This is a genomic window from Marinomonas polaris DSM 16579 (assembly GCF_900129155.1).
Classification (GTDB): domain Bacteria; phylum Pseudomonadota; class Gammaproteobacteria; order Pseudomonadales; family Marinomonadaceae; genus Marinomonas; species Marinomonas polaris.
Genome location: NZ_FQVF01000027.1, coordinates 1 through 56,049 on the forward strand (window position 1 = coordinate 1; position 56,049 = coordinate 56,049).

Annotated in this window: 44 protein-coding genes and 1 rRNA gene; 18 read left to right on the forward strand and 27 right to left on the reverse strand. The window is 44.2% G+C overall.

The window, feature by feature from the left end; translation table 11 throughout:
* Positions 1 to 410 precede the first annotated feature (410 nt).
* Positions 411 to 1,187, reverse strand: a complete 777-nt coding sequence (gene sfsA / locus BUA59_RS21475) for a DNA/RNA nuclease SfsA (RefSeq protein WP_217653765.1) — start codon at positions 1,185 to 1,187, stop codon at positions 411 to 413.
* Positions 1,188 to 1,307: 120 nt separating this feature from the next.
* Here sfsA and BUA59_RS21480 point away from each other — a divergent pair, with 120 nt between their 5' ends.
* Both BUA59_RS21480 and BUA59_RS21485 read left to right on the forward strand, forming a co-directional pair.
* On the forward strand, positions 1,308 to 2,147 hold the full coding sequence (locus BUA59_RS21480) for an AraC family transcriptional regulator (RefSeq protein WP_198515431.1): 840 nt from the start codon (positions 1,308 to 1,310) through the stop codon (positions 2,145 to 2,147).
* 46 nt (positions 2,148 to 2,193) lie between these two features.
* A complete protein-coding gene (locus tag BUA59_RS21485; RefSeq protein WP_072841978.1) occupies positions 2,194 to 2,829 on the forward strand; it encodes a LysE family translocator in 636 nt (211 codons plus the stop codon).
* Positions 2,830 to 3,294: 465 nt separating this feature from the next.
* Here the strand turns inward: BUA59_RS21485 and BUA59_RS21495 are convergent, their stop codons facing one another.
* Both BUA59_RS21495 and BUA59_RS21500 read right to left on the reverse strand, forming a co-directional pair.
* On the reverse strand, positions 3,295 to 4,344 hold the full coding sequence (locus BUA59_RS21495; RefSeq protein ID WP_072841980.1) for an ATP-binding protein: 1,050 nt from the start codon (positions 4,342 to 4,344) through the stop codon (positions 3,295 to 3,297).
* A complete protein-coding gene (locus BUA59_RS21500; RefSeq protein WP_232728931.1) occupies positions 4,341 to 5,096 on the reverse strand; it encodes a response regulator in 756 nt (251 codons plus the stop codon). The genes BUA59_RS21495 and BUA59_RS21500 overlap by 4 nt, the downstream gene beginning before the upstream one ends.
* Positions 5,097 to 5,214: 118 nt before the next feature.
* Between BUA59_RS21500 and BUA59_RS21505 the strand changes: the two genes are divergently transcribed.
* From BUA59_RS21505 to BUA59_RS21520, 4 genes are read left to right on the forward strand one after another with little or no spacing between them, the layout of a single operon-like run.
* Positions 5,215 to 6,396, forward strand: a complete 1,182-nt coding sequence (locus BUA59_RS21505) for an efflux RND transporter periplasmic adaptor subunit (RefSeq protein WP_072841982.1) — start codon at positions 5,215 to 5,217, stop codon at positions 6,394 to 6,396.
* Positions 6,397 to 6,423: 27 nt separating this feature from the next.
* Positions 6,424 to 9,555 carry an efflux RND transporter permease subunit gene (locus tag BUA59_RS21510; RefSeq protein ID WP_072841984.1) on the forward strand — a complete coding sequence of 1,044 codons (3,132 nt, stop codon included), beginning with the start codon at positions 6,424 to 6,426 and terminating at the stop codon, positions 9,553 to 9,555.
* Between the two features lie 4 nt (positions 9,556 to 9,559).
* Complete coding sequence (locus BUA59_RS21515; RefSeq protein ID WP_072841985.1) at positions 9,560 to 10,954, forward strand: efflux transporter outer membrane subunit; 1,395 nt, start codon at positions 9,560 to 9,562, stop codon at positions 10,952 to 10,954.
* Positions 10,951 to 11,502, forward strand: coding sequence for a GNAT family N-acetyltransferase (locus BUA59_RS21520; RefSeq protein WP_084122631.1), 552 nt, complete (start codon positions 10,951 to 10,953; stop codon positions 11,500 to 11,502). The genes BUA59_RS21515 and BUA59_RS21520 overlap by 4 nt, the downstream gene beginning before the upstream one ends.
* A 387-nt stretch (positions 11,503 to 11,889) precedes the next feature.
* On the opposite strand, the gene guaA is transcribed toward BUA59_RS21520, so the two are convergent.
* Together guaA and guaB are read right to left on the reverse strand one after the other, a co-directional pair.
* A complete protein-coding gene (guaA, locus tag BUA59_RS21525) occupies positions 11,890 to 13,467 on the reverse strand; it encodes a glutamine-hydrolyzing GMP synthase (RefSeq protein WP_072841989.1) in 1,578 nt (525 codons plus the stop codon).
* Positions 13,468 to 13,595: 128 nt separating this feature from the next.
* Positions 13,596 to 15,062, reverse strand: a complete 1,467-nt coding sequence (gene guaB, locus BUA59_RS21530) for an IMP dehydrogenase (RefSeq protein ID WP_072841991.1) — start codon at positions 15,060 to 15,062, stop codon at positions 13,596 to 13,598.
* 93 nt (positions 15,063 to 15,155) lie between these two features.
* Here guaB and xseA point away from each other — a divergent pair, with 93 nt between their 5' ends.
* Together xseA and BUA59_RS21540 are read left to right on the forward strand one after the other, a co-directional pair.
* Positions 15,156 to 16,496 carry an exodeoxyribonuclease VII large subunit gene (gene xseA, locus BUA59_RS21535; protein WP_072841993.1) on the forward strand — a complete coding sequence of 447 codons (1,341 nt, stop codon included), beginning with the start codon at positions 15,156 to 15,158 and terminating at the stop codon, positions 16,494 to 16,496.
* 286 nt (positions 16,497 to 16,782) lie between these two features.
* Positions 16,783 to 18,078, forward strand: a complete 1,296-nt coding sequence (locus tag BUA59_RS21540) for an MFS transporter (protein WP_217653766.1) — start codon at positions 16,783 to 16,785, stop codon at positions 18,076 to 18,078.
* A gap of 78 nt (positions 18,079 to 18,156) precedes the next feature.
* Here BUA59_RS21540 and BUA59_RS21545 read toward each other — a convergent pair whose 3' ends face one another.
* Both BUA59_RS21545 and BUA59_RS21550 read right to left on the reverse strand, forming a co-directional pair.
* Positions 18,157 to 18,942 (reverse strand): sulfite exporter TauE/SafE family protein, encoded by a 786-nt coding sequence (locus BUA59_RS21545; protein WP_342742514.1) that lies wholly within the window; start codon positions 18,940 to 18,942, stop codon positions 18,157 to 18,159.
* A 96-nt stretch (positions 18,943 to 19,038) separates the two neighbouring features.
* On the reverse strand, positions 19,039 to 20,442 hold the full coding sequence (locus BUA59_RS21550) for a M20 family metallopeptidase (RefSeq protein WP_072841996.1): 1,404 nt from the start codon (positions 20,440 to 20,442) through the stop codon (positions 19,039 to 19,041).
* A 107-nt stretch (positions 20,443 to 20,549) separates the two neighbouring features.
* On the opposite strand from BUA59_RS21550, the gene BUA59_RS21555 reads away from it, so the two are divergent.
* Positions 20,550 to 21,449 (forward strand): LysR family transcriptional regulator, encoded by a 900-nt coding sequence (locus BUA59_RS21555; protein WP_072841998.1) that lies wholly within the window; start codon positions 20,550 to 20,552, stop codon positions 21,447 to 21,449.
* Between the two features lie 66 nt (positions 21,450 to 21,515).
* Here the strand turns inward: BUA59_RS21555 and BUA59_RS21560 are convergent, their stop codons facing one another.
* The 3 genes from BUA59_RS21560 to BUA59_RS21570 form a co-directional block, all read right to left on the reverse strand.
* Positions 21,516 to 23,444: a methyl-accepting chemotaxis protein gene (locus BUA59_RS21560; RefSeq protein ID WP_072842000.1), complete on the reverse strand. Its 1,929-nt coding sequence runs from the start codon at positions 23,442 to 23,444 to the stop codon at positions 21,516 to 21,518.
* 161 nt (positions 23,445 to 23,605) lie between these two features.
* Complete coding sequence (locus tag BUA59_RS21565) at positions 23,606 to 24,970, reverse strand: sigma-54-dependent transcriptional regulator (RefSeq protein WP_072842002.1); 1,365 nt, start codon at positions 24,968 to 24,970, stop codon at positions 23,606 to 23,608.
* Positions 24,957 to 26,873, reverse strand: a complete 1,917-nt coding sequence (locus tag BUA59_RS21570; RefSeq protein WP_245813219.1) for a sensor histidine kinase — start codon at positions 26,871 to 26,873, stop codon at positions 24,957 to 24,959. Before BUA59_RS21570 ends, BUA59_RS21565 begins: the two co-directional genes overlap by 14 nt.
* Positions 26,874 to 27,225: 352 nt before the next feature.
* Here BUA59_RS21570 and BUA59_RS21575 point away from each other — a divergent pair, with 352 nt between their 5' ends.
* From BUA59_RS21575 to BUA59_RS23950, 3 genes are read left to right on the forward strand one after another with little or no spacing between them, the layout of a single operon-like run.
* Positions 27,226 to 28,680, forward strand: a complete 1,455-nt coding sequence (locus tag BUA59_RS21575; protein ID WP_072842005.1) for a cytochrome ubiquinol oxidase subunit I — start codon at positions 27,226 to 27,228, stop codon at positions 28,678 to 28,680.
* The gene (cydB, locus tag BUA59_RS21580) at positions 28,680 to 29,690 is read left to right on the forward strand and encodes a cytochrome d ubiquinol oxidase subunit II (protein WP_072842007.1); all 1,011 of its coding nucleotides are present in this window, start codon (positions 28,680 to 28,682) and stop codon (positions 29,688 to 29,690) included. The genes BUA59_RS21575 and cydB overlap by 1 nt, the downstream gene beginning before the upstream one ends.
* Positions 29,690 to 29,827: a hypothetical protein gene (locus BUA59_RS23950; RefSeq protein ID WP_175550805.1), complete on the forward strand. Its 138-nt coding sequence runs from the start codon at positions 29,690 to 29,692 to the stop codon at positions 29,825 to 29,827. The genes cydB and BUA59_RS23950 overlap by 1 nt, the downstream gene beginning before the upstream one ends.
* Before the next feature lie 96 nt (positions 29,828 to 29,923).
* Here BUA59_RS23950 and BUA59_RS21585 read toward each other — a convergent pair whose 3' ends face one another.
* The 5 genes from BUA59_RS21585 to BUA59_RS21605 all read right to left on the reverse strand — a co-directional run bounded on the left by BUA59_RS21585 (position 29,924) and on the right by BUA59_RS21605 (position 36,120).
* The gene (locus BUA59_RS21585; protein ID WP_072842009.1) at positions 29,924 to 31,873 is read right to left on the reverse strand and encodes a TRAP transporter permease; all 1,950 of its coding nucleotides are present in this window, start codon (positions 31,871 to 31,873) and stop codon (positions 29,924 to 29,926) included.
* A 10-nt stretch (positions 31,874 to 31,883) separates the two neighbouring features.
* A complete protein-coding gene (locus BUA59_RS21590) occupies positions 31,884 to 32,822 on the reverse strand; it encodes a TAXI family TRAP transporter solute-binding subunit (protein ID WP_072842011.1) in 939 nt (312 codons plus the stop codon).
* 104 nt (positions 32,823 to 32,926) lie between these two features.
* Positions 32,927 to 34,036, reverse strand: a complete 1,110-nt coding sequence (locus BUA59_RS21595) for an ABC transporter substrate-binding protein (RefSeq protein WP_072842013.1) — start codon at positions 34,034 to 34,036, stop codon at positions 32,927 to 32,929.
* A complete protein-coding gene (locus BUA59_RS21600) occupies positions 34,026 to 35,456 on the reverse strand; it encodes a sensor histidine kinase (RefSeq protein WP_072842015.1) in 1,431 nt (476 codons plus the stop codon). Before BUA59_RS21600 ends, BUA59_RS21595 begins: the two co-directional genes overlap by 11 nt.
* On the reverse strand, positions 35,449 to 36,120 hold the full coding sequence (locus tag BUA59_RS21605; RefSeq protein WP_072842017.1) for a response regulator transcription factor: 672 nt from the start codon (positions 36,118 to 36,120) through the stop codon (positions 35,449 to 35,451). The genes BUA59_RS21600 and BUA59_RS21605 overlap by 8 nt, the downstream gene beginning before the upstream one ends.
* 295 nt (positions 36,121 to 36,415) lie before the next feature.
* On the opposite strand from BUA59_RS21605, the gene BUA59_RS21610 reads away from it, so the two are divergent.
* The 3 genes from BUA59_RS21610 to BUA59_RS21625 all read left to right on the forward strand — a co-directional run bounded on the left by BUA59_RS21610 (position 36,416) and on the right by BUA59_RS21625 (position 39,041).
* A complete protein-coding gene (locus tag BUA59_RS21610; RefSeq protein ID WP_072842019.1) occupies positions 36,416 to 37,312 on the forward strand; it encodes an EamA family transporter in 897 nt (298 codons plus the stop codon).
* Positions 37,313 to 37,701: 389 nt separating this feature from the next.
* A complete protein-coding gene (locus BUA59_RS21620) occupies positions 37,702 to 38,067 on the forward strand; it encodes an efflux RND transporter permease subunit (protein WP_217653767.1) in 366 nt (121 codons plus the stop codon).
* Positions 38,068 to 38,126: 59 nt separating this feature from the next.
* A complete protein-coding gene (locus BUA59_RS21625; protein ID WP_072842021.1) occupies positions 38,127 to 39,041 on the forward strand; it encodes a DMT family transporter in 915 nt (304 codons plus the stop codon).
* Between the two features lie 138 nt (positions 39,042 to 39,179).
* Here the strand turns inward: BUA59_RS21625 and BUA59_RS21630 are convergent, their stop codons facing one another.
* From BUA59_RS21630 to BUA59_RS21675, 10 genes are all read right to left on the reverse strand, one after another.
* The gene (locus BUA59_RS21630; protein ID WP_072842023.1) at positions 39,180 to 40,010 is read right to left on the reverse strand and encodes an ion transporter; all 831 of its coding nucleotides are present in this window, start codon (positions 40,008 to 40,010) and stop codon (positions 39,180 to 39,182) included.
* Positions 40,011 to 40,122: 112 nt separating this feature from the next.
* Positions 40,123 to 40,398 (reverse strand): hypothetical protein, encoded by a 276-nt coding sequence (locus BUA59_RS21635; RefSeq protein WP_072842024.1) that lies wholly within the window; start codon positions 40,396 to 40,398, stop codon positions 40,123 to 40,125.
* Positions 40,399 to 40,485: 87 nt separating this feature from the next.
* Entirely contained in the window at positions 40,486 to 41,052 is a 567-nt protein-coding gene (locus BUA59_RS21640; protein ID WP_072842026.1) for a mechanosensitive ion channel domain-containing protein, read from the reverse strand.
* A gap of 21 nt (positions 41,053 to 41,073) precedes the next feature.
* Positions 41,074 to 41,961, reverse strand: coding sequence for an AEC family transporter (locus BUA59_RS21645; protein ID WP_072842028.1), 888 nt, complete (start codon positions 41,959 to 41,961; stop codon positions 41,074 to 41,076).
* Positions 41,962 to 42,029: 68 nt separating this feature from the next.
* On the reverse strand, positions 42,030 to 43,007 hold the full coding sequence (locus BUA59_RS21650; protein WP_084122633.1) for a substrate-binding domain-containing protein: 978 nt from the start codon (positions 43,005 to 43,007) through the stop codon (positions 42,030 to 42,032).
* A 74-nt stretch (positions 43,008 to 43,081) separates the two neighbouring features.
* Positions 43,082 to 43,879, reverse strand: a complete 798-nt coding sequence (locus tag BUA59_RS21655; RefSeq protein ID WP_072842030.1) for an ATP-binding cassette domain-containing protein — start codon at positions 43,877 to 43,879, stop codon at positions 43,082 to 43,084.
* A complete protein-coding gene (locus tag BUA59_RS21660) occupies positions 43,879 to 44,961 on the reverse strand; it encodes an ABC transporter permease (RefSeq protein ID WP_072842032.1) in 1,083 nt (360 codons plus the stop codon). The genes BUA59_RS21655 and BUA59_RS21660 overlap by 1 nt, the downstream gene beginning before the upstream one ends.
* A gap of 111 nt (positions 44,962 to 45,072) precedes the next feature.
* Entirely contained in the window at positions 45,073 to 46,104 is a 1,032-nt protein-coding gene (locus BUA59_RS21665; RefSeq protein WP_072842034.1) for a sugar ABC transporter substrate-binding protein, read from the reverse strand.
* A gap of 154 nt (positions 46,105 to 46,258) precedes the next feature.
* The gene (locus BUA59_RS21670; protein WP_072842036.1) at positions 46,259 to 48,787 is read right to left on the reverse strand and encodes a PAS-domain containing protein; all 2,529 of its coding nucleotides are present in this window, start codon (positions 48,785 to 48,787) and stop codon (positions 46,259 to 46,261) included.
* On the reverse strand, positions 48,788 to 49,522 hold the full coding sequence (locus BUA59_RS21675) for a response regulator (RefSeq protein WP_072842038.1): 735 nt from the start codon (positions 49,520 to 49,522) through the stop codon (positions 48,788 to 48,790).
* A 122-nt stretch (positions 49,523 to 49,644) separates the two neighbouring features.
* Between BUA59_RS21675 and BUA59_RS21680 the strand changes: the two genes are divergently transcribed.
* Together BUA59_RS21680 and hrpB are read left to right on the forward strand one after the other, a co-directional pair.
* Positions 49,645 to 49,959 (forward strand): 2Fe-2S iron-sulfur cluster-binding protein, encoded by a 315-nt coding sequence (locus tag BUA59_RS21680; protein ID WP_232617202.1) that lies wholly within the window; start codon positions 49,645 to 49,647, stop codon positions 49,957 to 49,959.
* A gap of 47 nt (positions 49,960 to 50,006) precedes the next feature.
* Positions 50,007 to 52,535, forward strand: a complete 2,529-nt coding sequence (gene hrpB / locus BUA59_RS21685; RefSeq protein ID WP_084122635.1) for an ATP-dependent helicase HrpB — start codon at positions 50,007 to 50,009, stop codon at positions 52,533 to 52,535.
* Here the strand turns inward: hrpB and BUA59_RS21690 are convergent.
* On the reverse strand, positions 52,521 to 53,522 hold the full coding sequence (locus BUA59_RS21690) for an aminoglycoside phosphotransferase family protein (RefSeq protein WP_072842041.1): 1,002 nt from the start codon (positions 53,520 to 53,522) through the stop codon (positions 52,521 to 52,523). The genes hrpB and BUA59_RS21690 overlap by 15 nt on opposite strands.
* A 146-nt stretch (positions 53,523 to 53,668) precedes the next feature.
* Here BUA59_RS21690 and BUA59_RS21695 point away from each other — a divergent pair, with 146 nt between their 5' ends.
* Positions 53,669 to 55,198, forward strand: a complete 1,530-nt coding sequence (locus BUA59_RS21695; protein ID WP_072842043.1) for an AAA family ATPase — start codon at positions 53,669 to 53,671, stop codon at positions 55,196 to 55,198.
* Positions 55,199 to 55,770: 572 nt separating this feature from the next.
* Here BUA59_RS21695 and rrf read toward each other — a convergent pair.
* Positions 55,771 to 55,885: ribosomal RNA gene (gene rrf, locus BUA59_RS21700) — 5S ribosomal RNA — on the reverse strand.
* Between the last annotated feature and the right edge of the window lie 164 nt (positions 55,886 to 56,049).

Sequence of the window (56,049 nt, forward strand, 5' to 3'; positions counted from 1 at the left end):
GACTCATCATCCCGAAGAACAACAAGCCAACATAAAGCGAATTGACGTGTTAGACGTTTCGCAAGACTTCAATTTTTTTGATCAACTACATCTCGGTAAAACCGGTCTGCGATGATCTTCTGAAGCCTCCAGCGAGCGCCCACACAAATTATCTGATTATCTATTTTAAAGAGCGGGCTGACTTGAATACTCAACCAGATCTTAATCTAGTAAAGTTGAACTTGGTCTTCGTTGCTCTGAAGCCTTGTCCGTGTCAGCGAGGGCGTATATTAAGGATCTACAGATTTTGTGCAACCCTTTTCGACATTTTCTTTCAATTTATTTTAAATATATACGTATTCGTTCATAAAACCGTCAAGAAACGCTCTTTTTGGTTATAAAGCAACCAAACAATGAAAATTTAAGCGCTATTAATCTATCAATTCAGGCATCACCACAGGCACCGAGCGCATCACTTTCATCTCCTGAGAGTTAATTGCAACCTGATAAGCAATTACCTCAACACCTTTTGCGACAACTTCTATAAAAGCCTGCGCATACTTTTTATCGATATGCGCCGCCGGGGTAACAGAATCAATTCCTGTATGACTCACACAGAAGAACATTACTGCACGATGACCTTCTTTGACCATCTTCGCCAACTCATATAAATGCTTACGTCCACGATCAGTCACCGCATCAGGAAAATAACCCAATCCATCTTCCTCTAATAAGGTAACGCTCTTCACTTCAACATAGCACTTACGACCATCACCACCAGTAAGCAACCAATCAATACGGCTTTTCTCGCCATACTTCACTTCGGCTTTTTGTTCGGCGTAACCCGAAAGTTCTTTTACTACGCCATTGGCAATTGCTTCGCCAACTAATTTGTTCGGATAGCCAGTATTGATACAAGCCAAATACTTATTATCAACCTCAACTAACTCCCATGTATAAGCAAGCTTACGTTTCGGGTTATCACTCCTCGAAAGCCACACACGAGCATCATCTTGTTGGCAGCGTTTCATTGATCCTGTATTTGGACAATGAGCAACAACGACCTCACCATTCGGCAATTCGATGTCAGACAAAAAACGCTTATAGCGTTTAATCAATTTCCCTTCTACTAAGGGCGTTGGAAATTTCACAGAAGGACTCCAGAATTCTTTATGAAAACCATCACAATCTAAAACAACCACTCTCATGTAAGGAAAGGCATTTTCATAGACCTTAAACAGACACCAACGTTAAGAGTGCCCTAGGCGGTTGCGCAAAACCAATTGGTGCAATAGGATCATAAGATCCTTGGTTTGGAGTTTTGCTTTGTGAGGGATACGGTTCGTAATATTAATCAGCATTTTTGGAGTAGCAAGGGTATTCCATTCCTCACAATACGCACAACTCAAAACAGCACGCAAAGCTATAAAGCACACTGTCACTCCGAACTATCCATTGGCATCATTGAGTCAGGTACAACACAGTTAACCCTACTAAACAATGAGATGATGCTTGAAAAAGCGGACATTGTTCTTATTGAACCCAACGTCGTTCACTCCTGTAACCCCTTGCAAGGTCAACCACGCAGTTACCACATGCTCTATATCGACAACACATGGTGCTGCCACTTTTTGTCGAAACTCTATGGTTACGAGATCAAAAAATACGACAGCCAGCACAATTTACTACCAGCCCTAGACAATGAGATAAAATTGTCGGAGCTAATCCATACTGTGTTAAATCAAGACAACGAGGAAACAGCAAGCCGCCTAGAAAGGCAGGTGTTTAACCTAGTCAGCCGCTATTGCTCTCCTATTCTGGAACATAAGGACGAAAGCCATTTAGCCAGTGAGCTAAAAACTCGACTCTTACAAGATATAACACAGGCTCCGTCCCTTGATGTCATAGCGAAAGAGCTTGGCAAACCTGCGGAAACATTAATCCGCTGTTTTAAAAAGCATTACGGCATCACGCCAAAATCCTTTCTTAATAATAACCGTATCGAACAAGCTAAGATTTTATTAAGACAAGGAATGAGCATAGTGGATGTCTCCGCGGAAGTTGGTTTTTCAGATCAGAGCCAACTACATCGTACTTTTGTGAATTATACCGCTTCAACGCCTCGCCAATATCAACAGGGAACGTCAATTTTCGACAATATTCCCTGACACCCAAAGCCTATAGTTGGGAAAAATAATCTATAGGTAACCTGTTATGTCACTCGCAACCCTTCTTCCTGCAGCTTTTCCTGCATTAGCACTGGCTCACTTCGTCGCGTTATTAAGCCCAGGGCAGGACTTTTTCCTAATCATTGCCCACTCTATTCGCCACCGATTACAAGGAAGTCGGTTTATCTGTCTTGGCGTCGCCCTAGGTAATGCGATTTATATCGCACTCGTCATACTGGGATGGGCAAACCTTCGAGACAGTCAAATGGCTTTTGCATTGATCCAAGCCGCTGGTGCCATTTACCTTTTATGGGTTGGGCAAAAACTCCTCCGCAGCAGAAAAAACAACGCGCTACAGGAAACCGGTCAAGAGACTCCACCCTCCGCCATGCACCAACTCAGCCTCGGATTAAACTCTGCTCTACTCAATCCTAAAAACGCTTTATTTTATATGAGCTTAATGACAGTCATCCTTGGCAGTGAAGTGACATTGATTCAACAAATCTCTTGCGGCGTATGGATGTTCCTTGCTGTGCTGTTTTGGGACTTATTTATTGCAGCCGCCATCGGTCGCCCCCAAGTTCAAACCTATTTAAAAGCCTACATACACATAGTTGAAAGAGTGGCCGGCGCGATTCTAATAGGCTTCGGTCTTACCTTATTTGCAGGATATTTTCTTTAATTTTGATAGAACAGCTTAGACCGAGGGGATAATAAGCAAAATTACGTCTAGGAAAGGCCAAGCCTTAACGCTTTGAAGGAATATAATTCACCCTTGTTAAAGCGTGTTTTCCAAGAGTTATTGGTTACACTGTCAATTTTATTCCATTGTTTCAGGCTAGGTATGATATTAGAAGAAAGCTATCGTCGGGATTTAAACCTGTTAGTGGCGTTACAAATCCTCGTTGAGGAGCGCAGCGTAAAGCAAAGCTGCTGCTCGCTTAAACCTCAGTTAATCCGCCATGAGCCGAGTTCTAGGACGACTACGCACCTTACTATCGGACCCTTTATTTACTCGTCATGTTGTGTCCGTCATTGACCTTTATCTATCGCTCACCCAGTTCAGATAAAAAGTAACAGCGCAAACCATTAACAGTGGTGGCTATAAATCCAATGACACTGTGTCACCAAAGGCAATAATTTCTGTTTAAGATGGCCAGCATAGCTCGATTACCGTCCCACCCTTTTCATTTAGGTAGCAGTTAACATTTCCGCCATGCGCTTTTGCTATGGCCGCGACCACAGCGAGACCTAACCCGCTACCGTTTTTAGTATTGTCTTTGGCTCTGCGAAAAGCCGTGAATGCATGTGGTAGCAACTCCAACGGAATACCCGGCCCAGAATCTGCCACAGACAAGTAACAATCCTCATCTTTAAGTGCAGACGTGATGATTATTTCCCCCGGAAGAGCATACTTACTGGCATTTTCCAATATCGCTAACAAAGCCTGACGAATTCGAGTAGGGTCACAAATTACAGGCAATCTCGTTAAATTTAGCACCACATGCTGACCTGCCTCTTTAAGCATATTAGCGGATAAATCGGTAAGCAGCTTGATTTCGTCCGATAACTGGGTTTCTTCTAAGTTAACTTTTAACTCACCACTGTTCATTAAGCTAATAACACGAAGATCTTCAATTAAACGCGACAACCCTTCCACTTGAACCAAAAGTCTAACAAATTGGGCTTCATCTGGCGTAAACACCCCTTCTGCCAAGCCTTGTAGTCGTCCTCGTAAAATGGTCACAGGGGTTCTTAATTCATGGGCAATGGCCGCATTCCAAAAAGTGTGCTCTTCGGTCATACGCTGCAGCTTTTCTGCCAACAAATTTAGGTCATCAACCAATAAAGCGGCTTCACCAAGAGATCGATCCCCGACATGGGCGCGATAATTGAGATCCCCTTCGGCAATTCTTCGGATCCCTTCGGCAACCAAATTTAAAGGCTCCAATATGCGCTGGGATAACCGAATGGCGACATTGATTGCCAATAAAATAACTATTACTAAGGTTAATAAAATCCACAACCACTCTGGTCCTGTTGGGGCAAGGTTTTCCTCATTCGGCAGCACGTTAGGCCAGTACGCTTCCCATAGATAATAAAAAACAAACGACCCTATGGTGACCAATAAAGCGGATCCAATGGCTATTTTTATCATTGAAAAAGCAATTTGACGACTCAAACCACTTAATTTCATGAGTCACCTTTCAAGCGGTAACCAACACCACGAACTCCAGCGGGCACACCATGAACCCCAAAAGCATCGAGTTTTTTACGAATTTTACTAATGTGACTATCCACTGTTCGCTCTAGAGCATCCCCCTCTGGTAAACAAGAGACCAATAGCTCCTCTCGGGTAAACACGCGTTTCGGTGAACGAATGAAATGAGTTAAGAGCCTAAATTCGGTTAATGTCAACGCAAGTGAATGCGCTTCGCCGCTAACATAAACGGTTATGTCATGGCTTTCCAAATCCACTTCAAAAGGATCTGCACGCAATGTCTTACTCTTTGCAGAGGAGTTAACCTCTAAAGTACGTCGTAAAACAGCTTGCACTCTCGCCACCACTTCCGCCGGATTAAAGGGCTTCACGACATAATCGTCTGCGCCAATTCGAAGTGCCATCAGTTTATCCAAATCTTGATCCATCGCCGTAAGCATAATGACGGGGGTGTTACTATTTTGTCGTAACTGAGACAACACTTCCCAACCATCCTTTTTCGGCATCTGGATATCCAGCAAAATCAGATCCGGCTGAATAGAAGCATGAAGTTCAAGCGCCTGTTGTCCATCACCAGCATGAAGGACACGCATGTTATTACGCGTCAGATAAGCCGATAAAATATCAACAATTTCCAACTCATCCTCCACGATCAGAACCAATGCTTGACGATGATCTGGGCCTTCTTGATCAGACTTAGACATAACCTTGTGATTTTCAGAAAACAAATGCCCCTCCATCAAACCTCCACATTCACTCAGCAGAACCTCCACACACAAATAGTAAACTCACGAACAATTGAATTACTTAAACGCTTTTACGTTCATTTCCCCAAAGGATAACGCAGTGAAAAAGATAAATACATGTGTATGTAGTGGCTTACATATCTTGATAATTAGCTTGTTGGTCGGTTGTCATCAGTCGAATCAAGAAGACAAGGATGAGATCGAATTAACAATACCCACTCCCTTAGTGTCAACGATTAAAGTAGAGCCTACGCCTCTTGAGATATATGAAACACTTCCTGGCCGAGTCATGGCCGTCCGTACAGCTGACATTCGCCCACAAGTAACGGGAATCATACAACAAAGGCTATTCAAACAAGGGGCAGAAGTAAAAGCAGGCCAATCACTATTTCAGATTGATCCAGCCCCTTTTGTGGCAGAAGCCGACACGGCCAAAGCCAACTTATTGAGAGCACAGGTTACGTTCAAATTGGCTGACGACAAAGTCACGCGCCTCAAACCACTGCTAGCCGCCGATGCTATCAGTCGTCAGGATTATGACGATGCCGTGTTACTCCGTGACCAAGCGGGAGCCGATATTGCTGTTGCAAAAGCAACTCTGGCACGTCGTCAGCTTGATGTGACCTTTGCCAACGTGACAGCCCCCATATCAGGTCGCATTGAGCAAGCTTTAGTAAGTGAAGGGACATTAGTCAGTAGCACAGATACAAGCCCCATGGCGCGTATCCAGCAGATTGATCAAGTGTTTGTGGATATTCGTCGCCCCGCTACCTCGTTTCAAGCAACACGTGAAGCCTTAGCGGCAAATTCGGCGGGTGAATCGAATGCATCAGGCGCAACAATCGAAATTTTGCACAGTAACGGCCAACCCTATCCTATCAAAGGTCAGGCTTTATTCTCCGGCATTAATATCGACGTGAGCACAGGCGATGTTTTGCTACGCGTACTGGTTGATAACCCTCAACGCCTACTGTTACCAGGCATGTTTATCAGAGCAAAAGTTCTCCATTCAAGTTACCAAAATGCACTGATGGTTCCACAGCAAGCCGTTATGCATCTGTCGGGTGTACCTCATGTTTGGCGTATTGATGAGAAAAACTTTGCTCACTTTCAGCCGATAGCACTGGGGGAACTCATCCAGGGGCAATATCACATACAAGATGGAATAGAAGTCGGAGATATCATCGTCATCGAAGGAATGGATAGGCTTCAGGACGGTATGCTCGTCAATCAACACCCATGGAAAGAGTTCGACGCTCCTTCCGCACCTGTGACCCACTGATTAAGATTATTAGAGAGTCTGAAATTTATGTCCCAATTTTTTATACAGCGTCCAGTGTTTGCTTGGGTTATTGCGCTTTTCATTATTTTGTTTGGCTGTATTGCGATTCCAAAGTTGCCAATATCCCGCTACCCTTCTATTGCACCGCCTACCGTGAACATTATGGCAACCTATCCAGGTGCCAGCCCACAGGCAATGAATGATGGAGTGCTAAGTCTGCTGGAAGGAGAGCTCTCCAGCGTCAAAAACTTGCTGTATTTCGAGTCCTCTGCCGACAGCTCTGGCTCGGCCTCAATCACGGTCACATTTAAGCCAGGAACAAACCCTGATTTAGCACAAATTGACGTACAAAACCAAATGAAAGCGGTGGAGTCTCGCCTACCAAGGGCCGTACGCCAAGATGGCTTAACCATAGAGTCGGCTACCTCCAACTTTCTTATGATTGTGGGATTAAAATCCGACGACAATCGCTATGATGAAATTGCCCTAAACGACTACTTAGCTCGTAATCTGGTAAAAGAATTACGTCTTATAGAGGGTGTCGGACGCGTCCAGTCTTTTGGAGCAGAAAAAGCGCTGCGCATTTGGGTAGACCCAAACAAGCTCTATTCACTGGGTTTGACAATGAATGACATTAGCCAAGCGGTGACTGAACAAAATACACAGATCACCCCTGGAAGCATAGGTACAGCACCAACAGTAGAGGGCCAACGAGTCACGCTCCCCCTAACAGCACAAGGCCAGTTAACCAGCGTGCAAGATTTTGCCAATATCATTCTGCGCGCTAACAGTAACGGCTCAAAAGTCTTGCTCAGCGATGTTGCCAAGGTCGAGATAGGTTCTCAGTCCTACGGTTTTTTGAATCGAGAAAATGGCAAAACAGCAACCGCGGCGGCCATCCAACTCACACCGGGAGCAAATGCGGTCAAAACGGCCGAAGCGGTAGAGAAGCGTTTGGCGGAGCTAAGTCAAACCTTACCAGCGGGCATGTCCTATTCGACCCCATTTAACACAGCGCCTTTCGTTAAGGTTTCCATCAACAAGGTGATCACCACGCTCCTCGAAGCCATGGTGTTAGTCTTTTTGGTTATGTATCTGTTTTTGCAGAGTATTCGCTATACCTTAATTCCCGCCATTGTGGCTCCCATCGCTTTGCTGGGCACTTTCACCGTCATGCTGTTAACAGGCTTCTCTATCAACGTGTTAACCATGTTTGGTATGGTGTTAGCCATCGGCATCATTGTCGACGATGCCATTGTGGTAGTAGAAAATGTGGAACGCATAATGGCCGAGGAAGGCTTATCGCCGAAAGAAGCGACCATCAAAGCCATGAAAGAAATCACGGGAGCCATTATTGGCATCACACTGGTGCTCACCGCAGTATTCATCCCCATGGCGTTTGCTAGTGACTCGGTGGGCGCCATCTATAAACAGTTTAGTTTATCTATGGCCGTATCTATTCTGTTCTCCGCCTTTTTGGCTCTGACACTTACGCCAGCTTTGTGCGCCACTTTACTCAAACCAGTCAAAGGCCATCATCAGCAGACACGTTTTGCCCAGTGGTTTAACCGCAGTTTTAGTCGTATGAATAACCGCTATGAAACACAAGTTGGTGCCTTTGTGAGTCGTAAAGGCTTCATGATGCTGATCTTTGTGGTCTTGTGCGCCATTTTGATTCTTATCTACCGACAGCTACCGTCTTCCTTCTTACCAGAAGAAGACCAAGGCTACTTTATGACCAGTATCCAACTTCCGGCCGACGCCACCACAGAGCGCACATTAGCCGTGGTAGAAAAGTTTGAAGAGCATGTACTCAGTCGCCCTGCAATTGAATCAACAATGACCGTCATTGGATTTGGTTTTTCCGGCTCAGGAACAAATGCCGCACAAAGTTTTACCATGTTAAAAGACTGGGATCACCGCTCCGGCACCTCAACACAGAATGAGCTACAACTTGCAGAAGCAGCCATGGCTGATGTTAAAGAAGGCTCTGTCATGCAGATGTTGCCGCCGTCTATTGAAGAATTAGGCACCAACTCTGACATAAGCTTTTTCTTACAAGACCGCGCGAACCAAGGTTACGAGCAGTTAAAAAATACTGAGTCTCAAATGATAGATCTTGCTCAAAAGAGCACATTGTTAAAGGACTTTTATACCGATGGCTTACCTGCCGGAACCAGCATTCACTTGGAGATTGATCGTCAGAAAGCCGAGGTATTAGGCGTGTCGTTTACCAATATTAGTGAAACCTTGTCTTCAGCAGCAGGCTCGACCTACATTAATGACTTTCCAAATCAAGGTAAAATGCAACAAGTCATTATGCAAACTGAGCCCTCAGCGAGAATGCAAATTGATGACATTCTGAGTCTACACGTACGCAACAGTAGTGGTGGCATGGTGCCACTATCGGAGCTGGTGACACCGTCTTGGTCAGAGTCCATCCCACAATTGCTTCGTTTTCAAGGCTATCCAGCCATCCGCATTGCAGGTAGTGCTGCGGCTGGCGTATCAAGCGGTCAAGCCATGGCAGAGATAGAGCAACTGGCTAAGCAATTACCACAAGGCTATGCCATTGCGTGGACAGGACAAGCATTGCAAGAACGTCAATCCGCCCAACAAGCTCCCATGTTGATGGCGCTATCTATGTTGGTGGTGTTCTTAGTGTTAGCGGCACTGTACGAGAGCTGGTCGATTCCTTTATCCGTCATGCTCGTCGTGCCATTAGGCTTGCTGGGTGCTGTGCTGGCGGTTGTTTTACGAGATATGCCTAACGATGTGTTCTTCAAAGTGGGCATGATCACCGTCATTGGTCTGTCTGCAAAAAATGCGATCCTAATCGTGGAATACGCCAAGCAATTACGCGAGCAAGGTTTCAGCTTGGCAGAATCTGCGATTAAAGCGGCTAAGTTACGTCTGCGGCCCATCTTAATGACTTCCCTTGCCTTTACTCTAGGAGTTTTGCCTTTGATGCTTGCCAGCGGTGCCAGTGCAGAAACGCAACGCGCTATCGGTACAGGTGTATTTGGAGGCATGATTAGCGCGACTCTGCTCGCTATTTATTTTGTGCCCGCTTTCTTCGTATTCGTAATGAGCATTCAAGAGCGATTGGCATCTTGGACAAACTCTAATAAGACACCACCAACAGACTTTAAAGGTTAATACTATGCGTTCTCTTGTTATTGTTATGACGGTATTGCTGGCGGGATGCTCTTTAACCCCAGAGTTAACCAAGCCAGCCGCGCCGATACCAGAAAACTTTGCCAACCAAAATAGTGTTGGCACACCTTCATCCTACACTATTTCCGACCTAGGATGGCGTAACATGTTCCGTGATAAGCGCTTACAAGCGCTTATCGAATTGGCATTAGCCAACAACCGAGATTTACGTATTGCCACGTTAAATGTGGACGCTGTCAAAGCCCAATACGGCATAGCACGAGCAGAACGGTTGCCCAATATTGGCGTTACATTGGATAGCACCAAACAGCGTTCAGTCACCACGGACGGCGGTGAAAATACATCCCAAATACAAAAACAGAGTGGTCTCAGCCTTGGTATCAGCGCCTTCGAAATCGATTTGTTCGGACGCGCTCGTTCCATGTCAAAGGCGGCTTTTGCCCGTTACTTAGCAAGTGACTATGGGCATCAAGCTGCACAAATGGCGTTGATCAGCGCCATCAGTGAAGCCTACTTCGCGGAGCAAATCGCCTATGAGCAACTAACATTGGCAGAAAACACACTTACGGATTGGCAGCAATCACTCAAGATAACCTTGCAATTACGCAAAGCGAATCAAGGCAGCGAGCTGGATGTGGCGCAAGCGGAGGGGCAGGTAGCAAGCGCCGAAGCGACTCTCATCGCCAATCAAAGGAGCTTATCCCAGGCAAAGAACTTACTGCGACTACTAGTCGGCGCTGACATTCCCACCAACCTACCGGCATCAGACTTATTCTCTGATCAAGCGGTAGCCACCTCGTTGTCACCGGGTCTGCCCTCCGACTTGCTGTTACATCGTCCCGACATTTTGCAAGCAGAGCAGAACTTGATTGCCGCAAACGAAGACATTGGTGTAGCACGAGCCGCCTATTTCCCGCGTATCTCACTGACCAGCTCCATCGGCTATGCCAGCCAAGATATGAAAAGCTTAGTTGGCTCGGATAATGCCACTTGGTCATTTGCACCGCAAATTAACCTCCCCCTGTTTCAAGGTGGTAAGCTCGACGCCGAGTTGGCCCTAGCGAAGGTGCGCAAATCAACAACGATTGCCGAATATGAAAAAGCCATTCAGACAGCGTTTAAAGAAGTGGCCGACGGACTGGTTGGTAGCGAAACGTATCAACTACAAACGACGGCACAAAAGAAAGTCGTCTCCGCCGCTGAACGCAGAGCCAGACTATCCAACCTACGTTATCAAGCGGGCATAGAAAGACGCTTGGAATTGTTGGATGCCCAGCGACAACTGTATGTAGCCAAACAAACCTTACTAGACCTTAAACAGCAAGAATTGAATAATGCTGTTTTCTTATACAAAGCCTTAGGCGGTAGATTGGAACTATGAATAAGACAAAAATACATTTATTACCCGTAAGTCGAGATGAGCTCAGCACCTTTAAAACCGAGCTACAAGAAACCTTTACTGCTGCTTTGGTCGATCAATTTAGTCAGTTTGGCAGTGAACCCATTCCCTCTGACGACGATATAAACGAATCTTTTAACGCCCAAGGTGCGGTAATACGACACATTTTTTACGGACAAGAAAAGATAGGAGGCGTAGTGCTGAAGATTAATGAAGATACCCAGCACAACAGCTTGGATCTATTCTTTATCTATCCCAAACACCATGGCAAAGGCTTCGGCCTAGCGACTTGGAAAACCATTGAAGCGACCTATCCTGACACTAAGGTATGGAGCACCGTTACACCCTATTTCGAGAAACGAAACATTCACTTCTATGTCAATAAGTGTGGTTTTCAGATTGTAGAATTCTTCAACAAGAACCACTTAGAAAAGAATGAAAAAGCCCGTAGCACCGATCCCCATGATACCAGTGACTCGAGTGAAGAAGAGTTTTTCAAATTCGAGAAGGTCATGATACAAAAAACATAACGACCTTATTGATAACACGAGAAAGCTTACTGATCGAATCCAGTAAGCTTTCATTCAATACAATCAAAGCCACCACTTTGGTTTATCCAGCCTTTTTGACTGCTAAAGTGTCATAAAAAACTCTTTAGTTTTTGATAATAACGGAAGCCGTTGTATTTTTGCGACTTGGATTCCCGACTTCGCGGGAATGACTAGAAAAGTAATTTGATAGTAAGTATGACGAGCCTATTCACAGGAAAATATTGGCTTCTCGCCTTAACAAGCGTTTGCCCCCTTTTGGAATACGACAATTACTACCTATTTCCTTCAGGCAATAAAAAAACCCGCTTCAAACGAAGCGGGTTTTTAGGTGTTTCTATTTATTCAGTTAAGACGTACTTAGCTGAATTATTCCCACTCAATCGTCGCCGGTGGCTTAGAGGAAACATCGTAAGTCACGCGTGAGATGTGTTCGATTTCGTTGATAATGCGACCAGAAACTGTTTCTAGCAATTCGTAAGGAAGGTGAGCCCAACGAGCTGTCATGAAGTCGATGGTTTCAACGGCACGAAGCGCAACCACGTATTCGTAACGACGACCATCACCCACTACGCCAACAGATTTGACTGGCAAAAAGACAGCGAAAGCTTGGCTTGTTTTATCGTACCAACCAGAGCGACGTAACTCTTCAATGAAGATAGCATCCGCACGACGAAGAATGTCTGCGTATTCTTTTTTCACTTCACCCAAGATACGAACACCAAGACCTGGCCCTGGGAACGGATGACGGTAAACCATGTCGTAAGGAAGACCTAGCTCTAGACCTAACTTACGCACTTCGTCTTTAAACAATTCACGAAGTGGCTCAACCAACTCCATTTTCATATCATCAGGTAGACCACCAACATTGTGATGAGACTTGATAACATGAGCCTTGCCAGTTTTTGAAGCCGCAGATTCGATTACGTCAGGGTAAATCGTGCCCTGAGCAAGGAAATCAATGCCATCTAATTTAGAAGACTCTTCATCGAAGATCTCGATAAAAGTATTACCAATGATCTTACGTTTTTTCTCAGGATCGTTTTCGCCAGCTAACTTACCAAGGAACAAGTCCTCCGCATCAACACGGATAACTTTCACACCCATGTTGTCAGCGAACATTTTCATAACCTGATCACCTTCGTTTAAACGAAGCAAACCATTGTCTACGAACACACAAGTCAATTGATCGCCAATCGCTTTATGAAGCAAAGCAGCAACGACAGACGAATCCACACCACCAGACAAGGCTAACAATACTTTACGATCACCAACTTGCTCTTGCATACGCTCGATAGCGTCTTGCGCAATGTTCGCAGGGGTCCACAAAGTGTCACAACCACAAATATCCACGATAAAACGGGATAAAATACGGCCACCCTGTAGCGTATGAGTTACTTCTGGGTGAAATTGCACACCGTAAAATTTCTTCGCTTCATTCGCCATCGCCGCGATTGGGCAGCTGTCAGTCGACGCCATCAAGGCGAAATCTTCTGGCATGGCAATAACTTTATCACCGTGACTCATCCAAACATCAAGCAAAGCAACACCATTATTGGCGATATGATCTTGAATACCGTCAAACAACGAAGGACCTTTATGCTTGCGAATTTGTGCGTAACCAAACTCACGAATTTCAGAACCTTGAACTTTACCGCCCAACTGCTCTGCCATAGTCTGCATGCCGTAACAAATACCAAATACCGGCACGCCCAATGTAAATACTGCTTCTGGAGCACGAGGGGAACCTGGCTCAGGAACGGATTCAGGACCACCAGCAAGGATGATACCTTTTGGATTGAAGTCGATAACTTCTTGATTTTCCATATCAAAAGCACGAACTTCACAGTAAACACCGATTTCACGAACGCGACGCGCAATCAGCTGAGTATACTGAGAACCGAAATCAAGAATAAGAATTTTATGAGCGTGGATATCTTGCGACATTATTAGCCATTCCTTTCACTCTACTTAAGAGACAAATCTTTTCGTAGAAGTAATCAATAAATAGTAAGAGCAATAAATAAAGATGGGGCGTGTTGTACGCCCCATCTCAGTGTCAAATTATCTCGCGATTAACCGACGTGATAATTTGGCGCTTCTTTCGTAATAGTCACATCATGAACGTGACTTTCACGCATACCAGCACCCGTAATCTGAGAGAACTGAGTCTTAGTACGCATAGTTTCAATATCAGGTGATCCAGTGTAGCCCATAGAAGAACGAACACCACCCATCAACTGATGAACAACGGCTGCCATTGGGCCTTTTGATGGCACACGACCTTCAATACCTTCTGGAACCAATTTTTCAACACTGCTTGAATCTTGGAAGTAGCGATCGCTTGACCCCTGAGATTGAGACATCGCACCTAGCGAGCCCATGCCACGGTAAGCTTTAAATGAACGACCTTGGAAAAGTACCACTTCACCCGGCGCTTCATCCGTACCTGCAAGCAAGCCACCAACCATGATAACGCTCGCACCAGCTGCAATAGCTTTACTGATATCACCAGAAAAACGCACACCGCCGTCAGCGATAACGGGAATACCACGAGCATTCATTACTTCAGCAACATTTGCCACTGCACTGATTTGTGGAACGCCCACACCAGCAACGATACGAGTTGTACAAATAGAACCTGGGCCGATACCTACTTTCACGCCATCAGCGCCTGCATCAGCAAGGGCAATCGCCGCATCCGCTGTCGCGATATTACCGCCGATAACTTGAATATGAGGGAAGTTTTCTTTTACCCAACGAACGCGATCAATAACGCCTTTAGAATGACCGTGAGCTGTATCAACAACAATGATATCAACACCAGCATCAGACAAAGCTTTCACTCGATCGCCAGTATCCGCGCCAGTACCAACAGCGGCACCAACACGTAAACGACCTTGATCGTCTTTACATGCATTCGGGTAAGTCGTGGCTTTATTAAAATCGGTTACAGTAACCATGCCACGCAATTCAAATTGCTCATTCACAATCAACACTTTCTCAATGCGATTTTCATGTAGCAATTTGCGAATAGAACCAGATGATGCACCTTCAAGCGCTGTAACAAGGCGATCTTTTGGAGTCATAATGTCAGAGACTTTTTTATCGTAGTCTTTAACAAAGCGCACATCTCGACTTGTTACGATACCAACCAAGTCAGAACCTTTAACAACAGGTACACTTGAGATGCTATTCGCGGCCGTCAAATCCATTAGTTCTTTAACGCTGGCTTCTGGATTGATGGTAACAAGATCACGAACAATGCCGCTTTCGAATTTTTTAACACGACGCACTTCACGAGCTTGCTCTTCAATGGTCAAGTTTTTGTGCACAATGCCTATGCCACCTTCTTGAGCCAGAGCAATCGCCATGCGATGTTCAGTAACGGTATCCATCGCTGAAGACGTAAGCGGAATATTTAACTCAATGTCTTTAGTGATTTTCGTTTTGAGGCTAACATCCTTAGGAAGAACTTCAGAATAGCCGGGGATAAGCAATACGTCGTCAAACGTTAAAGCTTCTTGCACGATTCGTAACATAATGGGGAGTTTCCAATGCCAACAAGGGTGTTAAGATGGCAAGTAATTCTACTCCAATAGTTGCATTCGGTAAATCAAAACCACGAGAGATTGATGAAAAAATTTACAACTTCTGTGTCACAAGAAACGGCTTTTACCGTATCGCAGCTAAATAGACAGATACAACAACTACTTGAAGCCAGTTTACCGTGGATTCTTGTAGAAGGAGAAATATCCAATCTAGCCAAACCGAGTTCAGGACATTGGTATTTTTCTCTTAAAGATGACAAGGCACAAATTCGCTGCGCCATGTTTAAAGGCAAGAACGCGGCTGTACGTTTCAAACCTAAAGATGGTGATATGGTTCGTTTGCGTGCTCGCGTCACTTTTTATGGCCCAAGAGGCGACTGCCAACTCAGTGTCGAAGGCATGGAATCCGCAGGCGAAGGCGCATTACAACAAGCGTTTGAGCGATTAAAAAACAACTTACAAGCCGAAGGCCTGTTCGCACCTGAACACAAAAAACCACTACCAACAAAACCAGAACGTATCGCCATTATCACTTCACCGGTCGGCGCTGCGGTTCGAGATATGATTATTGCCTTTCGTCGACGTTTTCCGTTAACCGAACTAACGATTCTACCCTCTTTGGTACAAGGCCAAGATGCCGCCAAAAACATCTTAAGACAACTACAACGAGCTGATGGTAGCGGACACTTTGACGCGATTATTCTTGGTCGTGGCGGCGGTTCATTGGAGGATTTATGGAGTTTCAATGACGAAACATTGGCGCGAGCTATTTTCGCAGCCAATACGCCTATTGTTTCTGCAGTGGGTCATGAAACAGACTTTACCATTTCTGACTTTATCGCCGATGTTCGCGCAGCAACACCAACTGCTGCTGCCGAGCTCTTAAGCCCAGATCGCAATCAATTAATTAGACAAATCGAGCAGCAAGAGAAGCAACTCGTTCGACGCATGTCTCGCATTCTCGAACAATGCCAACAACAGCTCGACTTCATGACCAAACGTATTCGCCACCCAAAAGAGCGAATAGAGCAACAACAGAATCAACTTGAACAACTAAAACGCCGTTTGCAACAAAGCATGCAGCGCAAGGTATTGGAGCAACAAACCCAAACCGCGAATTTGGCGCATCGACTTGAAAGAAACAGCCCGACTCGCCGTATCGATCAGGACAGACAAAAGCTAAAAGACATCGACGCTCGACTTGCTCGCGCACTGAGCAACACCCTAACCAACAAGCAAACCGCCTTTGCTCGTATTATCGACAAACTGAACCTCGTCAGCCCACTTAATACCTTAGCTAGGGGTTACGCCATTGCCTCCAAAGATAAACAAGTGATTCGTTCCGTTAAGGACGTTGAAAAAGGTGATGCTATTTCGGTAAGAGTTCAGGATGGCATCATTTCGTGTGATGTAACCGATCGTTAACAGCCCCAAACCAATCAAGTACGATAATGTGTATCGTACTTGATTATATAGCCAAAATATTGGCTTCCTTCTTATAAGAACCTAATACCAGCGCAAAACATAAATCCACCAAAACTCTCTTTAAAAAAACGCCTATACCCCATCCTCGCCCCAAAACGGACACCCCGAGCTTTCTAAAAAAAGCAAAGAAGTTTTAATAAATGAATAATTGTGCAAAATCTCATCATTCCCTAGTATCGATTGGAGAGTTACTAGCAAGATAAAAAATACAACGGAGCCACATTAAATGTCGGACACTTATAAGATGGAGAGCACTACAGCCTCCACAAAAAAACTAGCAGATAAAAAATTACTAAAGCTCATTGTTGCCTCCTCTATTGGCAACGCATTGGAATGGTTTGACTTAATCGTCTACGCCTTCTTTGCTCGTACTATTTCAAAATTGTTCTTCCCTACTGATAATGAAACGCTGTCACTTATGCTCGCGCTCTTCACTTTCGCGATGTCATATCTTATTCGTCCGATTGGCGCGATCGTTATCGGCAGCTACGCGGACAAAATAGGCCGTAAAGCGGCAATGCTACTAACGATTTGGCTAATGATGGCGGGGACCTTTCTGATTGCGGCAATGCCAACCTACGAAACCATCGGTTTACTAGCGCCGTTAGGGATTTTGCTAGCTCGACTGTTACAAGGTTTTTCTGCTGGCGGAGAATTTGGTAGCGCCACTGCGATGCTGGTTGAACATCACCCAGAACGTAAAGGCTTTATCTCTAGCTTCATGTTTGCAAGCCAAGGACTAAGTGGTTTATTAGGGGCAGGATTTGGGTTATTACTGACGACCACATTAACCACGGATCAGCTAGAAAGCTGGGGCTGGCGCATTCCTTTCATCTTCGGTCTATTGATTGGTCCTGTGGGTTTATATATCCGTCGACACATTGAAGAGACGGGGGAATTTACCGAATCGAAAGAAGAGAAAGTGCCATTAGTAGAATTGTTTGCGAATAACAAACTCGGCATCCTGTTCAATATCGGCGCCATGATACTGTCTACATCAGTAACCTATTCAATTATTTTCATGCCAACTTATGCCACAAAATATCTAGGCTTAAGTAACTCCATTGGTTACGGCGGCACTCTAATCAGCTACACGGTGCTAATGTTATTAACACCGTTTGTTGGGATTTTATCCGACCGTATTGGTCGCACTCGTTTAATGATCGCCGCTGGCGTACTTTTCTTCATTACAGTTTGGCCCGCCTTTTTCATATTGTCTCACCACCCGACATTAATCATGCTTGCCAGCGTTCTATTTTGGTTGAGCGTATTAAAATCCATGTATTTTGGTGGTTTGCCGGCACTGATGTCTGAAATGTTCCCTACTCGTGTTCGAGCTACGGGGATGGCGCTAAGCTACAACATCAGTACGACATTGTTTGGTAGCTTCACCCCGTTCCTATTAGTCTGGACCATCAGCGCTACAGGTGATCAATTGGCTCCAAGTTATTACCTATTGCTGACCAGTTTGATCAGCTTGCTCGCCCTGTTTGGAATCCGTAGGCACTTCAAGATCAACTAATAAAAGAGCTTATCTGACCATATCAAAACGCCGCTTTACGCGGCGTTGTTTTTTTATCTTAAATTTTCATCGATGCCATCAAACTAAGAAGTTCACTCCCACAACAAACAGCAGCAAAGCAAATAGTCGTCTTAACATTATGGGGTTCAAACGGTGTGCTAGTTGAGCGCCAAAACGAGCAGAAAACATGCTCATCAAGGCGATACCTGCTAACGCAGGTAAATACACAAAACCAATACTGTTAGGTGGTAAATCTAAGTGACTCCAACCGATAACCATAAAGGAAATAGTACCTGACAAAGCAATAGGTAATCCGCACGCCGCTGAGGTCGCTACCGCTTTTTTGATATCAATTCCCTTCCAAGATAAAAATGGCACCATCAAAGATCCACCACCAATGCCAAAGATTGCCGACACCCAACCAATGACTACGCCAGCCACAGACATCAGCGGTTTCGTTAAGCCAGAGCCTTGGCCTTTAGGGTGCCAATTCACCGCCATTTGCAATGACATCAGCAAGGAAAACACACCGATAATTTGCTGCAGATTCGCACCTGGAATATAAGACGCAGTCACACCACCCAACGCGCTACCAAACAAAATCCCAGCGCCAAGCCAGATAACCATTCGCCACTCTACCGCGCCTTTTTTATGGTGCGCCATCACAGAATTAATCGAGGTAAAGAAAATGGCACTGAGTGATGTTCCTACTGCAAGATGCGTCAAAATCTCAGTCGAGATGCCTTGTAAGGTAAAACTAAATACCAGCACAGGCACAATAATCAGTCCACCGCCGATACCAAACAGTCCTGCCAATAGTCCAGAGCAGGCACCCAACACTAGGTACAAAAGAAAATCCATCATAGAGTTTATTCACAAAAAATTAGGTCATCTTGGACCAATACAAAGAAAAACGGTGGCCTCATTGGGCCACCGTTTTAGACGTAAAAAACCGCGCCATTATTCAGGCCAATGTTCACCTAGATCCCAAAGCAAACCAGCAGCAGCCAGAAGTCCTTGCTCCACTACGCTTTCAAGAAGATGCTCATCAGGCGCGTGCTGTTTACAGGATGGATAAGAATGTGGCATCCATACCGTAGGCAGCGCCAACACATCTGCGAAACAATGATTTGGAATAGTACCACCTAAATTAGGTAGAACGGTCACCGTTTGCTCTAACGAGGTTTCCATAGAACGCTTAACAAATCCAACCCAAGGATGAGTCGGGTCTAAACGCGTCGCACTGTAACCACCCTCAAAAATCACCTTAACATCACCTAAACCTTTCTCTTCTAAAAAGGCTGACAGGTTAGCAACCAGATTATGCCAGTCTGTTCCCGGCACAATACGCAAGTGACATACTGCTTCAGCAACATCAGGGATCGCACCAATAGGCTTTTGAATATCTCCTGCACCAAGAGCGATTACTTCGAGGGTATTACAACCAAACAATCGCTCGCCAGCGGTAAGCTCTTTCTCGCCCCATTGGTCATTCAATGTTGGATCACCAGCATAACCACCAACCGTTAATTCACGCATCATTTCAGCAGTCAAACCACTTGGCAAAGGCGCACGTAAGCACTCAGCAGTGATTCGCCCATCGGCTGTCGTCAAGCTAGAAAGAGCATGTTGTAAGCGAGTCACTGGATTAGTGATAACTCCCCCCCAGTTGCCAGAATGGCGTACACCGTTGCCGGTTTCACAACGCAAGCGAAACTGGCAAACGCCGCGAGAGCCTAAAAAAATAGTCGGCGTTTGAGCATTTAATCTAGGACCATCAGACGCTAAAAACAAATCAGCTTTTAACGATTCTTTTTGCTCGTGACAAAAAAGCTCTAACCCTTTAGAGCCAACTTCTTCACTCATCTCGAATAAGATCTTAACGTTGTAACCCAGTTTCCCCTCACGAGCGTTTAATACCGATTCTAGCGCTAGCAGGTTAATCGTGTGCTGCCCTTTGTTATCTGCGGTACCACGGCCAAAGATTTTCTCGCCAATCTGAGACAATTCCCAAGGATGAGTACCTTCTTGCCATAATTCAGCTTGCCCATTGGTGACATCACCATGACCATAAGTTAATAGTGTCGGTAAAGATTCATCTTCAATGCGTTTTGCAATTAATAACGGCGGGCAAGACGCCATCGGATTTGCAAATATCTCACATTCAAAACCCAGCTTAACTAACGTTGGCTGAATTTCATCGGTTAGATACTTCATTAGTTCATCACTGGCGCTTGGGTTTTGACTTTCGCTAGCAAACGCCACGCGACGCGTTAGAGTTTCGATAAACTGACCGTTCTTAATGGTCGAAACGGCCTGTTGTAAGGCTGCTTGACGGCCACTCTGGCTCGTTGCTTGGGACATGATCTCTCCAAAATACGCGAATTTATTATGGCATTTAGCTTAAGATGTAATAAGCTTTACAACAATTATCAATTACACAATAAAACCTTCTATAAAATAGAAAGCTTATGAATGATATCTCGTTAAAATACTTTCATGCTGTTGCGAAAACAGGCTCTTTGTCTGCCGCTTCGGAAGAACTCCATGTCGCGGTTTCGGCTATCAGTCGACAAATAACCCAGTTAGAGGAAAAACTTCAGCTAACGTTGTTCGAACGCAAAGCCAGAGGTATGTCTCTAACACCAGCAGGCGATATTCTTTATACCTATTCGCTGCGTAATACGTTGGAATTTAAAAACGTGATGTCGGAAATGAAGGGCATCAGTAATATTCAGCAGCAATCTATCGCTCTGGCTTGCCCGGAAGGCATGGCTTGGGACTTTCTCCCACATGTAATCGCAAAATTCCGCTTGGAATACCCAAGTGCTCGCTTTTCACTACAAGTTGTCGACTCAAGCAGAGCAACTCAACTGGTTAGAGAAGGCAGAGTAGATGCTGCGTTCACCTTCAATTTGCAACCAGAGCAAGGCGTTGAAGTGTCGCTGCAAGTGCCTTCTCCGATCGTCGCCTTATTATCCAAAAATCACCCGCTAGCCAGCCAGCAAGACATTAGCGTAAGGGATTTAACCGAATACCCTATTGCCACATCCGGATCAGGAACAACACTCAGTTATTTATTTGATATAGCTTGTCATATTGAAGGTGTACAAATCATCCCAGCCTTGTCTAGCGACTCTGCGGGTTCTATTTATACCTTTGCGAGCGAAAGTGAAAACGCCATATCCCTTTGTGGGGAGTTAACGGTTGCGAGACGGGCAAAACGAGATGGTCTAGTTATTCGGCCAATGCGCGAACCATCGTTAGCTCAACGCAGCCTGCAGGTGCAAATTATGTCGAGAAGAAAGTTACCCGCTATCGTAAGGTATTTTTTAACTCACCTCACCAAATCACTTAAAAACCAAAGCTAGCGCCACGTACAAGTAAATTGGAACCAAGCCAAATCACCTAAGCTTGGTTCCAATTGTTAGCTTGCATCACGTTACTTTGAACAGCTCTACTTTATCTTTCAGATGTCTCATTTCATCGCCAATGGCATTAGTTGCCGCTCGACTTTGATGGAACAATTCTACTGTCTGCTCACTTTGTGCAGCCAACATAGAGAGATGCTGATTGATATCCTCAACGGAAGCATTCTGGATTCCGGCACGTTCAGCCACTTGCTCGTTCATATCAAACAGTTGCTGCAAAAATGCATCAAGCGCGATGACTTTTTCCGATACCAATTTTTGACTGCCTAACGTCTGAATGCTTTTTTCACATGCCACGTCCATTTGTGAGGTGACTTGAGTCGATGCGGCTCGCAACTGCGAAATAATGCTTTGAATTTCATTAGTCGATTCGCTCGTACGCTGGGAAAGCATGCGAACCTCATCAGATACAACGGCAAAGCCTCGGCCATGTTCGCCTGCACGAGCGGCTTCTATGGCAGCATTTAGAGCTAATAAATTAGTTTGTTCTGATATGGAACTAATAACATTCAATACTGAAACAATCTTCTCAATATTTCCGTTTAGCTCAGTTAGGCTCGTTTTGCTTTGCATCATATCGACTTCTAAAGCTTCTAAGAAAACTAAGCTACTCTGAACTTCTTTGTTGGCTTGCTGAAGTTCGGCATTACTCAGATCCGACATTTCTCCCGCTCTTGTTGCCAAATCTTTTACCTGAGCGCTTTGCTCAGTAATATCTTGAGTAGAGATAAAGATCTGCTCTACCGATTGCTTCTCCGCCTCAGAGGCCTGGGAAAGCTCGTCCACTTGCTGATTCAAGCCTTCAATCGCGCTATCAGTTGTCTTAACCGCATCATTCACGGTAATCAGAGAGCCTTTTAATGTCAGTAGCAAGGAGTTAATCGCATCGGCTAATGCACCTATTTCAGCCTTATCAGAGCTCTTAATTTGATAGTTGAGATCCAAATTATCCGATACATAACGAACGTCCTTGCCAATAGCGACAATAGGACGAGTCAGAGAGCCAATCACAAAATGAAGAATGAGCAGAGAAATTAAAATAAAAACGATAGAGTAGAGAAACGCATTCTGTAACTGCGTATAAATCGGCGTCATAATTTGCTGTTTCGGCACGGCTAGCATGATAAATCTATCTAACACTGGCACCCACAATGAGCCAAGGTAATAAACCTGCCCATTAATCGTTATATCATCAATGACAACGTCGGTTTTATTGTTAAGCAAGCTAGAAATATGGCTTTTATCGACTATCTCCATAAATGCAGAATCACCTTTTGCTTGAATCACGCCATCACTTGTTACCAACATGGCACGACCTTGCTGACCAACATTTAGCTTCTTAATCATATTAATAAGCTTATCGGCTTTAATCCCTAAGCCCGCTACCGAAAAAGGTTTATTGGTATTCGGATCCACTGCATCACTACGATAGTTAATAAACAGCATTTGATGCTCGTACTGTAAATTTAGCTCATAATCGTGACCTGTGGCCAAAAAATTCGGATAGAACTCTTTGTAGGGATAGTCTTTTAACAAGGTTTTAAAAAACGCTTTTTCATAACCAAAATATTCCAGCCCATTTTCACCATTTACAACATAAAAGGTCGAATCACTGCCCGCGATTTCCTTAACGGATTTCAATTTGTTTTCGATGAAAGAAAGCTGATTATCAGCTGCACCATTACGAACCCAATCTTCAACGAAGTTGTCGTTTGTCATGAGATGAGATGCTGTAATTAAAGGGGTAATTTCTGTACTGATTTGCGAGGCTAGATTACTGAGATGGGTTGGTAAAACTTCTTTTTTTAACTGCTCTAGCTCTGTGTCCAGCGTGGAAAGAGCCTGAGTACTGACTGAGACAACTGTGCTGGCAACAAGCAACACAGCAAGAACAGAGAACATGCGACTTCTAATGGATAGACTTTGCCACTTCATAATAACATCCTTATTATTCTTTCTTATTGTAAATTTATCGTCAGATACTACACCGCAGTTAATGACAAAAACAAAACAATTTTCTTACTATAAATAACAAAGCTATTAATAATCGAAAACATTGATAGTCATCACGAAAAACAAAATTCATCTTTGAGGCCTCACAAGCCATATCTCTCAATTTTTTTAATCAGCCCTTGCCGAGAAATACCCAGTTGTTTGGCGGCTTGGGTGCGGTTGCCTTGGCTTTTTTCTAAGGCTTGGTTAATTAATCGAATTTCAAGGTCTCGAACTTGTTCGTCTAATGAGGCGTCGCTCATTGGTAAGCTTGCCATAGTTTGACGAACAGGTTCGCCACTTGGATATAACAGCTGGATATCTTCCATGGTGATTCGACCTTGTGGGCAAATAGATGCGACGCTTTCTAGGGCGTTTTTCAATTCACGCACGTTACCCGGCCATGACTGATCTCGGAACCATTGCACGGCTTCAGGACTGAGCTGTAATTGCTTAGTTTGCTGACTTTGCAAACGCTGTAGAAATGACTGTAGCAATACGGGGACGTCTTCTAGCCGTTCAGCAAGGGATTGCGTTTCAATGTTCACGCCCTTAATTCGATAATACAGATCTTCTCGGAAGCTACCTTCTCGGACTTTTTCAAGTAAGTCGGCGTTGGTTGCGGAAATCACTCGAATGTCGATGTGCTTCTGCTCTCGTCCTCCCACAGGAAAGAAGGTGCCTTCCTGCAACACCCGCAGCAACTTGACCTGCATGGCTAATGGCATTTCGCCGATTTCATCCAAGAACAAGGTGCCGCCATCGGCTAAACTTAATAGACCAATTTTGTCTTTTTCCGCCCCAGTAAAAGCGCCTTTCACGTAACCAAACAACTCGCTTTCCAATAAATCCGCCGGAATAGCGCCGCAATGCACAGAAACAAACGGCTTGGCAGCGCGATGACTCAAGTCGTGCAAGGTGCGCGAAATGACTTCTTTGCCGGTTCCCGATGGGCCAGTAACCAAGACCCGTACATCCGTCGGTGCGATTCGCTCCACCAGCGCCCTGACCTTTTGCGAACTCATCGAATGACCGATATACGCAGACGCACCTTGGGAGGAATTACTAACTTGCTTTAGCTGAGTTAATTCTCGCTCTAAGGTGGTTTTGGTGATTGCTCGACGCACCACAACCGCTAACATATCTGGATCAATCGGCTTAGCAATAAAATCCCATGCGCCAAGTTCAATGGCTTTAAGTGCCAAATCCCGATCCGCATGACCAGTAATAATAATCACCGGACGACCAGCAAAATCGTCCATAGCATCCAAGGTTACTTGCGGGTCGAAATGCGGCGGCATGGACAAGTCTAATAACACCAAATCCGCATCAAACGACGCCAATGCTTTCCGCGCTTCGTCTAGGCTACCTGCTGTTTTGACATGATAATCTTGATTCGCTAACCAGCGGCTAGCCAGTTCACGAAAAGCTGGTTCGTCGTCAACCAGTAATATTTTATTTTGTGTCATGAAATTCTCTATTTGAAATCGCAGCGCCAGAAAAGTGGCGAGGTAAAATAAGCTCGAAGGTCACCGGCCAAGCCGAATCAGAACGGTGTCTAATCTTCCCGCCATGAGCATCAACAATACGGCGTACTATTGCTAAACCAAGACCACTGCCGCCTGCTCGCTTAGTCACAAAGGGTTGAAACAAGGCTTCGCCTTGTAAGCTTGCATCGATAGCGGGCCCATTGTTATGCACTTGGATGACTATCTGTTGATATTGTTCTTTGGCTTCAATGGATAACTTTCCATCTGGCATATTGCGCAAAAAAGATACGGCGTTATCGATCAGATTAATAAACACCTGTTGTAATCGTTGTGGGTCTGCATCCAGTTCTATCGTTTCATCGATATCAAGCTCAAACGCCACTCCTTCTAGCTGAGCTTGCGCCAGAATACTCGCTATTAAAGATCGCAACGGCGTGGCGACAACTTGCAACGTCAAGCCACCGGAATAGACCAACATATCGCTCACCAAACGATCCGCACGTTTTAGCTGAGTCTGAATATGCTGACGCGTCTCGGCTGGTGCATCATAGGCGGCCATAGAAATAATGTTCAGAGGATTACGCAACTCGTGAGCCATGGCCGCAGACAAACTGCCCAGCTCAACCAAATGCTGTTCGTCCATGCGTTTTCGTTCCGCTACCGCCAAGGCCAACGACCTTTCAAGCAAACCACAGCTGGTCGAGAACAAGGAAGCAAACACTTCCGCTGTTAAACGCATACCAGGACTAGCATCTTCCCAACCGATCAAAACAAAGTGCCAATCAGAATCTGATCGAGATACTCGAATTGCCAAGGCGTCATTCTGTTCCTTAACGGGATAAGCAGAACTTTGTAGTTGTATTGCCACGCTACGTCTAATCTGTATCGAAAGTAAGCGTTCACCAACAGCAATCAGTTGCGGCCAATCTTGCGCTTCTTTTAATTGCGTTGACCACGTATCCAACACAGCTTCATTCAAGGAGGCTCCGGGATAAATAAGACGTGACACCAAGCGACTCAAAGGCTGATAAATGACAGCTGCGACGACCAAGATAAACAAGGAATACAACCAAAGCTGCCAACTGGGAACATTTGCTAACGCCTGTAAACCTATGCGTCCAGACACAACGCTGATCACTGCGATAACACAGAGAATCACCAGCATCATGGCAACCCAAAGTAAGGCCCGATTGGCGAACGCATTCACCGATAAAATCTGATAGCGCACCACCGCGTAGACCAACAACAGCAAATAAGTTGGCAGCAGTAACATAGGATAAGGAAACCAACTAATACCAAAGGAAGGAAACACAAAGCTGGTCGCCAATAACAAACCCCAAGCCCCGACACCAAACATGGCGAGAATGGAGCGTTTCTTGTTACCAGAATGTCGATACCAACCAAATAACAGCACGCCATGAGCCAGCATGCCGATCAACACCGTATAGGCGAGATTCCATGTCCCCGCCTCGGTAAAGATAAAAAATGAACGCGTGTCTAACGTACTAATCGCATCGCCCGCACCAATCCACCAACTCTGTAAAACCACTACAAAACTGGTCAGGTAAAACCAAGGCACCGCTTGATATAAGCGTTCTAGCATCGGCTCTTTAACCGAGCCAGAGTTCACAAAACGAATCGCAAAGTGTAAGAAGAAGGTCGGCATCAACGGGTTAGCAAGAATGATATGAATACCAATTTGCTCGTAGCCTTGGAACAAAACCACATGCCCGAAGCACCAAATCGCCATCATGATGGCGAAACCTGCCAAGGCTTGCAGATCGCTTTGCTTTCGCGCTCGCCACAATAACCAAACAGCTACCAATACGCCGCACACACTGGTCACCAGCATGGCAACTTCAAACATCAATGAAAGCGTCAAAATCGTAAACCTCGTTTACACCTATAAGTGAGAAAATCGTAAACCTTTTTTACACCTCAAGCAAAGATATAAATTTTTCCTTTAAAATCAAAGGCATAAATTCCATTAATAGTTGGCCTGTCCTTTGCTCTACTAAAAGCAATCTTTGATCCATATCAAACTATTATCAACTTATAGGACAAGCATCATGAACACTGGCTTTTTAATGACCGAAATCATCGCGCTTTTTAGCATTGTAGGCTTAGCGCTGCTACCTCTGGCTTTGCAGCAAATGCGTACGCTAAGAGTTAAGAGAAACGCCTAACCTTCTCTATATATATCTTAACGCTTATTGATTCCCAAGGGAGCCATTATGGACCTCGACGTCGCCATCTTATCTCGCATACAGTTTGCTTTTACTGTGAGCTTTCACATTATTTTCCCCAGCATCACCATTGGTTTGGCGACGCTAATTGCCATATGGGAAGGCTTATGGCTCAAAACACACAACCCTTACTATTTGCAGCTGGCCAAATTTTGGATCAAACCCTTTGCGATTACATTCGGCATGGGCGTGGTTTCTGGCATCGTCTTGTCCTATGAATTTGGTACCAACTTCTCCAAATTCTCGGAGATTACCGGCGCGGTGCTTGGGCCATTGATGGCCTACGAAGTACTGACCGCTTTCTTTATGGAAGCCGGTTTTCTTGGCGTCATGCTGTTCGGTTGGCAACGTGTTGGTCGCAAGCTGCATTTCTTCGCGACGCTCACCGTTATGATAGGTACTTGGATTTCAGCGTTTTGGATCATTGTGGCTAACTCTTGGATGCAAACACCAACAGGCTACAAGATCATTGATGGTAAGTTTGAAGTCGAAAGCTGGATGGAAGTGATCTTCAACCCATCTATGCCGTATCGCCTTACTCACATGGTAGTTGCGTCATTAATTACCGCGACTTTCGTGGTCGCTGGTATCAGCGCTTATTACTTATTGAAAAAGAAAAACATTCCTTTTGCGAAAAAAGGCTTGTCCATGTGCATGTGGTTTGCCTTGGTGCTAACACCACTACAAGCATGGATTGGTGATATGCATGGTTTGAACGTAAGAGAACATCAGCCAACCAAATTAGCGGCGATGGAAGGCATTTGGCCAGCGGAAGAAGAAAACGTTCCGTTATTATTATTCGCTATGCCGAATATGCAAACCGAGTCGAACGATTATGAAGTCGGTATTCCAAACCTAGGTAGCTTGATCCTGACTCACTCTTGGGATGGCGCTGTGCAAGGCTTAAAAGCCGTACCACCAGAAGACAGACCGAATGTACCGTTAGTGTTTTGGTCTTTCCGTGTCATGGTGGGTATTGGGTTTGGCATGATGGGTATCGCGGCACTAGCGCTCTTGTTACGCCGTAAAGGCCGCTTATATGAAAACAAAGCCTTCCTGTCTCTCGTAACATTATTTACCCCTATGGGTGTCATTGCAGTACTGGCAGGTTGGTATGTGGTCGAAATTGGTCGTCAGCCTTGGATTGTCTACAACCTTGTTAGAACATCCGAGATTGTATCGCCACTTCCTCCAGAACGTGTGCTGTTTACCTTAACCATGTTTGTGATCATTTATAGTTTGCTGATTGGCGTTTACCTCTACTTCATGCGCAAGCTGATTAAGAAAGGGCCGCCATCAATGGAAACATTAGAACAGCAACTGATTGGTATGAAAGCACCAGGCTACGCATTGGCTTGGGTCAAGTCGCTGAAAACGAAAGAACAGCAATCGACAGATCTGAAAACAAAAGATCAACCAACAATAGAACAAGGAGATAAATGATGGATTTGGCTCTTTTCTACTTCCTTGTCTTAGGCTTTGCCATCTTTATGTACGTGTTACTTGATGGCTTCGACCTAGGGATTGGCATTCTCTACCCTTGGTTTAACCAAGAAGGCGAGCGTGATCATTTAATGCGCTCTATTTCACACGTATGGGATGGTAACGAAACTTGGTTAGTCTTTGGTGGTGTGGTGTTGTTTGCGGCGTTTCCAGCCGCTTATGCTGGCATTACCTCAACCTTTTATCTGCCCATCATGCTCATGCTGTTTGCTTTGATCTTTCGTGGCGTGGCGTTCGAGTATCGCTTTAAGTCCGATACGTCTCGGCCTTATTGGGATTTCGCTTTTAGTGCAGGGTCTGCCATCGCGGCATTTTGCCAAGGCATGTTGCTAGGCTCAATCGTTCAAGGCGTGCCAGTCGGTGTCGACAGCTTATCCAGCCTACATTGGCTAACACCTTTTTCTATATTAACTGGCTTTGCCGTAATGGCTGGTTATGCTCTATTGGCCGCTTGCTATTTGTTTATGAAAAGTCGTGGACGTATTCAAGATCACGCAGCTAAGTTAGGCAAACGCCTCTTGCTGATCACCATCTTAGCCATGGTCATCGTGAGCTTGTGGACAGTGGCAAACCAAGTAGACATTCGTCAGCGTTGGTTCTCTGGCTTAAATTTCTTGTGGTTATCACCCTTACCTATCATCACCTTGGTGGTCGCGGTGTTGGCTTGGAGAGATCTAAACAGTCACGCTACAGGAACCGTTCATCATGAAGGTCGACCTTTTTGGTATGCCGCAACGCTCTTCTTACTGGGCTTCGCTGGTCTTGTCGTCGGTTTGTTTCCATATCTGATACCAAGACAATTAACCTTTATGGAAGCCGCATCGCCAGACAGCAGTTTGCTCTTCTTGCTACCAGGTATTTGCATCTTCGTACCTTTGATTTGTGCCTACACTTTATGGGGCTATCGCGTTTTTGCTGGTAAGGTGGAAGATTATCAGGAGGGCTACTAATGCCGTTGAAAAGCCTGAAAGAAAAAGCCGCCAAACTCAAATCGTGGCAATGGTTTTTGCTCTTATACGGTGTCGGTTTTATTGCAGTATTAACTGCGTCTTACGGCATTAAGCTGCTGATGACTGGGTTACCTTAAAAAGGCATAGTTACCAAGAAAATTGATAAAAAAGCGCACATTTCATTTATAGAAATATGCGCTTTTTCAGTATTGGTTGTTTAGTATCCTAGACTATTAAGCTTCAGCTTTCATGGTATTGGGCTTTGTTTGAATGCTTGCTTTGAACAGCAACACTGCAAATAACACAATACCGATAACGCGAGCGCCCAACACAGCAATAGACGTGTCCGTTGCCGCTGCAGGCCATGCAATTAATACAGCTGCGACCACATAGGCTAACCGAATAGGCCAAGATAAGTTCTCACGTAACCAGCCAGAAAAGCCGATACTCATTGATGAGGTTGCCAAAGTCGCAAACGAGATCGCTGCGATGACACTAGCAGTTGTTCCGATCAACAAAACCCCCGGCATAGTGACGAACAAGAACGGCACTAAGAGTTTTACAAAACCCAAACGCATAGACTCAATCGCCGTCTCATTAGGATCAGCTCCTGAAATAGTAGAAGCAGCGTAAGCAGCCAATGCGACAGGAGGAGTAATAGCTGACACCAAACCAAAGTAGAAAATGAACATATGCGCAGACAAGGTTTCCATACCTAACTGAGTCATCGCCGGAGCAACCAATACCGCGAGCAATAAATACGCTGCCGATGTCGGTAATCCCATTCCTAAGACAAAAGACGCCAACGCAGTGAGCAACAAGACAGCCCACAAATTGCCGTCGCCTAGTTCAATGATCAAACCTGACAACATCAAGCCCATACCGGTAAGATTCAATATCCCGATAATCACGCCTGCTGCAGCCACGGCAGCAACGATTGGCAAAGTTGAAGACAATGTCTCTTTACAAGCAGCGATGAGATCTAGCGCATTTATGCGAGTAGCTTTTTTCCAAGGACAAACTAGCAAACCAGACAGAATCCCCATAACGGCTGCTTGAGTTGGAGACTTACCTGAGATCATCAAGCCGATCAAAACCACCAATGGAAGCAGAAGATAGCTCTTCGTTCTAAGAGTTCTTAGTAACAGCTGTAAGCCTGCTTCTGTGTCTCTTGCTAAGTTAAGACGTCCTGCCTCAAGGCGAACCGAAATCATCAAGGCTAAAATATACAAAAGTGCAGGAACCAAGGCCGCCATTGCAACTTCGGCATAAGGAATCCCAATCATTTCCGCCATCAAGAAAGCAGCAGCCCCCATAACCGGCGGCATAATTTGCCCAGCCGAAGACGCAGCGGCTTCAATCGCACCAGCCAATTTCGCGCTGTAGCCGACACGCTTCATTAATGGAATGGTAAAGGTACCTGTGGTCACTACGTTCGCGACGGCACTACCGTTAAGCGAACCAAGCAATGCACTAGACAAAGCAGCAGACAATCCAGGACCACCTTGCACACGCCCTGTCAAACCACGGGCTAAATCAACAAAAACCTCACCAGTGCCAATCTTAGTTAAGATGGCACCAAACAAACCAAATAGGAAAATATACTCAACGGCGACGCCCATTGGCACACCATAAACCCCTTCAGTCGATAACATCAGGGTTGAGGTAAAACGACTAATGTCATAACCACCGTGACCATATTTACCGGGGATCAAATAGCCAAAGTACGCGTAAAGGAAAGCGAGGGTCATTAGGGTAATCAATGCCCAGCCTACCGCGATACGAACAAAGACAAACACCACCACAATGAGAGCAATAAAGATCAACCTATCTTGCTCAACCGACATAGCGCCACGCATGACAATATCAATATAGTAATGCCACAAATAAGGTCCCGGAATTAACGCCAATAGAGCCAATAGATAAAACGCTCCACGACCCGCAACACTTTTGTATCTAAGCGCATAAAACAGCATGGCAGCCGCCGCGACTAAAGAGAAAAACGACGATCTCAATAACAACGCGGTAATGCCGCCATAATACGCGCCATAAAGTACAAGACCGGCGATTCCAGCGGCGATCACACTAAACAATAAAGAGACTGCTAGACGTTCCTTGCTACCAGCGAATTTTGATTCAAGGAGCAAGCTTTGAAAGCCATTGCTGGAACCTGAGTTCAACATAATGACGCTCCTATTTTCCGTTTACTTCGTCATAATATTTTTTCGCACCTGGGTGCAAAGCAATAGGAGTACGTTTCGCCGTTTCTAACGAAATTGCTTTTGCCTGCGGGTGAATTTGACCTAGTTCATCTAGATGAGAAAAAATAGTTTTGGTGATGTTATAAATTTTGCTCTGATCTTCTTTACCGCTCGTAAACAAAATCGCTGGATCGTTAATCATCAAGACTTGTTTGTTCTGATCTGGATAAGTGCCTGCTGGCAAAGAGAAAGCTTGGTAGAAAGGATACTTTTGAATCAAACTATCTAGTTTTTCAATACTGGCAGACAAAAGCTTCATATCTGTCTGTGAATCTAGATCAATCAAAGAAGAAGTTGGTGCACCAGCCAAAACCACAGTAGCGTCAACTTGACCGTTCACCAGTGCTTTTACACCTTCATTGTATGAAAGAAAACGTGGTGTGATATCGTCAAAGACACCGTATTCTTGCAACAAGCGAGTTGCCAACACTGCAGCATTGCTGCCCGGAGGCCCCATGCTAACGCGTTTACCTTTTAACTGTTCAAAAGAGTCAACTCCATTTCCGGAAATCGTCGCAACTTGCAATACGGCTGGATATAAATAGGCAATACCGGCAACATCCAATGGCCCACTTACTTTAAATGGGCCTTCGCCATTCTTAGCTTCAAACAGTGTAGAAGATGATGAAAGGCCGAGTGTCATTTGACCTGCTGCCACACGGTGATTGTTTTCAACGGACGCACCAGTTACTTCAGCTCGTGCCGTGGTATTTTCCATATATTTGTTAAGTGTTTCAGAAATGCCCGCGCCAATCACATAAAATAAACCACCAGTTCCGCCGGTACCAATGGATACGCGCTCAGCAGCTTGTAAAGGGCTATTTACTAAGGTCGCACACAAAGCGCTCGCTATAAGCAGTTTTTTAAACATAGTATTCTCCAACTTATTTTTGTTTTGTTATTGCCTAGAACACTTTAGCGAGGAAACCTTTCATGAACCTTTCATGGGCCTTTAATAACCCATAAAAATTAAATCTACGGTAATGCCGAAGAATCGTTAGGAACAGTAAACATAGCATTATCCCACTCATGATAAATGAGCTGTTTTTTGGCATCATCTGTTTGAATCAGTAGTTCAAGGCCTAGAGGAATTGGGCGAAAAATCCCATGCGGTAACTTACTCAACTCATCACGACTATATGGACCTTTTACCTTGGTACTAATTGGCGTAATCCCAGATTGATTCGCAAGAATATGCTGCCCTTCAGGGGACAATAAAAGATCGATAAAACGCTTCGCTAATGTCGGCTGTTGAGCATCACGAGGAATAAACGCCGTGCGCATAATGATTGTCGTATAATCCGTCGGCATGATGGTTTTTATCCATGCATACTTTTGTGACCACTGATATGAATAAGCACCAACAAGATTATAGGCGATAAATATCTGACCTTTTAATAGCGCATTAAGCATCGACGAAGTATCTGTATAAAGCCGAGCTTGATGCGTACCAAAAGCTTCTAATAACCGCCCATAACTGCGAGATTGTTGTCCATCATAGGCCCATGCCAAATAGCCTAAACCTGACTGCTGAATATCAAATAAGCCAATTTTGTCGTCTAAAAGGTGATTCTTACTGCGGATCAAATTCAATAACTGCTCGCGACTCAGCGGCAAAGCCTCTCCAGCCAAAATATCGCTATTTAGCGCCGTTACGATAGGTTCGTAGGTAAACCCAAACAGCTCATTTCGCCAATGTGAATCCTTGGGGACATTACTAAGCTCTGGCGAATCATAAGCCAATGCGTAACCATCGTTCGCCAATTTAAATTGAAGGTCCATCGCAGGACTAAGCATCACATCCGGCCTAACATTAGGCTGCGAGATAAATTGCTCGTATAAATGACGAGTATTCGATTCGGTGTAATGAATTGCTACATTTGGGTATTTTTCTTGATATGCCTTAAACAAAGGCGAGATCGCCTGATGATTTATAGCGCCATAAATAGCCAGTACATCTTCTTGATACTTTGGCGGTTTATTCAAACTTGGAAAAGTAATATATGTAGTTTGTTGCACCGCATCAGCGAATACCATACGACTAACCAAGATTAAACAAAGTCCCAGCACGTAACTAACTTTCATAAGAAAGTCCTTTTCGTTGGGGAAAAATAACTTCCACAATCAATCCGGTTGGCTGGTTGTCTTTTAAATGGAATCTGGCGTCATGATGCTCTGCGACTTCTTTGGCAATGGATAAACCAATCCCAGAACCAGAGGCAAAGTTATCTGGACTACGATAAAAATACTCAAAAATATGCTCTTTATCCTGGTCAGGAACGCCAATACCTTGATCTCGAATTTGTAACACTACTGAAGTCTCAGATAGCTCATCCATCACCATTAGCTCAACTTCAACAACGCTGCCTTTCGGACTGTATTTAATGGCATTTTCAATGATATTTTGCAGCATCTGCTTTAGTGCGAATTCATCACCGTTAATAGTAACTTGGATGTCTCCTAAATATTCAATTTCAACCTGTTGTTCTAGTGCCCAAACCACCAGCTCGCGACAAGTCTCTTTGGTCACATGATCCAAAGACACCGGACTAAAAGGATGACTCTGATAACGATGTGTCAACGTAGCGCGACTAAGAAGTTGGTTGACAGTGTTGGTCAATACATTACTGCTTTCTAAAATATGTTGTAGTTGCTTTTGACGTAACACTTCATCGGTTTCATCTAGAGCGTTTTGCGCCTGTGAATTCAGACCAGCCAAGGGTGTTCGTATCTGATGGGCGGCTTCTGCCGTGAAGCGTTTTAAACGGCTTAATGTATTATCCAACTGAGCCATAAAGTAATTAATACTCTTTAATAAAGGCGCTATTTCGCTGGGTACATTGGCTTCTAAAGGCGATAATTCTTGAGGGGAACGTTCGGTTATGGCTTGCTTGATCGCTTGTAAAGGCTGCAATACCCGCCAAATAACAAAGAGTAGTAAGAGCAGGGTAATAAAGAAAAATAAGGTAACAAACTGCAATGCCATTTGGCTGATTTCAGTCGCAGCTGCGCGTCGTGCATCCAATGTTTGCCCGACAATAATAAAAACATCGTTCACACTATCCGCTTCTAACAAGCGTTTTCCCAACGCTACAAAACGCACCGTCTCACCGCGATACATGGCTTCATAATAAATAGGAATAAACTTTTCTTTCTCGCTGGATTGCTGAAGTAACTGGGTAAACGGAATATTGGGGAGATCTTTATAACCTGTCAGCACCTGATATTGTCCATTCATAATAGAATAGAAGGCTCGATCAGAGGTAGACAACGCCAAGGTTTCAAAAGCAGAAACGGGCAAATCGATAAAAAACTGCGAATCCAAAATATTAATGTTTTCGGCCATCTGTAAAGCTGAACCATATAAAAGTCGGTCATAAGACTCTTTTGCAGCTCTATTCGCGTAGATATGTGCGCTCCAAAGAGCCACAACATTAATGACGATCAGCACCGTCGCAACCATTAGGATCAATTGCCGACGAATCGACGTGGTCGCCTTAGCCATGATGTTTTTCCAACAAATAACCAAGACCACGAATGGTTCTGATATTAATATCACTGTCTTGCAGAGATTTCCGTAGGCGTGCTACGTAGATTTCAATCACACTTGAGTTTGGATTTTCATTAAAGTTATAAATATGTTCAATCAATGCCTCTTTGCTTAAAACCCGCCCAGTGTGGCTGATAAACACCTCTAATAAACGAAACTCTCGTTGTTTTAGGTCGATAAGATTACCGTCAACGGTCACCGAACAAGCTTGAAGATCTAAACTGACATTGCCATATTCTATGATGTTTTGCGCTTGTCCTTGGCTACGACGCAGTAAGGCACGACAACGAGCTTCAAGCTCACCAAAGTCCACTGGTTTAGTCATATAGTCATCTGCGCCTAAATCTAATAACTCAATACGATCTTTAATTCCATCACGCGCAGTCAGTACGATCACAGGCGTATTAGAGTGTTTTTTTCGCAGAGTTTGTAAAATTTGATTGCCTGTCATATCCGGCAAATTTAGATCTAGTAGCATGAGATCGTATTCTTGCAAGGCCAACATCTGATTTGCCTGTAAACCGGTCTGAGCAAGATCAAGACCATGCCCCATTCGACTGATTCTTTGGCTAATGGCTTCGCCTAAAATACGGTCATCTTCCACTACTAAAATACGCATGATACTGATGCTCTTGTGACGTCTTTATTTTTATAAGGCAAATTGAATGTGTGTGATATTCAGTTTCTTACTCGGAACTTTGTCAATTTAGCCTATATTCCGGCGTGAAAGAATGGGCTATCTCTTCTATCAATACATGAAATGGAAAATGAATACGGAGCCTTTTGCAATTAAAGGGACCATTCTCGGTCTGTGTCCTTCATTCTTTTGTTATCTGTCCATGTGCAAACTTATCGAAAACACGTAAAGTGATTGGCTTATTTTCGCTTCACTATTGTACGGTTAAGGACTCAACATGATTCGCAAAGATATGTTTTTGGCGCTGATTATTATCGTCGCGTGGGGCTTTAACTTTATCGTCATGCGTTGGGGGTTGGACGAGCTAACACCGATGATGTTAGGTGGCTTACGCTTCCTGGTCATCGGTATGATTGGCTGTTTCTTCTTCTCTCGCCCCAATACACCGCTGCTTTGGTGCATTGGCTACGCCTTGTCATTGAATTTCGGGCAATTTGCGTTTTTATTCAGCGCGATGTCGTTTGGTATGCCTGCGGGACTTGCGTCTTTGGTGCTGCAATCTCAGGCGATTTTTACGCTCGTGTTCGCTATTTTATTGTTGAAAGAAACCGTACGCCCTTATCAAGTACTTGCTATCGGTATTGCGATTGGTGGCTTGGCGGTCATCGGATTAGACAATGAAGACACCACCATGACTGCACTTGGTTTTGGTTTAACCTTAGCCGCCGGCTCAAGCTGGGCGTTGGGCAATATTTTTACTAAAGTCATCAGCCGAAAAGGCTACGATGCCAACCTCAACCTTATTGTTTGGTCTAGCTGGGTTCCGCCTGTGCCTTTCTTTCTGTGTGCTTACTTCATTGATGGCGGCGACGTTATGTGGAGTAACATCGTTAATTTGAACTTCAAATCCCTTGCATCACTGGCTTATTTGTCAATCTTTGCAACATTCATCGGCTACGGTTTATGGAGCCATTTGCTGTCTCGCTATCCAGCAGCAACTGTCGCACCGCTAACCTTGGGCGTTCCGGTTGTTGGCCTAACATCAGCAGAAATCTTTTTGTCTGAAACAGTTAGTACCATGCAATGGATGGGGATTTTGATTGTATTGCTTGGTTTGATGCTGAACACATTCGGCGGCCGCTGGCTAAAGAAAGTTAGCCAGCGAGTCGCTTAAAAACGGTTAAGAAATAAGAAGTTATTTAATCCTTTCTATTTTGTTGCGCGTCGATTTTATCCACGAGGCGTGCAATTTGAGCCTGTAATATTTTAACGTTGAACGAACGCTCCACCTGTTTACCCCAAATGCTGTAATCGATGATCCATCAACGGTTTCACGGTCATGCAGGTATCCGCGACTATATCGAACGGCTTTTTATTGGCTATCATACGGTAACTTGCTTTCTGTCGAGCGAGATCCTCGACGATAGCTGTTCTCGCGTGCGGGTCGATTTCACCGGAGACTTTGGACATGAGCTCGGCTTACTGGAAATGACCATAAATGCTGACGGGTGATCGTGCGCATCGACACAAATCTAGAATAACAACTAAGGAGATAGGCCTGCTGTGTGGCAAGAGCTTCAACCTATCATCGCCAAACAGCCGCCCGGTTATAGCATCGAAATGGCTGGCTCCATTGAGGAAGCTGGCAAGGCCAGCACGGTAATGCTACCCCTTCTTCCGATTATGATTGCACTTACGCTAATCGTCATCATTTTGCAGGTGCGCTCGATCTCTGGAATGGTCATCATGTTCTTGACCAGCCCACTAGGGCTTATTGGCTCAGTGCCTATGCTAATTCTGTTCCAGCAACCATTCGGCATCAATGCGGTGGTTGGCTTAATTGCGTTGTCGGGTATATTGATGCGCAACACGCTGATTGGCGGTACTGTTTTTATTACCGTCTTGCCATTTACTTGTTTATTCGCTTAAATGGCCTGCTGGATGGCTCCAAAATCTATCGGGAAATTTATTTTAAGGTATTGATATAAATGGAAAAATCCAAAAAAAATGAGCTTGATAAAGTTGGTCTGAGTGCCGCATGGTTTGCAGCCCTAGGGTGGGCGTCAACAGGCATATTTGTCCGTCACTTCCCAAACTGGCCGCCATTAAATATCGTCGCAGGGCGTTTTTTAGTAGCATTTGTTGCTATCAGTCTAATCTTACTGTTCAATCACCGCCGAGCCAATATCACCAATGCCATTAAACATCCGCTGACTTGGATACTGTCTGCGCTAATGGTAGCTTATTATCTATGTGCCACCATCGCATTTCAGCTAGCACCAGTGGGCGAAGTGTCATTGGGAATTAGCATGTCACCGGTTTTTGTCTTGCTGTTTCATTTATTAACTGGCCGAAATACGCCACTCATCGAAAAAATAGGCTCGGCGGTTTCTTTATTTGGCGTAATTTTGGTCTTTTTACCAAGCTTTGCAACGCAATCCGATTTTCAATACCATGTTGTCGGCTGTCTACTTGCCTTAGCAGGCGCTGCCATCATGGCAACTTATGTTTTAGCCTATCAATATCGTTCCCCTAAACACCATCCACCTTCTTCAATCAGTGTTTCCTTACTCACTTTTACCCTAGGTTTATTCATTATGATTAGTTACTTAGTGGTTAATCAGCAGATACTAATATTTGAAGAATTACGACAAACTCAACCTTTGCTGTTAATGCTTGGACTGGGATTAATGGCAACCATAGTACCAACCTTAAGTTATTCCATCGCCTCGCAACGTCTGTCATCGATGTTAACGACTTCAATTAGACTGGCAACCCCTACTATTGCCGCTTTGTTGGCAATCGTGTTTTTACACGAAATGCCAGCTGTGTGGTTTTGGTTTGGTTCTAGTTTTGTTATTGGGGGTTTGCTGCTAATGACATGGCAGAAAAAAACGCCCTAACTTTGAAGTGACCCCATAAAGTTGGACACTTTATTAACCGGCTAACAATGCCTGATTTCGGTACTCTACCGGAGTCAGGCTAAAAAAAATTAACCAGCAGCTTACCGCCTTAAAAGTAAATTGAAAGTAAAAGTAGAGTTAATCCTTTCTATTTTGTTGTGCATCGATTTTATCCGCGAGGCGTGCTACTTGAGCCTGTAGTTCTGAAATCTGCGTCACCAAAGCCTGATGATGGTTTTCCTGATTCTCATGCTCTTCTATTGCCGTTTCGCGTGTCATCACGTCCAGCACAACACCCACCATCATGTTTAAAAACACAAACGCGGTTAAGAAAATGAAGATGATGTAGAAGATCCAGCTAAACGGATACACTTCCATGGTTTCGTACATAACGTCCGTCCAATCTTCGAACGTCGCGACACGGAATAATGTCAGCATAGAAATAGCGATATCACCCCAAAGCGTTTCATTTACTTGATGAAAAAAGATAGAGCCAACCGCCGCGAAGATGTAAAAGATGATAAACATCAACAAGGCAATGTAGCCCATTTTGGGAATGGCTTTGAGCAAGGCATTAATCAAAAAACGTAGGTCAGGAATGATCGACACCAGACGCAAAACTCGGAACACTCGTAACAAACGTGCGACAAGAATCATCTCAGTCTCGGAGATCGGCATCAAACTACCAACAACAATCACGGTATCGAAAATATTCCAAGGATCTCTAAAGAAGCGGCGCTTATCATCACAAGCGATAAAGCGCAGGGAGAGTTCAACCAGAAAGAAGACAGTAATGAAGTTGTCTAGGTAATTAATGGCCTTATCAATGCCATAAGGTAAGGAATAGGTTTTTGCGCCAACGGTTAATGCGGCAACCACAATGATGCTAATAATAAAACCTTGGAACCACGCACTGCGCTCAATGCGCTTCATCGTGGCAAACCAATTTCCAGAACGACTCATTTCCATTATTTTCTACACCTAATATGCAATCTTAAAAACCTGCAATAAAGACAGGTGCCGCCATCTTAAGTTCATATCATGTAGAATAAAAGCAGAAGCGAGTTATTGCACTTGCTAATTAAGTTCGTTTTACTCGCACAACCTTCATGATCTCAACAGGAATTCCCGCGACCATTTCTTGTGTTGGATAGTAGGTTAGATTGACGCGAGCACCACGCAAGGTACGATATTTGCCTTGGCGTTTGAAACGAAAAGGCACATCGTAGCCTTCTATCATTAAGGTGTGAAGCACCCAGTCTTCTTGGGGGCGTTGGGCATGAGATTTCACTTTCAGCGCATCTGAATGAATAAGCGCATCATTATTTTTTAACAAAGACTCAGGATCGGATTTCACAAGAGACTTCCTTTCTTAAAGATGAAAGCCTCTTAGTATGACACAAATATCTGAAATCTTAAAAAATTGATTGTTTTTCACTCAACGTTAAGAAGAAGCACTTTGGTCCTCAACTTTATTAGTTGAAGTGCTAGATGCTGTAAATTGACTCATTGCCTGCGCTGCTTCTCGACTTTCAAAGCGTATAACCGCTTTTTGTAGAATCAAACTGTTTGGATAAGTCACTATATCGCCTGACAACCGATGAATAATGACATGGAAGGTCGATATTTCTAACACTTGCCCTAAGATCTCATCGTCTTTATCTACAACCTTGACCCAATCCCCCACTCGATAAGGAAAACCAAAGAAGATAATCAAGCTAGCAGTAATGTTGCTTAAAATCGACCATTGAGCAAACAGCGCCACACCCACCACGGCAAACACAGACGAGAAGAATATCGCTAGCTGACCATAACCAATACCAAGAACCAAACAAATCAACAAAACAAAAATCGCTGTAAAACCAAGGTTGAGCATTTTCGAAACGTAGGTTATTCGCACTTCGTTCGCAAATTTCTTTTGTCCTAATAAATTGACACTGGATTTCAAGATGCGAGAAACAATGATGTAAGCCACCACCAATAAAGCGATTAAGCCAATTTGCACCATCATGCTTTTTCTCCTAATACGGATTTATAAAACATAAAACAACACACAAGGGATGATACCTACACTCATCAAATTACTAATCAACACAATCGACGCCACTTTATGTGGCTCTTGTTGGTATAACTCCGCCACCATGTAATTCAACACGGCAGGCGGTAAACAGGCAAAGATCAACAAATAGGCGAAGTTTTCCGGAGACATGCCAACAACATAATACCAAATAGCAGCAATTATCAGACCGCTTAACGGACATAAAAAGCCGCTGATAACACCAAGCTTCCACTCACTAAAGTCCACATTCGTCATACGAACACCAAGCGCAAATAGCATCAGAGGAATGGCTATTTGCCCCATCATATCCACAGACACCTTCACTGCAGGGATTACCGTCCAACCTTGTAAACTCCAAACTAAACCAAGTATCGTCGCGATGATCATCGGCATTTTTAGCACATTAAGGAGGTTGGTTTTTGGATTGAGCAAATACATGCCAACAGTAAAATGCAGCAAGTTTTCGGTGAGAAACAGCACTACAGCGATAGGCAAAGCGGATTCACCAAACGCCAACACAATCAATGGAATACCTAAGTTACCACTGTTATTAAACATCATTGGCGGAACCAATGTCTTTGGCGAGATTTTTAGCCACTTACAAAGAGGCCAAACGAGTAATCCTGAGCCTAAAACAACAACTGTGGCCGCGATAATCAGATCGACATATTGAGCTATGTGGAAATCTTTCGACGCCATAACTGAAAAAATCAGCGCAGGACAAAAGACACTAATATTAATACGATTCGCCACCGTCATGTCAGTTGGGCGAACTCGTGCATATAAAAATGCCACCAGCACTATGCTGGCCAAAGGGAAGACTGTATTAAAAATTTGTAAGAATAACGTCGAAGTGTCCATTCATAGCCTCTTTCACGAAGGCCACTAGCTTAACGTCCTTGTAATAAAAGACCAAGATGGAATAGAGATTAGTTTTTCTCAATTAACGTTGAAGGAATCAAAATAAAACGCTGAGTAACGTCTTTACCTTTTAATAGATCCATACCAATTTCGATGGCTTTTTCCGCCATTGGAATAGGACGCTGGACAGCCGTAGCAATCCAAGGGTTACCTTTTTGCTTGATAATCTCGGCAGCAAATGGCGCACCGTCAATCGACGCCAATACGAATTCATTACGATTCGCTTGTTGAGCAGCACGCAAAGCACCAAATGCTGTTGGATCATTAATAGTAAATACCGCATCGATGTGATGGTATTCTTCCATTAAATACGTCATGGCTTCCATTCCGCCCTCGACACTGCCTGTACCGTTCATTCGATCGCTTAACAGCGTGATATCTGGGTATTTATTTAATGCGGATTTACAACCAGCGACTCGCTCAATAACAGACGATACTAAGACGCCATTAATAATGACAAAGTCACCTTGGTAGCCAATTTTCTCCGCCAATTTTTCACATGCTATAGCGCCAGCCTGTACATTATCTGTCGTAATAGTCGCGTCTGCACCTTGGGCATTCACATCCACCGCGATCACTTTAATACCAGCTCGTTGAGCTTTTGCGACGACGGCTGCGACCTTGTATTCATCCGCAGCGGTTAATATGATCAAATCAACTTTTTGCTCAATAAAGTCGTTGATTTGGCTTATTTGTCGTTGCCAATCATACGCATCTGAACGAATAAGCATTTTTACTGGCTCACCCGCCAGCTCTTCCGCTTTTGATGAAACCGTGTCCACTAGCTGGACAAAGTAAGGATTGCCCAAATCAGCAACACTAATACCAATCGATTTAAGTGGCTGAGGCTCTGAGGATTGTGAAGCCAAAGGGGAAAGTGAAACGGCGACAATAGAAACCGCCAATAGGCTTGGCATCAGGCGATAGCCCTTCCAAAGCTGTCGCGCTTTATGAAAACGCGATATTGACTGTTTAATTAGGCTCATTTTGTTTCCCCTGATGAAAGGCCGCTATTTTGCCCTACCTGATGGAAGATAAAAATAGCGACTGGGCTTTTATCTTAGGCCGCTTCTTCCTCTGACTCACTAACTTCCATCGCACCCGTCATAATGGCAACGGCGTCGGACATAGTATGAGACTGAGGCGTAACTATGGCAGCTCGCTTACCCAAACGATGGATGTGGATACGATCTGCGACCTCAAACACATGCGGCATGTTATGGCTAATCAAGATAATTGGTAATCCGCGATCACGGACCTCTTTGATCAAGTTCAACACTCGACGAGATTCTTTTACACCAAGCGCTGCGGTTGGCTCATCCATTATCACCACTTTGCTACCAAACAAGGCCGAACGAGCAACCGCCACACCCTGACGCTGACCACCCGAAAGTGACTCAACCGCTTGGCTGATATTTTGAATAGTCATTAAGCCCAGCTCGGTCATTTTATCCTTAGCGCGGCGCTCCATTTCTTTCTTATCAAGCATACGGAACACCGAACCCAAAATACCAGGCTTACGCAGCTCTCTTCCCAAGAACAAATTGTCCGCAATGTTTAATGCCGGTGATACCGCTAAATTTTGATAAACGGTTTCGATGCCTAACGCGCGAGCTTCCATTGGTGAAGAGAAATGCACAGGTTTGCCATCTAATAAAATCTCGCCTTCGTCAGGAATCAAAGCGCCAGACAAGGCTTTGATCAAGGAAGATTTACCAGCGCCGTTATCACCAATCACCGCTAATATTTCACCTGGGTAGAGTTCAAAGTCAGCATGGTCAATGGCGGTCACACTGCCATAGCGTTTGACCAAATTCTTTGTTTGTAACACTGGAGTTTTATCGTATTGTGCAGTCATTATGCTGTCCCTCTTCGAATCCACTGATCAATGCCCACAGCCGAAATAATCAAAATACCGACAGTAAACTCTTGCCATAGCACATCAACACCAGCAAGCGCTAACCCATTTCGGAAGACACCAACAACCAAGGCGCCAATAAGCGTCCCATAAATAGAACCTCGCCCACCAAATAGACTACAGCCACCAATAACCACCGCAGTAATACTGTCGAGGTTTGTCATAGTGCCCGCTTGTGGACTGACCGAACCAATACGACCAATAAGTACCCATGCACCGATAGCACACACCACGCCAGCCAAAACATAGACAGACATCAAAATACGAGTGGTACGAATGCCTGCTAATTTCGCGGCTTCTGGATCATCACCCGTGGCGTAAACATGACGCCCCCATGCTGTCCAATTTAGGGCGTACCAAATAAGAAAGAAAATCCCCAACATCAACAGGGACCCATAAGTCAGTCTTGCCCCGAAGAAATCAATTGTTTGGCCTGTCCATTGCAACAATGGCGCAATATTACTGATGTCCTGCGAGCGAATGGTTTCACTTTTTGAGTACCAAAGATTCAGCGCAAAGAACACATTCCAAGAACCCAAAGTCGCAATAAAAGGCGGTATTTTTAAGCGCGTTATCAATAAACCATTAATAAAGCCCGCTAAAGCACCAACCCCAATACCTATCAAAATCGACAAACTTGGATCAATACCATGGTTTACCGCCATCCGCCCCATAACAACGGAGGTCAGAACCATTATGGCACCTACAGACAAGTCAATGCCTGCGGTTAAGATAATCAATGTCTGCGCTACACCAATCACGCCAATAATAGTCACTTGCTGTAGCACTAATGACAAATTAAATGGGTGCAAAAAACGGTCACCGACAATGACACTAAAACTGATAACAGCCAACAGCAACACAATCAAAGGCGCAGCAATTGGATAATGATGAAGAAACTTCTTGAAGCGCTGCAAAGGGGTTTCACGGCGCTCAAACTTAGCAACATATGTGCTGGCCTGATCCGCGACTTTATCGTGATCAAGTACCGCTGTGGACGGTTTTGGGTTGGTAGAACTCATAGACTACTCCAGACAGGAAACATTGCGCTAGACAGAAAAAGTACCGTTAGCCAAACTCCCGGCTAACGGTAAATAAGGGCACCTTCACACCCATCTATCACAAGAGATTGATTAACCCCAACACATCGCCAAACCAGTTGTAGAGCTAACAGAGTTAACACCTTTCACTGGTTCATCAGTAATTAACTGAACGCCTGTATCGAAGAAATCTAGACCATTTGACGCAGAAGGACGTGAGCCAGATTTAGCAAACTCAACAATCGCTGTTACACCTTCAGAGGCCATTTTAAGAGGGAATTGCATAGAAGTAGCGCCGATAACGCCATCTTTGATATTACGAACACCTGGGCAACCACCATCAACAGAAACGATCAATACGTCTTTTTCAAGTCCGAAAGATTTCAATGCTTCATACGCACCAGCAGCAGCCGGTTCGTTAATGGTATAAACCAAGTTAATTTCTGGGTCTTTTTGAAGTAGGTTTTCCATCGCACGACGGCCGCCTTCTTCAGAACCTTGAGTCACATCGTTGCCAACAATACGTGGGTCTGTTTCATCGCCCATGCGATTGGGATTTTTAAGATCGATACCAAAACCTTGCAAGAAACCTTGGTCACGTGCAACGTCTACAGTAATCTGGCTTGTGCTCAAATCTAACATGGCGATTTTAGCGTCTTTAGCTTTATCGCCCATTTTCGCTTTTGCCCACATACCAATCATTTCGCCGGCTTTAAAGTTATCCGTTGCAAATGTCATGTCTGCTGCACTAGCAGGGCTAAGGGCGGTGTCTAAAGCGATAACAAGCAAGCCTGCATCACGTGCTTTTTGAATAGTGGGAACAATAGCTGCGGTATCGCTAGGTGTAATAAGAATACCTTTAGCACCAGCGGAAATTAGATTTTCGATTGCTTGAACCTGAGTTTCGTTATCGCCATCGTAGCGACCGGCAAAGGTACGCAATTCAACACCAAGCTCAGTGGCTTTTTGCTGTGCGCCTTCTTTCATTTTTACGAAGAATGGGTTGGTATTGGTTTTGGTGATTAAACCTATGATTGGTGTTTCTGCCATAGCCACTGTAGACAGTGTGCCAGCAGCCACTAGACAAGCTAATTTTTTGTACGGAATAAGATGCATGAATTTCATTGTTTTTATAACTCCAATTTTTGTTTTTATTATTGGCAGCGATGCCATTCAAAAACAGATCCAGCCCCGACTCTGCTTTGATAAAACACTATGAAGATAAAAAACTAATGAATAATTTCATCATTTAATCTTTTTTTGTAATATTTGTAACAATTCAATATTCGATCTGAAATATTCCACTTAACTCCTTGATGGTAAAAGGTTTTGAAATAAATAAATCTTCATCTTTTAATTGATATTTTTGTTTCAATTCGTCTCTTGGCAAACCAGACATCAGTAATATTGGTCCGGTAAAGCCAAACGAATCGGAGTTCAGACTGTGCGCCAGCTCAACGCCACTCATGGTTCCTGCTAGGTTTACATCCGAAACAATGGCATCAGGAACAATCGCCTTACTTAATGCGTTCATCACAGCTTCTGCACAATCAAAGGTTTGCACCATAAAGCCCATTTTTTCCAATTGCTCGCGCATCACTCGACACACATCTTCATCATCTTCCACCAACCACACTAAACTAAACTCCGGTAAAAGAATGATGTCTTGTTTGCTCGCTTTTTCTTCGAATGCCCTTTTATCTTCTGCTAAAAGATCAATCGATGTAATTTGTTGAGGTAAGAACAGGCAAACACGCGTCCATTTGCCTTTTTCAGAGGTCACTTTGATTTCACCTCCGCTTTGTTTCACAAAACCATAAATCATACTCAAACCCAAACCACTGCCCTTGCCGACTGGTTTAGTGGTAAAGAAAGGCTCAAAAATGCGACCAATCACATCATCGTCAATACCTTCGCCTGAATCTTCTACTCGAATACGAATCGCAGGAACCTCACTGTCTGGCAAAGTACATAACTTAGTTGAAAAGGCTAAACGGCCGCCATCAGGCATAGCACTGGCGCTATTCAAGGATAAATTCAATAAGGCATTTTCTAGCTGAGACGGATCAATCAGACTCACCACACCAGGGCATTGCAAATCACTCTCGACGACAATATGCGAACCAACACTGTATTCAACCAAATCCAGCATACCTTCGATCAAATCATCAATACCAATCGACACTGGGAAAAGCTGCTGACGACGACTAAACGCCAATAAACGCTGCACTAGGTTGCTACTTTTCTCCGAAACAACAAGCGCTCGCTCTATGTAACGGGCTTGATCGGTGGTTTGTGGGCGCGAGTCAGACAGCATTTGTAGATTCCCCATAATCGCTGCCAAGAGATTATTAAAGTCATGGGCAACGCCACCTGTCAGTTGTCCTAGCATCTCCATTTTCTGCGCCTGACGTAACTGACTTTCAACACTCTTACGCTCGGTTAAATCCGTATACAAGGTAACAAAACCCCCTTCAGGCATCGGCTTGGAACGAAACTCGATAATTTTTCCCGAATCAAAATGACGCTCGAAACTTTGAAAACGCAAATGACGAGAGACGTTCACCTCTTCCATGTGAACCTGCTGGTTTTCTAAGTTCAGATTTTTGTGTTGCCCTCGGTTTATCAGTCTTTGCACTTCGTCAATCGACATGCCGACACTCAAATCATCGTCCGATAAATCAAACAATGTCTGATAACCCGAGTTCCAAGCAATCAGAGTGCCTTTTGAGGAAAATACACTCAGGCCATCATTCATGTTGTCGAAAATGGTTTCGAGCAAGCGTTTCTGTTCCGACAATTCGGCGGTGACTTCCAAACGCCGTAACGCATCACGGCGGAACACTTCGAACGTATCGGCTAACGTGCCTATTTCGTCATTACGACGTATTCCGGTGTGTTTTGAATCAACACGACCTAAGGAAAGCTGTTCCATATCGTTGGTAACTACGCCTAAATCTTTGGTCATGCGCTGGCTATACCAATACAAACGCGTCAGACCCAACAAGAGAAACACAGAAATACCAATAATCCAGTTTTGACCACGGGCAACAAACGAAGACACAGCTTGTCGCTGACGACTCACTTTCTTTTGCAATCCGCCCACAAAATCACTGACTTGTTTACTCAGCTGTTCGGATTTGGCGCGAATAGAAATCAGTAGATAGTTTTTACGTTCTTGGATTTGATTCAAACGCCTGTGCGCCATCAGTAAGTCTTCTGCAATGCTCGCTACTTGCTCGTTTTGCTCCGAGAGTTTTAAGCTCTTCAATATGCTCTCTGGCACCAAACTCGGCGATTCTAATAATTGCAGTAACCAGACCAACCCTTGCTGACTGTCCACGCTGGCAGGTTCATCATTAACCGGCAACTGACGAATACGAAATTGCTGAGCCAAACTGTCTTCGCGCAAGTACAGTTCTTCTCTCACCAAGGCGACAAGCTCTTCAAGTGTGGTTTGTAGATCGTCTAATCGCTCGTCGATATCACGTTGAAAGACAGAATCCGTCAAACTGTCTGCAACGCCACGAAGCTCAAGAATACGCCGATGAATGCGCTCAGATTCAGTTTGTAACTGGAAAGGACGACCCGAACCTGCGGTATAAGGCGCAATGGCAGCCAACTGAGCTACACCTTCGGCTAAGGTTAAAGAAGTACTGATTTCAGGTAGGGTTTCTGATTCGAATTCAGACAAAGAGGCTTCACTGACCCGCATAGATTGCCAGCCAATTCCAACCATAAAAAATGCCACCAAGCTAATCGCTAAGATAGACAAAGAAGCTTTTTGGCGGATACTGGTAAAGCGCATCTAATTAATCCGCACTGGGCCTTGGAAAAAATAACCGAGTCCACGTTGCGTTTTAATGAACTCCGGCGTTTTAGGGTTCGCCTCTATCTTTCGTCTTAGGCGTAGAATCAATACATCAACGGTTCGATCAAACACCTCGGTTTCTAAGCCTCGGCTTTGCTCTATTAATTGTTCACGAGAAAAAATACGATCTGGATGCCGAGCTAACACTTCCAACAGAGAAAACTCGCCCAAAGTTAAGGTCACCAGCTTGCCGTTTGGATCATGCAAAAGACGCGCGGTTAAATCCAACGTCCAGCTACCAAATTTTAAACATTCGTGATCTTGATTAATCGTACTTCCCGTCGTTGGTGGCACTTGGTAAGAACGACGCAACAAAGCATGAATCCGCGCCGTGAGTTCACGTAAATTAAACGGCTTCATCATGTAATCGTCTGCGGCTAACTCTAGCCCTAAGATTCGATCTGTTTCATCGCCTTTGCCGGTTAACATCATGATTGGCATCGCAAAACGCTCTCGAATATCACGAGCGAGATTCAAACCATCTTCTTCGCGCAGATATAAATCCATCAGCACTAAATCAACGGGCTCAGCTTCAAGATGGAGCCACATCTGAGTACCATTTTCTGCTTCCAATACCTTATAACCCTTTTGCGATAAGGCATCACAAAGCAACTGACGAATATCTTGATCGTCATCCACTACCAATAAGGTTTTTTTATGTTGTTCTGTCATTGTCTGGGCTGGAATCCATTATCATTGTTATTAGACGCACACCAAGCTAGAGAAGCGGCTATTATTGCGCTATTAATATCATGTTAAAGTTAATAGACAATTAACAAAAGGAAAAGCTTCTCGTGCAGCAAAAACTCATCCCTCAGAAGAAACAGATCCATCTCGCTTTTGTAGATCCTGAGCAGTCCATTCTAGTCGAGAAGGATGAAATCGTGCTAACTGCGTTAGTGTCTGCAGGTATCCCGATTAAGCAAGCATGCACCAATGGTGTTTGCGGTGTTTGTCTGACGCCGTTGTTATCCGGTGAAATTGATTACGCCAATCGACAACCTCACGGCTTAAACGAAAAAGAAAAGCAAAACGGCTACTTCCTACCCTGCATTGCCACATGCAAAAGCGATATCTCCATCGACAGACCTAAAGTGAGACTGCGCTAACTGCCTAAAAACGTTATCATGAGCGCAGCGAATTAATGAGCCGTCTTATGTCCAGCGAACTGCCAATTTACCAACTGATTCCTCAGCTAAAGCACCAACTATTTCATCACCACGAAGCGATATTAGAAGCCGCTCCCGGTGCAGGTAAAACCACGGTAGTGCCGATTGCCTTAATGGATGAAACTTGGCTTAAAGGTCGTAAGATCATCATGTTAGAACCAAGACGCTTAGCAGCCAAAGCGGCGGCAAAGCGCCTTGCAGATACGTTGAAAGAACCGCTTGGACAACGCATTGGTTATCGCATTCGCCATGAAGGAAAAGAAAGCCCACAGACGAAAGTATTGGTTGTCACCGAGGGCGTGTTAACCCGCATGTTGCATGACGATCCAAGTTTAGATGACATTGCCTTGGTCATCTTTGATGAATTCCACGAGCGCAACCTGCATTCAGATTTGGCTTTTGCTCTGTGTTTGCAAGCACGAGAACTGTATCGCGACGAAGACCCGCTCAAACTATTAGTCATGTCCGCAACGCTAGATACAGAAGCACTCGAAACACGACTTGGCTGTCCGACACTCACAAGTCAAGGCCGAAGCTTTCCTATCACTACGCGTTACAGCAATAAATCACTCAAGACATTGCAAATCACCGATGAAGTCGTGCGTCTCACTTGCCAAGCCTTTTACGAAGAGTCTGGCAGCCTATTAGTTTTCCTGCCAGGTCAAAAAGAGATTCGTCAGGCGGCAAGCCAGCTTCAACAACGCTTAGGTCATGAACCTCATTTAAACATTTTGCCTTTGTATGGTGAATTAAGCTTAAAAGAACAAGAAGCCGTTATTGAGCCCACTATCGCACCCAATCGTAAAATCGTACTCGCCACTGCTATTGCTCAAACCAGCTTAACCATCGATGGCATTCGTGTGGTAATCGACAGCGGCCTGAGTCGCGAAGCTCGCTTTGATGCCAGTACCGCCACGACACGATTACACACTCGTCGAGCGACACAAGCAGAAACTATTCAACGAATGGGGCGAGCTGGACGTACCGAGGAAGGCATTTGCTATCGTTGGTGGAGCGAAGGTCAGCAACATCAGCTCGCACCCCAGGCTCAGCCTCAGATAGAAATCAGCGACCTCAGTAGTTTGGTAATGGATTTAGCAAAATGGGGCGTACAAGAACGCTTAGAATTGGATTGGATTACGCCGCCACCGAACAGCCACTGGCAACAATCGATCGACTTGCTAACCAACCTGCAAGCTCTTGAACAGAGTCAAACGTCACAGCCGTCCTTAGTATTAAGCGCACTTGGTGAGCAAATGAGTAGTCTCGGTATCGAACCTAGACTTGCTCGATTACTGTTGGATGGCAAACAGAACCACAACAGCGATTCAGCCAGCGCCATCTGTACTATTTTGTCGGAAGGCGATCCGTTTGCGAATCATCATAGCGATTTGTCTGATCGATTAAATTGGTTAGCAGGTCACAATCAGATGCAGAGCAAACGCCCGAGACAGAACTATTTAAAAGCTCAACAACAGTGGCAAAGACGCAGTCAGCAGATCAGTATTCAACAAGCTTCATTAGATAATAAAAACGATATCGCCTTTTTACTGATTCGAGCTTTTGCGGATAGAATTGCTCAACGCGTTGGACAAGACCATGACAAGACGCGCTACAAACTCGCGAATGGGCGAATAGCAAGCCTGTCGTCTCTTGATCCTTGCGCACAAAGTGAGTGGCTTATTGCACTGGATATCGGCGGCCATTATGGTCAAGAAGAGGATCGTATTTTCCTCGCCTATCCGATTCAGCTCGCTATGCTAACGCAAGACTTTGCGGACTTACTTAGTATTAAGAATCATCTCGCGTGGTCAAAAAAAGACGCGCGTTTATTAAGTGAATCACAACACTGGATCGGTAAACTGTGCATTGATAAGCAAAAGCTCAGCAAGCCCTCTACAACCGATATCTGTAAAGCTGTTTGCCAATATATTCGCCAAGAAAATCTTGCCGTTCTGCCTTGGAACGAATCCAGCGAGCAACTACGAGCGCGTATGCAATTCGCCTTTATACACGATAAGCAAAACCTCTGGCCAGATTGTTCTGACGACGCCTTATTAAATGAGCTAGAAGAATGGCTCGAACCTTATCTTGGCAAAGTGACCAATCAACAAGCCATGAGCAAGCTCGCATTAAACGATATTTTGTTAAGTCGCCTAGATTGGAACCAACAGCAATTTCTTAATCAAAAAGTCCCCGCGCGGATCACTGTGCCATCTGGATCGAGTCATGCGATTGATTACTGTGAGCAACAGCCAACACTCAGAGTGAAACTTCAAGAAATGTTTGGCTACACAAATAGCCCAACCGTGCTCAATCAAATCGTACGTATTGAACTGCTTTCACCGGGACAGCGACCGCTTGCGGTAACACAAGATTTGGCTTTCTTTTGGCGTGAAGCTTACCCAGAAGTACGCAAAGAAATGCGCGGGAGATATCCGAAACATCCTTGGCCAGAAGATCCTATAAGTGCACAAGCCACCGCGAAAACCAACCGAGCGCTAAGATCGTCTTAATTGGCTTAGTGCTTGCTCGGTGATTTTCTGGCTAAAAGGCGTGTTCTTAGGATGAGTCGGTGACCAACCCATAATAAAGCGATGAAAATCTGCCCAAGCAATAGGGAACAGATATTGCCACTCTTCAATAACCTCTTGAGCAAAAGCCTGTGATTCTCCTTGCGCCATTAACTCACGTCCCAATTCAGAAAAATAATGCTCCAGCAAATAATCTATATTCTCCGCCAACTCAGATTCAGACAAAGCACTTCCTAAAAGATACGCTAAGTCCTGAACACCAACACCACCACCTGTATATTGAAAATCAACAGCGGCAACCTGATTATCAGGCGGAGAAAAGCAAAAATTAGCCACTTTAGCATCGCCATGAACTAGGGTCTTAAAGCAAGCCTGATCAAGATATTTAGCAAGCTCAGCCGCAGAAGATTTCAATTCTCCCTCAGCCATTGCAGACCATTCTTCCTGTCGAGTATCGAGGTGCCAATAAGTCCCCTTTTTCCATAAATCATGCGGCCACTCTAAAGGAGGCGTTTGGTAAATAAAGCCTGCATGCAACGCCGCTAACCAGTTAATACAAGAGATTAAATAATCACTATTATGGGCATTATATCGGTCTGAATAACCAGCAGCGTCTAAATCTTCCAATAAGGTTAATCGCTGTCCAGTATGTTTATCATAAAAATCGCCATAACAAAGTGCGACACGAGCCGATATGTGGCATCGTGACGCCCAATTTCGATACCAATTCTGCTCTACTTCATATGAACGAACTTTACGTTGGTGCCCGTAATTAGAATGCCAGCCTTTAGGGTGATCTACCTCTAAAGGTATCGAACAGTGCTTAGCAATAACAAAAGAGACAGAATCATTCCCCGTCAATGAATAGCGAATCACTTCACCATAACCACTCCATAAAGATTGAATCACTTCTTCACGCTTAACGGTACGGGCTTTGCATTGCCGTTTAATAAAAATATCAGGTGTCATAAATTTCGTTCACTGCAATGACTTACATAAAGTAACAAAAGTTAAATACATTTCGAATCCAGTCACAGTTTTTGTCATGTATATCTAACACTCGCATGATTAAATTTGTAAAAATCAGCTTACTGTACAGGAAATCATTTCTAACCATGGAATCAAACAATAAACTCTCAAATCACAAACTCTTTAATATCGGTGTTAGGCTGGTAAAATTTGCCTGGGTTGTGGAAATACTCGCCGTCAGCATCGGCTTTCTTATTTCCATTATCGTATCATTTTCTGTCTATGCTGAACTTGATAAAATGGATAGAACCCTCAACTTTGGCGACTACAGCAGCATATTAGTTGCGGCGTTACCTTTCGTACTAGTAGCAGTAGTTGAAGCCTCTAAAATTCCTGTGGCTACAGCTATGATGTATGCAAAGCATACTTCTTGGCGCATCCTCTTCTTTATTGGCCTAGTTCTGCTTGCCTCTATCACCTTTGAAACCATGCTCAATGGCTTTGAACGTAACTTTTCTGGTTTGAATATTGCCATCGACGATAAAAAGAATGCCTCCTTATTATTACAAGGAAAAATCGATGATTTTGATCGTCGTAAAAAAGATATTGATATTATTGATCCTCTGGAAGTAGATAATAATTACCAAAACAGTATTCAAAATGCGAACTCAGCATATTATCAAACCTTAGAAAAAGAACGAGAATACATCAATCGTCAAATTACCAAGCTCAGCTCAGATAACGAAGCAATTCGAGGTTATCAAACAGAAATTACTGAGCTTAATCAAAAAGAACGTGAAATTTATGACGCTTGGGATGTAGAAAGAAGCGCCTTACAAAAGCGCTTACGCGGCTTATTAAACAGCTATGTTGCAGGTTCAGAAAACGATAAAGAAAAACTACAAAGAGAGCTAGACAAACTTAAAGCAGAAATGCAGCAAGAAATGGACGATGCTAACTTCTTTACACGCCCAACTGTTGAGAAAAAATATCGCCAACTAATCACCGAAAAAGAAAATCGTCTGTACACAGTAGCAGATCGGACTATTGGCGATGATGCACTTGCTAAACAAACCAAAAGTGAACAGCAGCTTCAGGATCAACTACAAGTACTCGGACAAGATTATCAGAAGCGTATCGATTTAGGGCGTCAGCGCATGGCTTATTTAGAAGACCAAATTTTATCTCAAACAAAAGGTCTTGAAGAAAAACGCGATAGCTATAGAACCAACTACGATAAAGTTGCTCAGCAAGCTGCTCAAAACCGTAATGGAACAGTTTCGCGATCAGCCAGCGAAAAAGACTCTCAGCTAGCACAATATGATGAAATTCAAATAGAAGTGAGAGCCATTGATAATCAAATTTATGGTCTTAAACAAGAACAAACATTACTGAAAAATGATATTAACCGCTTGGTTAACTCAAACCAAATCTATCGTCTTGCGGCTTACGTCAGTAATAAAGAGCAAGCGATTGACGTTCCTAAGTCAACTGTTGGATTAGTTGCTTTAGTGTGGTTTGCCTCACTGGCCTTTATTAGTGCGGTAACGGGGGTTTTCCTTGCGATTGCAGGTATCTATATGCAACGTATCTATGCGAAAGATGACGAGTACGAAACACACTCACACTACAACACTTTGAGCACCAGTCAAAATAACAATAGCAATAACGAGTAGGCAGTCAACTCATCATTGTTAGATAAAACCAGTGTAGGTTCTCTACTCTGGTTTTTTTTCGTTTAACAAATAACAAACCAGATAAGAACAATATCAAAAGTTATGAAAAAATACTTCAATCCAAGCGACAAATAGCATTAAAGAATACTTGGATCAAAAACATGATATAAAGAAATTGTGCATAACAATAACGCTTATCCCCACAATCATTTAGCATATCCGTCACTAGGTATTGAAAAATATCTCACACACGAACTAAACAAACGCTATATCTACTTGCTAATTACATCACTTCTATAACTTCCTCCTGACGTCTTCCTCTAAACAAAAACATTCCGCTTCATAAAAATAGATGAGCAAGTTTATGCGGTTAATAATGATCAAAATAAAAGGCATAAGAAAACGGGCGTTGTTCATTCGCATTTGTCTTAAATTCGAGTCGACGCGTTGAGCTTACGAAGCAGGCGCATGCGAATTGAAGAACAAGGGATTACTTACACATGGAGATTGCATTTCCTTGAGACGAAAAAAAGCCCTGACAGCGTTAGCTATCAGGGCCTTCTTAATATAAAGCTTGACGACGACCTACTCTCACATGGGATCTCCCACACTACCATCGGCGATGGCGCTTTTCACTTCTGAGTTCGGGATGGGATCAGGTGGTTCAACGCCTCTATGATCGTCAAGCAATTCGTTTTGCGTTTGTTCTGAGGTGCACTGTGTTGTGCGCTGACGTTTTATCGTTAGCTTGTCTCAAAACACGCGAATACGTGCTTGGATCTTTAACAATTCTTTTTTGAAATAGCGATAACCAAGTATCAAACCGATGTTCATCATTGCTGATGCTTTAT

What these genes read in the sequence shown, in the direction of transcription:
- xseA (WP_072841993.1), top strand. Translation starts at nt 15,156, where the DNA reads ATGAAAAAATTTACAACTTCTGTGTCACAAGAAACGGCTTTTACCGTA.
- BUA59_RS21515 (WP_072841985.1), top strand. Translation starts at nt 9,560, where the DNA reads ATGCGTTCTCTTGTTATTGTTATGACGGTATTGCTGGCGGGATGCTCT.
- hrpB (WP_084122635.1), top strand. Translation starts at nt 50,007, where the DNA reads ATGTCCAGCGAACTGCCAATTTACCAACTGATTCCTCAGCTAAAGCAC.
- guaB (WP_072841991.1), bottom strand. Translation starts at nt 15,062, where the DNA reads ATGTTACGAATCGTGCAAGAAGCTTTAACGTTTGACGACGTATTGCTT.
- BUA59_RS21485 (WP_072841978.1), top strand. Translation starts at nt 2,194, where the DNA reads ATGTCACTCGCAACCCTTCTTCCTGCAGCTTTTCCTGCATTAGCACTG.
- BUA59_RS23950 (WP_175550805.1), top strand. Translation starts at nt 29,690, where the DNA reads ATGCCGTTGAAAAGCCTGAAAGAAAAAGCCGCCAAACTCAAATCGTGG.
- BUA59_RS21520 (WP_084122631.1), top strand. Translation starts at nt 10,951, where the DNA reads ATGAATAAGACAAAAATACATTTATTACCCGTAAGTCGAGATGAGCTC.
- BUA59_RS21665 (WP_072842034.1), bottom strand. Translation starts at nt 46,104, where the DNA reads ATGAAATTCATGCATCTTATTCCGTACAAAAAATTAGCTTGTCTAGTG.
- BUA59_RS21495 (WP_072841980.1), bottom strand. Translation starts at nt 4,344, where the DNA reads ATGAAATTAAGTGGTTTGAGTCGTCAAATTGCTTTTTCAATGATAAAA.
- BUA59_RS21610 (WP_072842019.1), top strand. Translation starts at nt 36,416, where the DNA reads ATGATTCGCAAAGATATGTTTTTGGCGCTGATTATTATCGTCGCGTGG.
- BUA59_RS21655 (WP_072842030.1), bottom strand. Translation starts at nt 43,879, where the DNA reads ATGACTGCACAATACGATAAAACTCCAGTGTTACAAACAAAGAATTTG.
- BUA59_RS21585 (WP_072842009.1), bottom strand. Translation starts at nt 31,873, where the DNA reads ATGTTGAACTCAGGTTCCAGCAATGGCTTTCAAAGCTTGCTCCTTGAA.
- BUA59_RS21550 (WP_072841996.1), bottom strand. Translation starts at nt 20,442, where the DNA reads ATGTCCCAAGCAACGAGCCAGAGTGGCCGTCAAGCAGCCTTACAACAG.
- BUA59_RS21605 (WP_072842017.1), bottom strand. Translation starts at nt 36,120, where the DNA reads ATGCGTATTTTAGTAGTGGAAGATGACCGTATTTTAGGCGAAGCCATT.
- BUA59_RS21575 (WP_072842005.1), top strand. Translation starts at nt 27,226, where the DNA reads ATGGACCTCGACGTCGCCATCTTATCTCGCATACAGTTTGCTTTTACT.
- BUA59_RS21695 (WP_072842043.1), top strand. Translation starts at nt 53,669, where the DNA reads ATGGAATCAAACAATAAACTCTCAAATCACAAACTCTTTAATATCGGT.
- BUA59_RS21670 (WP_072842036.1), bottom strand. Translation starts at nt 48,787, where the DNA reads ATGCGCTTTACCAGTATCCGCCAAAAAGCTTCTTTGTCTATCTTAGCG.
- BUA59_RS21645 (WP_072842028.1), bottom strand. Translation starts at nt 41,961, where the DNA reads ATGGACACTTCGACGTTATTCTTACAAATTTTTAATACAGTCTTCCCT.
- BUA59_RS21675 (WP_072842038.1), bottom strand. Translation starts at nt 49,522, where the DNA reads ATGACAGAACAACATAAAAAAACCTTATTGGTAGTGGATGACGATCAA.
- BUA59_RS21545 (WP_342742514.1), bottom strand. Translation starts at nt 18,942, where the DNA reads ATGATGGATTTTCTTTTGTACCTAGTGTTGGGTGCCTGCTCTGGACTA.
- BUA59_RS21555 (WP_072841998.1), top strand. Translation starts at nt 20,550, where the DNA reads ATGAATGATATCTCGTTAAAATACTTTCATGCTGTTGCGAAAACAGGC.
- BUA59_RS21565 (WP_072842002.1), bottom strand. Translation starts at nt 24,970, where the DNA reads ATGACACAAAATAAAATATTACTGGTTGACGACGAACCAGCTTTTCGT.
- BUA59_RS21640 (WP_072842026.1), bottom strand. Translation starts at nt 41,052, where the DNA reads ATGATGGTGCAAATTGGCTTAATCGCTTTATTGGTGGTGGCTTACATC.
- BUA59_RS21650 (WP_084122633.1), bottom strand. Translation starts at nt 43,007, where the DNA reads ATGAGCCTAATTAAACAGTCAATATCGCGTTTTCATAAAGCGCGACAG.
- BUA59_RS21660 (WP_072842032.1), bottom strand. Translation starts at nt 44,961, where the DNA reads ATGAGTTCTACCAACCCAAAACCGTCCACAGCGGTACTTGATCACGAT.
- BUA59_RS21560 (WP_072842000.1), bottom strand. Translation starts at nt 23,444, where the DNA reads ATGAAGTGGCAAAGTCTATCCATTAGAAGTCGCATGTTCTCTGTTCTT.
- BUA59_RS21600 (WP_072842015.1), bottom strand. Translation starts at nt 35,456, where the DNA reads ATGGCTAAGGCGACCACGTCGATTCGTCGGCAATTGATCCTAATGGTT.
- BUA59_RS21510 (WP_072841984.1), top strand. Translation starts at nt 6,424, where the DNA reads ATGTCCCAATTTTTTATACAGCGTCCAGTGTTTGCTTGGGTTATTGCG.
- sfsA (WP_217653765.1), bottom strand. Translation starts at nt 1,187, where the DNA reads ATGAGAGTGGTTGTTTTAGATTGTGATGGTTTTCATAAAGAATTCTGG.
- BUA59_RS21595 (WP_072842013.1), bottom strand. Translation starts at nt 34,036, where the DNA reads ATGAAAGTTAGTTACGTGCTGGGACTTTGTTTAATCTTGGTTAGTCGT.
- guaA (WP_072841989.1), bottom strand. Translation starts at nt 13,467, where the DNA reads ATGTCGCAAGATATCCACGCTCATAAAATTCTTATTCTTGATTTCGGT.
- BUA59_RS21540 (WP_217653766.1), top strand. Translation starts at nt 16,783, where the DNA reads ATGTCGGACACTTATAAGATGGAGAGCACTACAGCCTCCACAAAAAAA.
- cydB (WP_072842007.1), top strand. Translation starts at nt 28,680, where the DNA reads ATGGATTTGGCTCTTTTCTACTTCCTTGTCTTAGGCTTTGCCATCTTT.
- BUA59_RS21690 (WP_072842041.1), bottom strand. Translation starts at nt 53,522, where the DNA reads ATGACACCTGATATTTTTATTAAACGGCAATGCAAAGCCCGTACCGTT.
- BUA59_RS21590 (WP_072842011.1), bottom strand. Translation starts at nt 32,822, where the DNA reads ATGTTTAAAAAACTGCTTATAGCGAGCGCTTTGTGTGCGACCTTAGTA.
- BUA59_RS21630 (WP_072842023.1), bottom strand. Translation starts at nt 40,010, where the DNA reads ATGGAAATGAGTCGTTCTGGAAATTGGTTTGCCACGATGAAGCGCATT.
- BUA59_RS21625 (WP_072842021.1), top strand. Translation starts at nt 38,127, where the DNA reads ATGGAAAAATCCAAAAAAAATGAGCTTGATAAAGTTGGTCTGAGTGCC.